Origin of the sequence: Bacteroides salyersiae, from assembly GCF_031172035.1 — a bacterium.
GTDB classification, from domain to species: Bacteria; Bacteroidota; Bacteroidia; order Bacteroidales; family Bacteroidaceae; genus Bacteroides; species Bacteroides salyersiae.
Genome location: NZ_CP133452.1, coordinates 3,575,629 through 3,633,299, shown reverse-complemented (window position 1 = coordinate 3,633,299; position 57,671 = coordinate 3,575,629). Strand labels below are relative to the sequence as shown.

Below are 57,671 nucleotides of genomic sequence, written 5' to 3'. Positions count from 1 at the left end.
AGAGCCTTTGAAACCGGTGTGGCCCGTTACAAGCACCCTCTTGCCTTTGAAGAAACCTTTAAATATATCGATGTTCATTTCTTTAACATTTTATCTATCAAACCATTAACATTTTATCTCGTAAGCGATGGTATCCTTTGGATCATAGAGCTTATCGGTATAAGCCAAGAGGATAAAGTCCTTATCACTATTGTTTACCACCACATGAGCCACATTGTTGGGGATGAAGACAGTAATTGCCTTTTCGAGCGACATCTCAATGTCTTTGCGCTCGTGGGTCTCCATGTCCTCCAATTTGAGAACAGCACTACCATCGATGATGGTGAACCACTCAACAGCCTCAGGATGATAATGGCCACCCTTAGCCTGCCCAGGTTCACCCATGGTGAGATAGACTTCACCTGTATGAGAAGGAATGCCCTCCTCTGTTCCTGTGATAACCTTTAGAAACCAACCTCTATCATCAGTAATCAATCTGCGCTGGATGACATGTACTTTTTCGATCTGAGCCATATTATTCCCCCTTTGTCATACGGTTACGATACTCAAGATTAGGAACACTTCTGTCCCAACGCTTCCAAGGAGCCTTATCTTCTGCAAGCAGTTTCTCAAGCATGTTCTTTTCTCGGATATTATCCATACACTGCCAGAAACCAGTGTGTACGTATGACATCAACTCGCCTTGTTCTGCAAGTTTCACGAGGGCCGTTTTCTCAAAGATACAAGCATCATCACCTTTTAGAAAGTCGAATACCTGAGGTTCAAGCACCATATAACCTGCATTTATAGGAGCCCCATCGGCTGCATTCTTCTCGCGGAAAGACTTAACTGTACCTTCCTCGATCTCCAACACCCCCTTATCCTGAGCCATCTTTACTGCTGTAAGAGTAGCGAGCTTGCCATGGCTCTTATGGAACTCAATAAGCTTATCTATCTCTACATCACACACGCCATCGCCGTAGGTCATGAAGAAAGGCTCATTACCCACATATTTCTGGATGCGCTTGATACGGCCTCCAGTCATCGTGTTGTAGCCGGTATCGACTACAGTCACCTTCCAAGGCTCCATATTGGTCTGGTGAACGATCATCTCGTTCTTAGCATTACGGTAATCGAAAGTGACATCAGAGTTATGAAGGAAGTAGTTAGCGAACCACTCCTTGATATACTCCTGCTTGTAACCAGCGCAGATGATAAACTCAGTATGACCGTAGTAAGCATACTCTTTCATAATGTGCCAAAGGATAGGCATGCCACCTATCTCAATCATTGGCTTTGGTTTGAACTGAGATTCCTCAGAGATGCGGGAGCCGAAGCCACCGGCAAGAAGAACTACTTTCATATTGATACGCTTTAATTATTGACTTTGTTTTGAATAGGTACTTTTTTGAGCACTTTTGTTCGTATGAGATTTTTGATTATTGTCTGCTCATTCTTGTTCATGCCGAAGTAGAATATTGTCAGGACTGTGAAAACAACGCTCACGCCCAAAAACAGGAATGTTGCGACCATTGTATGAGGGAAGAAATACCTAATAGGAAGTAGCATCAATACTACTGCCGCCGTTGAAGACAAAGATGGAATGAGCGTCTGTTTGATATACTCCGAAATACTGAAACTGGTCAATTCCTTCATAATGTAAATCTGGAAGACAAGAGTAGCTATTGTCAGCAATACCATCACTATCACATTAATGTAAGGAGGACATCCCAACTTATATAAGATGAATATAATCGGTAGTAATGAAAGTCCTATCAGACTATATCCCATTTGATTCTTTTTTACCTTTCCTGTCGCTTGAATGCTTGCATCAAATCCTGCACCGAGGTTGCTAACCATACCGTTGATAAGCATAAAGATGACAAATATGATCGTGTATTCCGGAATATTCTTTCCCAACCAAAGGTCTAACACATCTTCCATACAAAACAACAAAGGAATAGCCATGATATTCATAGCAAGGTAAGAATAACGAGACATTGCATAAACCAGAGACAAGGAACGTTTTTCGTTTCCGTTCTGATTCTTCATAATTTGTGGGATAGCTGCCTGCCTCAGGGTAGATGTAAACTGGACTACTGCGCTATTAACTTGATTGGCAAGTCCAAATGCCGCATTTAAAATGGTACCAAAGAATAAATTGATAATCATGGCTGCACCTTGTGTTCGCCCCATAACAGCAGTAGTTCCGACAAACATCCACCATGCAAACCCGATTACACCTTTGTAGTCTTCTTTATTGTGGTTAAAGTTCCATATAACAACTTCACGATCTTTTATTGTACAATATATCTGATATGCGACAGGGCTGGCTAACTGAATAATTGCTAACATCACCGCATATATTCGTAACCGATTTCCTGTCATAAACATAAGTGCTGTTATGAATCCCAATTTCATAAGAACACTAAGTATTTCGACAACTGAAGTGAACAGGAATTTCTCTCTGGCAATAATCAATCCGTGCATAGGTACGGCAATTACTGCAAACGCTGTAGTCAATAAACTAAGATGTAATACAAATAGAGCATCTGGTATTTTTTCTGAATCTACATTCAAATAGTTCTCAACATAAAATATACCAAGAGTTTCTCCAATCAGCAGTAGCAAGACTGCAATGGCAGCATGAATTATAAAGATAGTGTTGTACACCTTGTTAGGATTACCTTCTGATCCCTTACCAATTTCTACTGCCATATAACGGTACGAGGTTGCAACCATTGAAGATCCTAATATGTTCAGCATTGCAACAATACCTCCGACCACATTATAGAGTCCATAATCGCTTGCACCAATAGCATCAAGAACCAGTCTAGCTACCGTAAAATTTACTACAATGGTAATTATCAGTTTAATATATAATACCGCTGCATTTATTGCTATACGTTTATTTGCAGAATTGTCCGACATTTATTGTAATTGTCTACTGAATAAAGCGCGTTTCATAATCGATTGTATTATTATGCAGAATTTAGACCTTTGAATCCGCACGCCCTATTTTGTAAATTTGAATAGTAATTTTTCAAATTCCACGGATTATAGCGGAATCTCATAATCGGGGATCGTCCTCTGTATCGAAGAGGAAACCGCCTGTGCTCAATACGGAGTCTTGTTTCTCTCTTGGTTCTATTGATTCCACATCTGGTGTGGTGCAGCCAAAGAAGGAAAAACGTAGGAGAAAAATGAATCCTGTTTTGCTTTTTGATACACTACTATCCCGTTAAAGTGAACAGTAGTGGTCAAGAGTATTAGTTTTCATCAAACACCAGATGTGTGATGTCTGAGGGAGAGTATTTCATTTTCCTGACTTGAATACCTCTTTGAGCCGCTATCGCACGAATCTCTGATTCTTGATATGGGTTTATCTGAGTACCAAGATACACAGCTTCGATTTCAAAACCATCGAGTGATATAAAGTCCTTACGTTCCTCCTTCTGAGTTTTTTCATTGAGTTGCTTAAACTCATTATCTTCGGTCGAGAAATAAAGCAGACGATGTTCAGCTTCGTAACTCCAGCAATCTCCTTTTGCTAAAAGGGCATTGTCAATTGTTATGTAATCACTCATTGTCTTACGGTCTCGGTATGCTACTTTGCACAAGCGAAGGAGATGGTTATCATAGTTATGTTGCCGAAGTGTCAAATCTGTTATCTTGTACATTATCGCAATACCTCTGTGACTATCTGCATAATGCGACCACATGAGAGGGAGCTTATCCTTCAATTTGTTTGGATCAGCCAAACAGCAGATACGAAGATTCTTGAGTGCATTACGTGCAGCCTTGAATAGTTTCTTATCTTGCTTGTCCCATGAGTCTTTCTTTTGCAAGTCTATCCACACCTTAATGATTGGATCCATCGGATCATTGAACTTGAAAGGATTTGATAGTGTCAAACGTCCCAACTGAATATCTTTCTTTAGTTCTTTATAGCCTTTCTTGTTGGCTATGCCGGAAAAGCGAAGAAACGAGCATGGAGTTTTCTCATCAGGAATCTGTGATAATTCATCGCAAATAAGACGAAGCATGTGAAAATGTGTGTCATATGCATTGCCATCCATTATGGACTCCATTGCAATATCCAAGTCATAATGCGGGTCTTCAGACTCCTGCAAGAGAAACATAGTTTGTAGATTTCGCATCTGTCTATCAATTTTTACAATTCAACGTCCTTTAGTTTGTTCAACATTGCTGTTTTCCGCTCTCCAGTCTCAACAAAGTATTCGATGAACAGTGAAGTACAAACTTTATCTCTTTGGCATTATAATCTTTTAGATGTGACTTATCGCATGTAGGGTCGACAATCATTCCGTCGATATCAACGATCTTGTAACTGAGTCGTGGGGCTGATTCCCCTCGGTTTACACCAAAGAAAATCGTATCCATACTGAGTTCAACGCCTTTGCAACCGATACAGTAAACTAAATCTTGGGGTTGTTCAATTATGTTGTCTAAGTTTGCGATATCCGAGATTTTATGATTCAGCAAGTAACTCTTCGGCGCATTATCTCTATATCCATTCCTTACGCTATTTGAGTGACACGTACACTACACTGTCAGTAGATAGGTCTTCCATAAGGATTGCAGGTTTATCGTCGAGTCTGCACTCCTCCATAAAAGCTAAACACAATACAGCACAATACTTTAATGCATTATAGTTTTCAAGTATCTTCTCAGAATTGCAGATTCCAGATTTTACTACAGCAGAAAGAGTATATCCCGATTCCTCCTTGAGAACGCGATAGAGCTTTCCATTGGCTCCGCAGCCTATGTATTCTAACTTATCGGATGATAGATAAAGTATGTGTGGTATATTGTAAACTGTTAATATACTTGTATTTGTAACGTGCGAATATATCGAACATCAACACGATTGTGTTCACCTGTGCGCACGCTTAACCTTATTTACTTCGCCAAGTTAGCGACACCATTCAACTCGTTCTGTATATACTCCAATGATGCGATTTTTGCTTTCGTTTCTTCAAGGTTGAGACGGGTGGTGTTATCTGAATTGAACTCAGATAGCTCGCAACGCTTTACATCGCCCTCGGTAAAGTACTGATCGTAGTTGAGTGTGCGGTTGTCGGCAGGAACGCAATAAAAGTTGCCCATGTCTTCTGCCTTGGCGCACTCTTCGTTGGTGAGGAGGGTCTCGTAAAGCTTCTCGCCATGGCGGATGCCAATGATCTTGATCTCAGGCTCGACATCGTTGGGGGCCTGATGCTTGAAAAGGTCGCGAACAGCCTCAGCCTGAGTCTTGATGGTGCAGGCTGGTGCTTTCTGAACGAGAATGTCACCGTTCTGACCATGTTCAAATGCGAAGAGAACGAGGTCAACTGCCTCTTCGAGAGACATGATAAAGCGAGTCATTTTAGGTTCGGTGAGGGTGATAGGGTTGCCGTTACGGATCTGGTCAATCCACAAAGGAATAACCGAACCACGTGAGCACATTACATTACCGTAACGTGTACAGCAAATCTTAGTGTTGCCCGAATAGCGTGACTTAGCAACTGCAATCTTTTCCTCAATGGCTTTGGTGATACCCATGGCATTGATGGGATAAGCAGCCTTGTCGGTAGAGAGACAGATTACTGCACCAACACCAGCTTCGATAGCAGCAGTAAGTACATTGTCAGTACCAATGACGTTAGTTTTAACCGCCTCCATAGGGAAGAACTCGCAAGAAGGAACCTGTTTCAATGCAGCTGCATGGAAGATGTAGTCAACACCTGGCATTGCGTTCTTGCACGACTGAAGATTGCGAACGTCACCAATAAAGAACTTAATCTTGCTTGCGTACTCAGGGCATTTTGCCTGATACTCATGACGCATATCATCCTGCTTCTTTTCATCGCGAGAGAAGATACGAATCTCAGCGATATCGGTCTTAAGGAATCGATTGAGAACTGCATTACCGAATGATCCTGTACCACCGGTAATCATAAGGGTTTTACCTGCAAAAATGCTCATAATTATTATCTGTTTATTATATGGTTTTTATCTTTACTCTTTTACCACTTTGACTATACCAAGCTTACTAGCACTCCGCTATGCATTTTTTTTATCATTGCTCTCGCTTAACCGCAACCTTATCACAAAAGGTATCTGGTCTCTCTGGATTGAAGTTCTCATTGCAGTACATTACTGTTACGAGATCTTCGGTATCGGAGAGGTTGATGATATTGTGGGTGTAACCGGGGAGCATGATTACACTCTGAATCTTCTCACCCGACACTTCATATTCGAGAATCTCAGCATTAGGGTCAGCTTCATTGCGAAGTTGGATGAGTCCATGACCGCAGACTACGATAAACTGCTCCCATTTGGTGTGGTGCCAGTGCTCGCCCTTAGTAATTCTAGGTTTGGAGATATTAATACTGACCTGACCACAGTTGAGGGTGTGGATGAGTTCGGTGAAACTACCTCTATTATCGACATTCATCTTGAGGTCGAAGATGGCCTTGTCCTTAGGGAGATAGCTAAGGTAGGTGCTGTAGAGACGCTTTGCGAAACTATCGGAAGGAATCTCAGGAATTATGAGTGTCTTCGGCATATCGCGGAACTGACAGAGGAGGTCTACAATCTCTCCGAGTTTGACATGATGGGTTATTGGAGCTGCACAATAGCGTCCCTCTTGTGTAAGAACAGTTTCAACGCCATCGAATTCGCAATGATGTTCCTCACCTTTGAGGGCGCAGATCATCTCCTCCACGAGGTCGTCAATGTAGAGGAGCTCCATATCGACGGTGGGATCGTTGACGGTGATGGGGAGGTCATTGGCGATGTTGTTACAAAAGGTAGCGACAGCTGAGTTGTAGTTGGGACGACACCACTTACCGTAGAGATTCGGGAAGCGATAGACGAGGACTTTGGCGCCTGTCTCTTTGCCATACTGGAACATCAACTCCTCACCTGCCCTCTTGCTCTTACCATATTCGCTGGTGCCAAAGCGGCCAGCGAGGGTGGCTTGAATAGAGCTAGAGATCATCACCGGACAGTTGTTCTTGTACTTCTTGAGGGTATTCAAGAGGACGGTGGCAAAGCCAAAGTTACCTTCCATGAACTCCTTTAGATCCTGCGGACGGTTGACACCGGCAAGGTTAAAGACAAAGTCGCAGTCTTTACACCACTGGTCAAGCTGCTCAGGAGTGGAGTCGATGTCGTACTCGAAAACCTCATCGATGACAAGGTCGCCATAGCACTTGGCTTTGCCTGTTTTTATATTACAGAGTTGAGCGCAAAGGTTCTTACCCACAAAACCCTTTGCGCCTGTTACTAATACTTTCATAATTTAATTTTTAGAATTTACGCCAAACCATCTTGTTGACTACTCCAACGTACGACTGAATAATCTTCACAACTTTAGTTGAGACATTCTCGTCAGTGTAGTTAGGTACCGGTGTACCGTAATCGCCATTTTTAACGAGTTCTACTGCAGTATCGACACTCTGTAGCAAACCATTGGTATCAATACCAGAAAGAATAAATCCAGCCTTGTCAAGAGATTCTGGACGCTCGGTTGAGGTGCGGATGCAAACAGCAGGGAAAGGATGGCCTACGCTGGTGAAGAAACTTGACTCCTCAGGGAGAGTACCTGAGTCAGAAACTACGGCGAAAGCATTCATCTGGAGACAGTTGTAGTCATGGAAGCCAAGGGGTTGCTGAACCTGTACGCGAGGATCAAGCTGAAAACCTGAGGCTGCAAGACGGTTGCGTGAACGAGGGTGACAGCTATAGAGAATTGGCATATCGTATTTCTCTGCCATGGTGTTGATGGCGTTGAAGAGAGAGAGGAAGTTCTTCTCGGTATCGATATTCTCTTCACGGTGAGCAGAGAGAAGGATATAACGCCCCTTCTCAAGACCAAGGCGCTGGTGAATGTCACTTGCCTCAATCTCAATAAGGTTCTGATGAAGTACTTCTGCCATGGGCGAACCTGTGACGTAGGTGCGCTCACGAGGGAGTCCACACTCAGCAAGATAGCGACGTGCGTGCTCACTATATGCGAGGTTGACATCAGAGATGATATCGACGATACGGCGATTAGTCTCCTCGGGCAAACATTCGTCCTTACAACGGTTTCCTGCCTCCATGTGGAAGATGGGAATATGTAGACGCTTTGCACCAATGACAGAGAGACAGCTGTTAGTATCACCCAATACGAGAACAGCATCGGGCTTGGTGTCAACCATGAGCTTGTATGAAGCATTGATGATGTTACCACAGGTAGCACCCAAGTCATCACCCACAGCATCCATGTAAACCTCAGGATCCTTCAACTTGAGATCTTTGAAGAACACACCATTAAGATTGTAATCATAGTTCTGTCCGGTATGGGCAAGGATAACGTCAAAATACTGGCGTGTTTTGTTAATCACTGCTGCAAGACGGATAATTTCAGGGCGAGTACCCACAATGATGAGTAACTTCAGCTTACCATTATTCTGGAAACTGACATTTGAATAGTCTGTACGGAGTTCCATATTTTATTGCTTTCACTTATTATCAATCGCGACGAAAGATATCACGCGTATATACCTTGTCTTCCACATCACTCAAACAATCGTCAAAGCGATTGGCAATGATTGCATTCGAAAGGACTTTGAACTCATCAAGTTTTTTGATGACACGAGAACCAAAGAATAAGTCGCCATCGTTGAAAGTGGGTTCGTAGATGATGACATTGGCACCCTTTGCCTTGATTCGCTTCATGATACCTTGAATAGCTGACTGGCGGAAGTTATCTGAGTTACTCTTCATCGTCAGTCGATACACGCCGATAGTAACGGATTCTTTCTGACCATCATATTGGTTCTGAGTACTATAGTCATACCATCCTGCTTTACGGAGAACGGCATCGGCAATATAGTCCTTACGGGTGCGGTTAGACTCAACGATAGCAGTCATCATATTCTGGGGCACATCTTGATAATTGGCCAGAAGCTGCTTGGTGTCCTTGGGTAGACAGTAACCTCCGTAACCGAAACTGGGGTTGTTGTAGTGAGTACCGATACGTGGGTCGAGGCCTACACCAGAGATGATTGCCTGAGGGTCGAGCCCCTTGATCTCAGCATAGGTATCGAGCTCATTGAAATAGCTGACACGAAGGGCGAGATAGGTGTTGGCGAAGAGCTTGACGGCCTCGGCTTCCTTCAGGCCCATGAAGAGTGTGGGAATGTATTTGGTTTCCTTGTATTGCTCCATTATGGGATTGTCGGCTGAGAGACCCTCTGCACCCTCTATGAGGAGCTTTGCGAAAGTCTCGGCAGCTTCCTGCATGTGATTACCTTGAATCTGACGGATGGCTTCATTCTCTTCTTCCCACTCTGCCCCCATCATCTTGGGATAACCTACGATAATACGTGAGGGGTATAAGTTATCATAGAGAGCCTTGCTTTCGCGAAGGAACTCGGGAGAGAAGAGCAGACGGAACTCACGACGACGGCCATTTGGCAAAGGTTCCATCTTAGTGAACTTCTGTGCATACTTCACATAGAGTGAACGACAATAGCCAACCGGTATCGTTGACTTGATAACCATCGTTGCCTCGGGATTAACAGAAAGAACGAGATCAATGACATCCTCAATGTGATGAGTGTCGAAGAAGTTCTTGACAGGATCGTAGTTGGTAGGAGCTGCGATGACTACATAATCTGCATCCTTGTAAGCAGATACTCCATCGAGGGTAGCAGAAAGGTTCAATTCCTTCTCTCCAAAAAATTTCTCGATATACTCATCCTGAATAGGCGAGATGCGATTGTTAATCTTCTCAACCTTCTCGGGAATCACGTCTACAGCTGTTACTTTATGATGTTGAGCCAGAAGAGTGGCCATACTCAAACCCACATAGCCGGTACCTGCTACGGCAATCTGTAAATTTTTGAAATCTCTCATATTTTGATTAGTTCTCTAAGGTTTATTTTTCAATTGCTTCTTTGATGCACTCAACAATGTATCTCACATCGTCATCGGTAACATATGGACCTGAAGGTAAACAGAAACCAACCTTGAAAATTTCCTCAGACACGCCATTAACATAAGCCACAGCATCAGCATAAACTGGCTGCTTGTGCATGGGTTTCCAAACAGGACGCCACTCTACCTTTTTCTCAAGCATAAATACACGGAGGGCTTCTACATTCTCGTTAGGTTGGCAATCAGTTATGGCACTATCAACAGCCTTGATGACACCGGCAGCTCCGCCTACGGCAGTCTTTATGACTTCCTTATAAGCATTCTCCTGTCCCTTGACCTCAACATCGGTATCGATAGTAGCAGCACAGAGCCAGAAGTTAGCATCGTAGCGAGGATCAGCAGGCTGTTTGTGGATATGTATGCCAGGAATATCTTTCAAGAGTTCCTCATAAAGCGACTGGACATGCTTGTGGTGGGCAATATGATCATCGAGAACGGTCATCTGACCACGGCCGATACCTGCACATACGTTTGACATGCGATAGTTGTAACCAATCTCTGTATGCTGATAGTAAGGATAAGCGTCACGGGCCTGGGTTGCGTGCCACATGACGTTGTTGGCATCCTCGTCATTACGGCAGATGAGGGCTCCACCGCCAGAGGTGGTTATCATCTTGTTACCATTGAAAGATAGTACACCGAAACGGCCGAAGGTACCAAGTACCTGTCCGTTGAAGCGTGAGCCCATACCTTCGGCTGCATCTTCGATGACGGGAATGCCGTACTTGTCGGCAATGGCCATGATCTTCTCGCAGTCGTAGGGCATACCATAGAGTGCTACAGGAATGATTGCCTTAGGATATTTTCCTGTCTTCTCTTTGCGATCGAGGATAGCCTTTTCAAGGAGTTCGGGATCCATATTCCATGTCTCACGCTCTGAATCTATGAAGACAGGCTTAGCGCCAAGATAGGTGATTGGATGTGAAGAAGCGCAGAAAGTGAATGACTGTACACATACTTCATCGCCTGGCTGAACTCCACAGGCTATCAGGGCAAGGTGTACAGCTGCTGTTCCTGCGGAGAGACACACAACCTTACGGTCGAGCTTACTGCCATCGCTATTAGTATTGGCAAAGTCGGCGAGGTTCTGTTCAAAGGCATTCACATTAGGTCCTATTGGTACTACCCAATTGGTATCAAACGCCTCCTTTACATATTTCTGTTCAAGACCTTCCTCTGACATGTGAGCCAAGCAAAGATATATGGTTTTTCTTTCTTCCATAAATTATATATTATTTCTGATTATTTTTATTTGTTTATTCTCTTCTGATATGAAGCTCTATAGCTTCCTTGTGTTCTGAAAGGAACTGTCTTGCATCCGATACTACGATAGCCACCACCAGCACTAAGCATCTTCCATGCTAGAATATCTTCCATAGCACTATACATGTCAATAGTCTATTGTTTCAAAAGACGGGAGAAAAGATTCTTCAAACTTTTACGCTTTCTGTTATGACTATGACTCTCGTTTCCATAACCATAACCATAACCATAGCCATAACCGTAGCCATAGCCGTAACCATAACCATAGCCTCTACGTTCCGAAGGAACACCATTCAATATCACAGACAAATTACGCAACTGCTCCTGACGATACATGGTCTCCAATTCAGGTAACTGACGACGATCCATTACTCCTGAACGGATTACGAAAATAGTAAGATCTGCCACACGATTAACAATGGAAGCATCGGCTACCATACCAGCAGGAACATTATCGACAATGACATAATCATAACGTTTACGAAGTTCCGCTATCAAGCGATCGAAGCGCTCACTCAACAGCAATTCGGCTGGATTAGGAGGAACAGGACCGGAGAAAATGACATCCAATTTATCATACTCCTCACTCCTGCCAACGATATCATCCAACTTATCCGTACTTCCCGAAAGATAATGTGTCAGTCCCATACGGTTGGAAGAATTAGAGAAAATACCACTCAAGGTACCTTTACGGATATCAACGTCAAGCAGAACAACCTTCTTGTTCGTCTGGGCAATACTCATAGCAAGATTACTTGATACAAACGTCTTACCTGCACCCGGATTGGCAGAAGTAAACATAACCACCTGTAACTTTTCAGACTTCACACGCATAAAGTCCATGTTTGTACGGATGATACGGAAAGCTTCAGAAACCGAATCACGACTGTTTTCACGGACAACAATACCATCCGAATCCTCACCCTTATTACTACCATGACGGGGAATATTGCCTAAAAAAGGAATAGTTAAAACTTCATCCAACTCTTTACGGGTACGAACTTTGGTATCCGTCACATTCAACAACCAGAATACTCCCATAGGAATAGCTAATCCTAAAACAATGGAAGCCAAGAAAATTGTCATTGTTTTAGGCGCTACCGGAGCACTGCTACCCGAAGCAGAATCGATGATACGGGCATTACTCTCCGTAATAGCCTGAGTCAAGGCATTCTCTTCACGCTTATTCAACAAGTAAAGATAAAGTTCCTCCTTGATCTTCTGCTGACGTTCCACTGTAAGTACATATTTCTGTTGGGCAGGCACAGCCTCAATACGTTTCGATGTCTGTTCTTCCTGTTCACGGATATTCTTCAACTGGATATTCAGACCTACAATCAAATTATCCACCGAACGAATAATCGTCTGCTTCATAGCACTCAAAGAATTATTCAAATCCATCACAATCGGATTCTTACTGCTGCTACCTACCACCAATTTGTCACGTTTCAAAAGGATATCATTGTATTCCTTAATCTGAGATTCGACACTGTTATCTGATATACCGGTATTAGCAGGAATTAAATCCGAATTCTTTTGAGGATCCGTCAGATATTCCTTAATATATCTGACAATACTCAACTGATTTTCCAAACTGAGTCCCTCCTGTTGATAACGACTCGTATTGGCAAGATACATACCCGTCTCGGAAGTAATGTCAGTCAGTTGATTCTCGCGCTTAAAATTTTCAATATTAGCATCCACACTACCCAATTCACGTTCAATAATAATCAGACGTTCATTGATAAACTTAGAAGTATTCACGGCTATCTGGTTCTTGTCATTAATAACGTCTTCATTATAAACAGCAATAAGCATATTGAGAATATCTTCTGCACGGGCAATAGACACGTCATCCAAAACCAAATTAATAATAGTGGCCGTTTTACTGGCAAGGGAGACTTTCAACTTATTACGGTAACTTTCGACAACGCTCTCCATGTTGAATTTGACCACATTTACAGACCTACCATAAAATACATCTGTATAATACAATGTGGGTGTAATCACCATCGGACCAATCGGTGTAGAAACCGTATCATTCAGACGTACATCCAAAACCTCTTCCGAATGAACTTCTCCACCGCCTACAGCTAAAGAAAAACCGGAAAGACGTACCATTATGGAATCAACAGGGGTAACCACTACTCTTATAACCTGACGTTCCTCCGCCTCCGGAAAAGAAACTGTTACCGGAGCATGGGTGTAAAGCTCATCATTACGCAGGCCATTCTTCACCTTATAACTCATATCCAAATGTAAACGGTGGGCAACTTCTTCCATCAGATGACGGGATTGAAAAACAAGTACTTCATTGTCCACATTACGTTTACCCCCAAAAAGAGACAAATCGGAAAAAGCAGCAGACTCACTCATTCCACCACCCTTAGAGTCATCGCGAATCAAAACGGACGCCTTACGGCTGTATACTTTGGAAGAAGATTTCAAATAAAAGAAAGCTACCCCACCACAGACCAAAACAGACAACACAAACCAATACCAATTAACTAATATAAGATGAAAAATATCAGTGATATTAATTTCTGACTCCTGTTTACGGATATCATTATTTTTATATTCAGCGCTCATTATCTTTTGTTATCTGATTTATTTAAACATAGTTACCATTAAAGAAGTAATGGAAGCCAATACTGAAACAGCAGACAACCAAACACCTACAGAATTATTGGAGTTAATACGACTCTGGCCTGTCTTGGCTTTATTAGGCTCCACGTATACAATATCATTCTGCTGTAAATAGTAACAAGGAGACTGAAAAATGTCAGAAGAACGAAGGTCGTGATACAAGATACGACGTTTACCATCTTTTTCCCGAATAACGGCTACACGGTCGCGACGACCATAAATGGTCAAATCACCAGCCATACTCAAAGCTTCCAACAGCGTTATTCTATCACCGGAAATGTCAAATGTACCCGGACGAGCCACTTCACCCATTACAGAAACTTTAAAGTTCAGAAATTGGACAGTAACAATAGGATCCTTAATCAAATCCTCTTCCATTAATTTCTGTTTTATCAATTCTGTCACTTGCATGCGAGTCAAACCTTCTACATGAAGTTTCCCTAAAATAGGAAAATCAATGTCCCCATTCTGATCGACAAGATAACCTAACAAACGCTGCTGAGCTGTTGTCTGAGCACCTATCTGATAAGTAACTAACGGCATATTGAACGGTAACGCCAATTCCGGATCTTTACTATTCACTAAAATGGCCAATAAATCGTCCTTATGGATAATTACCTCATAGTTCTTATCAATAACCTCCTCTTTCAAAGAAGTAATATCCTGTAGATAAAGTACCTCTTTCGGAGCAGAACAAGATACCAACAAAGCGGTCAATCCTAACAATAAATAATATTTTAATTGCATATTCGTTAAATTACTTTTTTATTTTCCTTTGTTTTAATTAATCACCTTATCCCAGTTATTCCTCTACCTCTTCCCACGGATAGGGATTTGCCTCCATACTATCCAGTAGACCGGCTATTTCCTGTTCTTCAGCTGTCAACTCTCTCCCACCCCAACTTTTCAGAATATCATGGGCTTCACGAGACAAAGCGTCGTCATACACTTCCCCATAACAATAAGTCAGCAGGCGAAGCTTCTGTAAAGAAACAGGCAGGTGCGGCAGAACCTTCCAACAACAATCAAGAACCTGCTGAATATGTTCCTGCTTATTGCTATCACCGTATATAGTAGCATTATACCCCATTAATAGAGCCAGACAAACTTCCGCATCCTCTTCCGGCATAAGAGAGCCCGCTGTATTCCAAAGAGAATACAAGGTATCACTAAGGGTGAGAACCGTACGATTTTGTCTGCAAAAATCATCAGAATAGAGAGATGCGTCTTCCTCAAAAAACAGTAATTGGTGGGCCAAACGCTGAAGCTCCAAAGCTTTCGTTGTGAATGATTCCATTATAATAATTTGATATTTTTATTCGATTGGTTTCAAATAACTTTTGGGTATTTTGATATTGGCGGTCAAAACACCCTGAATATGAATAATGACATAAGTTTTATTGGCTTCAATACCGACCTTACCTTCGATACCTGCAAATTCACCTTTCACGACTTTTACTTTACTGCCGACAACAAGAGCGCTATTATCAAAACTGACGCCGTCGGGAGAAAGATCCAACACAAAACGGAAGTCATCCATCTGCTTGTCCGGAACAACAAGCATGTTGCCGGTAAAGAGATCTTTCATATAAAAAAGCGGGATACTATACTGATTAGCCAAATCAATAGCTGTCTGCTTGGTACACTGTATAAAGATTAAATTTTTAATAAGAGGTATTTCTACCTTTTTTCGGCGATATTTCAGCTGCCTGACTACAATTCGAGTGGGAAGATAGTATTCCACATCAAGCACATTTTCTGTCCTCAATTTTTCAATCCAACTACGAACTAAAAATTCTTGTTTATCTCTAACACGAGCAGCAAACCATTTCTTTTGTATATCAGACACTTATTATAGTTTAGTAAAAGATTAAAACCAGAATTTTGGGTGCGCTTCGCGGTTTGAACGAGACATTTTTCTCAATCAAACCGTAACTAATTCCGAAATATTTTTTATTGAACGAAACAATGATAAAACTGAAAAAGTGTTTCAATAGACGTTCGTTTAATTGAACACCTTTTTTACACATCATATATAAGGAAGTATTTCATAAAAGTATACATGCAAAATCTCAGTTCTATTTTCTTAATATACGTCTATTAATCAATCTGTTAAACATCACAAAACAAACAAAATATCATTTTTTATAATAAACATTTTGCCATTATAAAAATACCATCTATCTTTGCGTTCAATTAAACGAACGTCTATTGAAACACTTTTTTATTTCATCATATCACATTGTACTTCAATTGAATACTACTCCAAACACCATCTTTTCATTATATTCTTCGCCATTCATTTATCTTTATTCAAATTACTTTATTACTTTTGACGTTTTTAAATATTTTAACCATTAACAAAACAAGAACAGAGATCATGAACAAAAAAGAAAGACAAAAGAATGTGATGAAAATACTTATGAAAGCAAGTCAACAAAACCATTAAATACTAATAACCAAAGCATTAACAAACACAAACAGAAAGATAACAAAGAAGAGATAAAAGGTATTATTTCCAACCATGAAGACGTCATCAGATATTTAATTTCCATTTATTATCAAGGAAGCATGGGTAGAAATATCAAGACATCACAAGTCTCACTTGCACGATTTATAGCAAAGACGGAAATACTGGGATACATTGTGGATGGGAAGTACAAGCCACTAAATATCAGCTCCATTACAAACTACATCTCCACCATCATAAACGAAGACAGGAAAGTTAAAAAAAAGGCAAAGGAATAAAGAAAAAAACGAATGAAAAAAGACAGGCATTTTCTTAATCCGTTTCAGAGACGGACAGACGTATCTTTGCCACCGCCTAAAGCTGCATAGACGCAGCAAGGTATTCATCATTAAAAATTATATCATGAAAAATTTAACAAGGACGGTATCAGAGAGCGAAGCCATGAAACGGAAATGGGAAAAACGTATTATGCAGGAAAAGAACTATTCCGAAAATACCGCCAAATGGATGGCACAACATCTGGAAGCCCTATTGGACTACATGCAATACGGACATGCCGTCATCGCATTCTACAAACAAAACGGGAAGTTCAAATTCGTGAAAGCTACGCTAAGGTATTATGAAGCGGAATTTCACAAAAAATATAATCCCGCAAACGTGGAAGCCGCAGTAGTCTATTGGGATATAGATGAACAGGGATGGAGAACATTTCAAATGGAGAATTTTCTGGAATGGAGGGTAATGGGATAAGATGTTATGGCAATAGAATATATCGGAATCAATTACTTCCCGTTACTGACGGGATTTTTCCATTGCGACAAAATAGAACTGCTCACAGCAATATTCGGGATAAAAGGGCCGTATGCGGTGATCATGTTATTGTGCAAGATTTATACGGACGGATATTATATCCCTTGGGGAAAAGAACAGTGCATGATTTTTGCAAGAAAATTAGGACCGGAATACGACAAGGAAACTATGGGAGATATCGTAAATATGCTTGTGGAAAAAGAATTTTTCGACAAGGAGAGTTACGAAAAATATGAAATTCTGACTTCAACGGAAATCCAGAAGGTGTGGATGGAAGCTACAAGCCGGAGAAAGAGGGATTTAGCCAAGCTCCCGTACCTACTGATAGAGTGTACAGACAGCAAAAGCAACAACAAAAACAACAGCAAAAATGAATGCAAAAAACTGGACGATGCAGACAATATGCAAACAGAAATGAAGCTGAACACGGAAAATGCAGACAGTGTGCAGACAGAAACGGAGTTGAATGCAGAAAATGCAGACATTTTTCAACAAAGTAAAGTAAAGCAAAGTAAAGCAGAGAAAAGTAAAGAACTTCCCCCCTCTAATCCCCCCACGGGGGAGAAGGATGGATATGAGGATAATTATGCACTTCTGCCCTCGCCCCCGGACTATACCCTCGATGAACATACGCACAACTACTATGGACTGTTAGAGAACCTCAAATTGCACAAAGTGAAGGAGATCGCAGAAATTACAGCCATACTGAGACTGTCCGATTACGGCAGGAAAGGAACAGCCATATGGAAACTATTGGCAAAAACACACTGGAACAAAATTGAAGCACCGGGAAAATATATCATAAAAGTGCTTAGAAGTTCCTGATGGTCAGAAGCACAAAAATACCGGAAAAAGGCGTGCCGGAAGAAGAACAAACGGGACACAACCGATAATCGGCTATTCCGGCACGCCCATTTAAGTTGCCAAATCAGCAAGGATCAGTCAAGGATCCTTGCCATCCCGGCAAAACACATCATTTTACCATCAGTTATCAAAAAGCAAATAAACCACTGTATATCAACGTATCATATAAAAAAAACAGAAGCAAGAAAAGCTATTTTTCTCTTGACAAGAAATTAATATTAACATCTTGTTAAATACTATCTTTTATGATCAAAGAATGCATTCTTTTATACTCAAGATATGTATATCTTACACAGCAAAGACATACATCACGAAATCTTCATTAACATTGTTAAATTTACTAACGGGGGAAAAGCCTATCTTCTCATATATCCCCTACAGCATTTCCGCCAACTTCCAGGCTTGTATATGGCGTATACCTTCTTTTGACGGCAGCATCGTTTTGTCAAGAGATACCACCCACTTTTCATAATTATCCTGTATCGACTCCAGCGAAGCATACGAAGCCTGCATAGCTACCTCATTCTCCAAAGTAGAAACACACTGAATATAGATAATGCGATCGTCCTTGCGAGCCATAAAATCAATCACCTTATTGCGGTGTACACCTACATTAACCCGATATCCGGCGTGCTTCAATTCAAGACAGACATGATTCCTGAACTTCACCTCCCGTTCGCGGACAAAGAAAGGATAAAGATAATGCATAAAAGCCCAATCGTTGATATAGTAACGACAAGTGCCTAATACCACCTCTTTCGTGCGAACCTGGCAACGCTCCACGCGGTGGATAAGAAAAACATCTTCCAGATAACTGATATAATTGGCAATGGTATCGTAACTCGTCTTCCGTTTCTGCGCAGTGAAATGAGAAACGAGATTGGTGACCGATACCAACCCGGACAAATGCTCCACCAGATAAATAAGCGTATCTTCAAAAAGACGGGGATCTTTAATGCGGTAGCGCTTTACGACATCACGAAACAACGCGGTATCTTTGAGAGAGGAAACATAATTCCACTTTGACTCTTCCGACGGAAAAGCTGAAAGACGGGGCAAACCTCCCTGTTCCATATATGAAGCATAACTCTTATCCGAAACTTCTTCCGACTCCTTTTCGATATATTCGGCATAACTGAAAGGAAAGACCTCAAAACTGACATAGTGCCGGTCCGGGATTCCTTCGGTATCGCAAGGAATCATTCTTCTGTTCGAACCACTGATAAACAGTTCGCAACTATTGACGTAATCTTGTGAATGTGCACGGACAAACTCCTCCCAACCATCGATATTCTGTATTTCTTCAATGAATATATAGATCTTCCCCACGGGATGAAGCCGCTCACGATAGACGGAAAGAAGTTCTTCAAGCCCTTCACGTCCGGAAATGAACCCGGAATCGGTAAACGACCGGCTGATATACAACACGTTTCGCGCCGATACTCCTTCATCCAGCAAATGTACCATAATCTGACGCAACAAATAAGACTTGCCTGCACCACGCTGTCCGAACAACACCTTTATCAGTTTGTTGCCTATGTAGCCAAAGATACGGTTGGTATAGCTCTTACGGGCAAATCCTGTATCCGGAAACCGTCCGTCCCAATAATTGGAAAGAGTTAATTCATTAAAAGAATCATTCATATCAGAAAATATCTATATTAACAAACAATTATTCAAATAAAAATAAATATTACGAATTATATAATAGAATATTCATTTATATCTGAATAATATTCAGCAAATATATATTTTTTCTATCAAATCTAAAAGATTAATCTTAAAATTAATTTTCTATCCGAAAGAAAAGCCCGAATATTGCATCGGAATAATATCACAAATCAATAAACAATTATCTATCATGAAGAAAGCTCTTATTTCGGGAATCACCGGACAGGACGGTTCATTCCTCGCGGAATTTTTATTGCAAAAAGGTTATGAAGTACACGGAATCCTCCGCCGTTCTTCTTCATTCAATACCGGACGTATCGAACATCTCTATTTTGACGAATGGGTGCGCGACATGAAACAGAAACGTACGATCAATCTGCATTATGCCGATATGACGGATTCAAGTTCACTGATACGCGTGATTCAGATGGTGCAGCCCGATGAAATATACAACCTCGCTGCCCAAAGTCACGTAAAAGTTTCTTTCGACGTTCCTGAATATACGGCAGAAGCGGATGCCATCGGTACACTGCGTATGCTCGAAGCGGTGCGTATTTTAGGTTTGGAAAAGAAAACGCGTATCTATCAGGCTTCTACATCCGAGCTATATGGCAAGGTACAGGAAGTACCCCAGAGCGAAACGACTCCTTTCTATCCGCGCAGCCCTTATGCAGTGGCCAAACAGTACGGTTTCTGGATTACCAAGAACTATCGTGAAAGCTACGGTATGTTTGCCGTAAACGGTATCCTCTTCAATCATGAAAGCGAACGCCGTGGTGAAACATTCGTAACCCGTAAAATCACATTTGCCGCCGCACGCATCGTGCAAGGCGAGCAAGACAAACTTTATTTAGGAAACCTGGATGCCCGCCGCGACTGGGGATATGCCAAGGACTATGTGGAGTGCATGTGGCTCATCCTGCAACACGACGTTCCGGAAGATTTCGTTATCGCTACCGGAGAGATGCATACCGTACGTGAATTCTGTACGCTTGCTTTCGCCGAAGCCGGCATCAACCTGCGCTGGGAAGGCAAAGGACTGGACGAAAAAGGAATCGACACAGCTACCGGAAAGGTATTGGTAGAGGTTGATCCGAAATATTTCCGTCCGGCAGAAGTAGAACAGTTGTTGGGAAACCCCACCAAAGCAAAAACCGTATTGGGATGGGATCCTTGCAAAACTCCATTCCCGGAATTGGTGAAAATCATGGTGCGCCACGATATGAAGAAAGTACAAAAAATGATTGCAACTAAACAGGAATAAAACCGATGGATAAAAATGCAAAGATATATATAGCAGGACATCGCGGCCTCGTGGGTTCTGCTATCTGGAAAAACCTGCAAGAGAAAGGATACACCAACCTTGTAGGCCGTACTCACAAAGAGCTCGATCTGTTGGACGGAGCAGCCGTTCGCCGCTTCTTTGATGAAGAACAACCGGAATATGTATTTCTGGCTGCTGCTTTCGTAGGCGGTATCATGGCCAATAGCATCTATCGTGCCGATTTTATCTACAAAAACTTGCAAATACAGCAGAACGTGATCGGCGAAAGTTTCCGTCACCAAGTGAAAAAACTGCTTTTCTTAGGAAGCACCTGCATCTATCCGCGCGATGCGGAACAACCGATGAAAGAGGATGTGTTGCTGACTTCGCCATTGGAATATACCAATGAACCGTATGCCATCGCCAAGATCGCAGGACTGAAAATGTGTGAAAGCTTCAACCTGCAATACGGAACGAACTATATTGCCGTAATGCCCACCAACTTATACGGCCCGAACGATAACTTCGATCTGGAACGCAGCCACGTATTGCCCGCCATGATTCGCAAAATACATCTGGCTCACTGCCTGAAAGAAGATAACTGGGAGGCTGTCCGGAAAGACATGAATCTGCGCCCCGTAGAGGGTATCAGCGGAGAAAACTCCAAAGAAGAAATACTAACGATTCTGAAAAAGTACGGTATCAGCAATACGGAAGTATTATTGTGGGGAACCGGAACACCGCTACGCGAATTTCTTTGGAGCGAAGAAATGGCAGATGCCAGCGTATTCGTGATGGAACATATAGACTTCAAAGATACCTATCAAGAAGGAAGCAAAGATATCCGTAACTGCCACATCAACATCGGTACCGGCAAAGAAATAAGTATCCGTAACCTTGCCGAACTGATCGTAGAAACCGTAAGCTACAAAGGGAAACTCACCTTTGACAGTACTAAACCCGACGGAACCATGCGTAAACTTACCGACCCTTCCAAACTGCACCAATTAGGGTGGCACCATAAAATAGAAATAGAGGAAGGGGTGCGGAGGATGTATGAATGGTACTTGTTTAGTTGAAAATTGAAAGTCTTAATTTAGTTGAAAGGTGAAAGGTGAAAGGTGAAAATTAAAAGGCCTGTTTAGTTGAAAAATGAAAGTCTTAATTTAAAAGTTGATAGGCTGCATACAACGTTACAACAAATAGCGCAGCCCAACTTTCAACTCTCAACTTTCAACTTTCAACTAAATCAAGACTTTCAACTAAATCAAGACTTTCAATTTTCACCTTTCAACTAAATAAGTTTTCTATTCTCAATATAATAGCTATATTTGCACAATTTAATCTCAAATGTGCAATAGACAATGGAACAAAGTTTTATAGCTTACATTGAAAACAGTATCAAGAATAATTGGGATCTGGATGCCTTGACAGACTACAAAGGAGCCACCCTACAGTATAAAGACGTAGCCCGCAAAATCGAAAAGTTGCATATCATCTTCGAAGAAAGCGGCATTCGTAAAGGAGATAAAATAGCCGTCTGCGGGCGAAACAGTTCCCATTGGGGAGTCACCTTTCTTGCTACTTTGACTTACGGCGCAGTAATTGTCCCCATCTTACATGAGTTCAAAGCCGATAATGTACACAACATCGTCAATCACTCCGAAGCCAGATTACTCTTTGTCGGCGACATGGTATGGGAGAATCTGAACGAATCGGCCATGCCACTGTTAGAGGGTATTCTGATGATGAACGATTTCACCTTATTAGTGTCGCGCAGCCAAAAACTGACACATGCCCGTGAGCATCTCAATGAACTGTTCGGAAAAAAATATCCGAAAAATTTCCGGAAAGAACACGTGGAATACCGGAAAGACCAGCCCGAAGAGTTGGCAGTCATCAACTATACATCGGGGACTACAAGTTATTCGAAAGGGGTAATGCTCCCCTACCGCAGTCTGTGGTCGAATACAAAATTCGGTTTTGAAGTATTATCCCTGAAACCGGGTGACAGAATCGTTTCTATGTTGCCTATGGCACATATGTACGGACTGGCGTTCGAATTCTTATACGAGTTCGCCGTGGGTTGCCAGATTTACTTCCTTACCCGCATGCCGAGCCCCAAAATAATTTTCCAGGCTTTTGCCGAGGTAAAACCCAACTTAGTGGTAGCCGTACCGCTTATCATTGAAAAAATCATCAAGAAAAATATCCTGCCGAAACTGGAAACCCCGACCATGAAACTGTTGTTGAAAGTACCTATCATCAATGACAAGATCAAAGCAACCGTACGCGAGCAAATGATACAGGCTTTCGGTGGAAATTTCGAAGAGATAATCGTAGGTGGCGCCGCTTTCAATCAGGAAGTGGAGCAATTCCTCAAAATGATCGATTTCCCCTACACCGTGGGATATGGTATGACGGAATGCGGCCCGATCATCTGCTACGAAGATTGGAAACGTTTCAAGCCGGGATCATGCGGTAAAGCCGCACCACGCATGGACGTACAGGTTCTCTCATCAGACCCGGAAAATATACCGGGAGAGATTGTCTGCAAAGGGCCGAACGTAATGTTGGGATATTATAAGAATGAAGAGGCTACGGAACAGGTTGTCGACAAAGACGGCTGGCTGCACACAGGTGACCTTGCCTTGAAAGATGCCGAAGGAAATATCACGATCAAAGGACGCAGCAAGAACATGCTATTAGGGCCGAGTGGTCAGAACATCTATCCGGAAGAAATTGAAGATAAGTTGAATAACCTGCCTTATGTATCGGAAAGTATCATCGTGCAGCAGAACGACAAACTCGTCGGACTGGTTTATCCGGACTTTGACGAAGCCTTTGCACATGGATTGAAGAACGAAGACATGGAGCGTGTGATGGAAGAAAACCGGGTGGCGCTGAACGCGATGCTGCCGGCTTACAGTCAGATTTCAAAAATGAAAATATATCCGGAAGAGTTCGAAAAAACTCCGAAGAAATCGATCAAGAGATTCCTGTACCAAGAGGCTAAAGGATAAATAATTGATCAATGTGCCAATGTGCTAATGTGCCAATTAAAGAATGTGCTAATTAAATAATGGAGGGAATTGAATAATGTGTTAATGCGCTGATTACCATTCAGAATAATAGCGCAGCTAATTGGCCATTGGCATATTGATATATTGGTACATCGACGCATTGATGCATTGTCTCATTGGCACATTGGCATATTGACACATTGGCACATTATTAATTATGAGAAACAAACTGTTATTATCGGCGGCCATACTCCCGATATGTGGCATAACGGGTGAAGCCCAAGCGGCAGAAGCTCAGAAACATCCCAATATCATTATGTTTCTGGTAGACGATATGGGGTGGCAAGACACCTCTCTGCCCTTTTGGACGCAACGTACACATTACAATGACATTTATGAGACGCCCAATATGGAGCGCCTGGCGGCACAAGGCATGATGTTTACGCAAGCGTATGCCTGTAGTGTAAGTTCGCCAAGCCGCGTCAGCCTGTTTACCGGAATGAATGCGGCACGACACCGGGTGACCAGTTGGACACTGCATAAAAACAAGACACACGAACAACCGGACTCTGTGCTGATATATCCGGAATGGAATGTAAACGGCATATGCCAGGAACCGGGAATAGAGCGCACCACTCAAGTGACGACATTGGCGCAAGTATTGAAAGAAAACGGCTATCACACCATACATTGTGGAAAGGCTCATTTCGGAGCCATAGATACCCCGGGAGAAGACCCGTTGAGAATGGGGTTCGAAGTGAATATAGCCGGGCATGCGGCCGGCTCTCCTGCCAGCTATTACGGAAAAGAGAATTTCGGGAATAAAACCGATGGAAAGAATCCGCCGGCTGCCGTACCGGGATTGGAGAAATATCACGGCACAGATACATTCCTTAGCGAAGCACTCACGCTGGAAGCGGAAAAGGCATTGGATGATGCACAAAAAAGCGACAAACCATTTTTTCTGTATATGGCTCATTATGCCGTACATACACCGATACAACCGGACATGCGCTTCTATCAGAAGTACATCGACAAAGGGCTGCCGCCGGTAGAAGCCGCTTATGCCACTCTTGTGGAAGGGATGGATAAAAGCTTAGGCGACCTTATGGACTATCTGGAAGAGAAGAACCTACAGGAAAACACCGTCATTCTATTTATGTCGGACAACGGCGGACTGGCCGCACATACGCGTGCCGGACAGCTCCATACACAGAACTATCCACTCAACAGTGGTAAAGGTTCTGCCTATGAAGGAGGCGTACGGGAACCGATGATCGTAAGCTGGCCGGGTACAGTAAAACCCGGAAGCAAATGCGACCGTTATCTGATGATAGAAGATTTCTTCCCTTCCATATTGGAGATAGCAGGAATATCGGACTACCAAACAATACAACAACGGGACGGCATCAGCTTTATGCCGCTACTCACCGGAAAAGGCAAGATGAAAGATAGAGATATCTACTGGCACTATCCGCATAGCTGGGGGCCTTCGGGACCGGGAATCGGCGCAACCTGTGCCATCCGTTCGGGAGACTGGAAACTGGTGTATTACTTTGATTCCGGTAAAAGGGAACTATTCAATATTCCCAACGATATCAGCGAGAAACATGATCTGGCAGCTCAAAAGCCACGCATCGTAAAACAACTGGCAGGAAAATTAAGTAACTATCTTCGTTCGGTAAACGCTCAACGACCTACATTGCGTGCAACACAACAACCTGCACCATGGCCGGACGAAATTAAATAAAAAGAAGAATGAATAAAAGAAAACTATTTCTATCCCTTGCATTGTTTTTGATGGCAGGCAGTACATTGTCTGCACAAAACAAGAGTGCAGGTATCAATCTGTCCATATGGAAGGGAGTCAGCACACAACCCGCAGACAGTGCCCAGACTACCTATTTCAATTTGGGTATCCTGTCGGCTATGAACCGGCTAAACGGTGCAGGCTTCAATGCATTCGGAAGTGTTATCAGCCACAACATGAACGGCATACAGGCATCGGGACTTGCCAATATGGTGGGTGGAAGCATGCGTGGCCTGCAACTCTCTGCAATCAGCAACATTAACGGCAACAACATGATAGGATTCTCGGCTACGGGACTTGTCAACATCGCCGGTAACGAAAGCAAAGGAATGTTGTTCTCCGGGCTGACCAATATCAGCGGTGACCATACTTACGGTGTAATGGCAAGCGGTGTGATGAACATATCGGGCGATAAAGCCGGCGGTGCACAGCTATCCGGACTCGCCAATATCACAGGCTCTACTTTTAATGGAATAATGGCCGGAGGATTATTGAACGTAGTAGGCGAAAATCTGAACGGTGTGCAACTGACAGGGCTTGCCAATATAGTGGCTTCGCGCATGAACGGTGTGCAGATAGGTTTAGGCAACTACGCGACGAAAGCGAAAGGATTGCAAATCGGTTTGGTGAATTACTATAAAGAAGAAATGAAGGGGTTTCAGTTGGGACTTGTCAACGCCAACCCCGACACAAGAGTACAAATGATGGTCTTTGGCGGAAATGCCACCAAAATCAACATAGGTGCCCGGTTCAAGAACAAACTATTCTACACCATTGTAGGTGCCGGTACGCATTATCTCGACTTTAGCGATAAATTCTCCGCTTCATTGTTTTATCGCGGCGGTATCTGGCTGCCTTTATGGAAAGACCTGACCATCAGCGGCGATTTGGGATACCAACACATCGAAACCTTTAAAAATAAAGATTACGGCATTCCGGCGCGCCTATACGGCTTGCAGGCACGCCTGAATCTGGAATATCAGATTACAAAGAAGTTCGGCATTTTTGCAACCGGAGGTTATGGAGGAAGCCGCTATTACAACAGAGATGTCACTTATGACAAAGGAGTAATCGCAGAAGCAGGAATCGTACTGTTTTAGAAGCCTCTCCCCAACCCTCTCCGTAGGAGAGGGAGCTGAGTCAGCTTCAGTAATCAATTAACAAATAAATAGTAGCATTTCTTCCTCCCTCTCCCACGGAGAGGGCTGGGGAGAGGCTTTCCCTTTTTACTGCTTTTCCTTTATCAACCCCGTCCTATACGCCACCAGCAATTTTTTCAAATCCTGGATTTGCGTTACCAATTCTTTTCCCTTATCCGTATCTTTCACCATCATACGTTGAGAATTAAACTCGATTACAAAAGTGGTCGATTTGATATCCTGCCCCTCTTCTATGGCTTTCTGTGTAGACTGAAACGGTTCATGCTGCACTAATTGCAGGCCGTGGGAGTGATAAACCAATGTATATCCGGCAATACCGGTTTCCGGTTGATAGGCTTTCGAGAACCCGCCATCGATCACAAGCAGCTTGCCTCCCGCTTTCATCGGCTGTTCGCCTTTGATCGTTTTTACGGGTACATGCCCGTTGATAATATGAGTATGCACACCGGTAACTCCAAATTCTTCTAAAATCCGGTCGCATATTTTTTCATTATCACGCAGCGTATAATAATATCCCTTCTTCTCTTTATGCAGCGCCTTGTCCGCAATGAAATAACGCTCAAAGGTTGCCATCTTGTCTTTATCGAACGACGGGGCATCCGGCCCACACCACATATACCAGATATAATCCATGGCGAAAATTTTTTCTTCATCGCCGTCTTCGTCAAAATAAGCAGTACGGATCAGCTGGTCGATCTTGTCCATCAGTTTCTTACCCCAATATTCCTTTCCTCGGATATTGACACGCTTGAAACTGCCATCCTCATTCAAAGGCACGGAAGCATGATACAAAAGGTTAGAATTACATACCAGATACATGCCGCCATAGGTAAACAGACAACGCATGTGCTTTTTCAGCTTTTCACTATTCATGAACGAATAGTGCAACTTATCTACCAGTTCTTTTTCTTCATCCGTCAGGCGATACGGATCTTTCGGATCTACTGTCGGGAAGTTCGTATCACGCATCTCGTACTCCTTACCTTCATAGACAAAAACGCCACGCTCAAAATCGATCTTCTCCAACAGCTTCCGGTTCTCCATGCCAAATTCCGGACGGCGATTGATGATATCCGCTTCCAGTTTAAACTGAATAATCGTAATCGCCTTGTGCATCTGCGTGATGAGCCGCAAAGTCTTTTCGTTATAAGCAGAATCCGCAAAGTTCATTTTAGGAGCGAAAATAGTACAAGGATCATCGGCATAAGTATCCATGGCAAATGTAGCCAGGGGAAGAAGATTGATGCCGTATCCGTCTTCGAGCGTACCTAAGTTTCCATAACGCATGGACATACGGATGACATTTGCCATACAACTCGTATTACCGGATGCAGCACCCATCCAGAGGATGTCGTGATTCCCCCATTGAATATCGAAATTGTGATAATCGCACAAGGTATCCATAATGATATGTGCACCGGGACCACGGTCATAGATATCTCCCACGATGTGCAGTGAGTCGATCGTGAGGCGCTGAATCAAATTGCACATGGCAATAATAAAGGCATCTGCCCGCTTGGTGGTAATGATCGTACTGATAATTACATTGATATAGGCATGCTTGTTGGGTTCGATGCTCGATTCGTGCAACAGTTCTTGGATGATATATGAGAACTCTTTAGGCAAGGACTTACGCACTTTGGAACGGGTGTACTTGGAAGATACGTTCTGGCATACCTTCACCAATTGGTTAAGGGTGATCAGATACCAATCGTCAAGGTCTTTCTCCCGCGCCTTGACCAGTTGCAGTTTCTCTTCGGGATAATAAATCAGCGTACTGATCTCTTTCTTCTCCGACTCACGGAGCGTATTGCCGAAAATTTCGTTGACTTTTCGCTTCACCGCGCCGGAAGCATTCTTCAATACATGCTGAAACGCTTCATATTCACCGTGAATGTCTGTCAGAAAATGCTCGGTGCCTTTGGGAAGATTCAAAATTGCTTCAAGGTTAATGATTTCCGTGCTGGCATCAGCAATAGTGGGAAAACTACGCGACAGCAATTGCAGGTAACGCAAGTCACTAATAATGCTTTCAGGGGTTATATTACTTTGGGCAGTCATTATATTTACGATTGAACGATTTACTATTTACAATTGAAATTACTTCTATATGGTTCTTGTTTTTCCGTTTTTTTATCTTTCGCCATTACAGTGCGGCAATTATCAACACGGTTTCAGCCCAACAGGAACATGAGCAATATCTGGGCGATTATTACACGCAAAAACATGCACAACGGATACACTGTGGCATAAGCAACCGAGGGATTATCTCCCGGAATGGTATCATTCACATAATTCAAAGCCATCGGATTGGCCATGCTTCCACATAGCATACCGGAAACCGAGCCGAAATCTATTTTCATTATCTTAAAGGCAACGGCTCCCACGATTACCGTAGGAATAATAGTCAATCCGGCACCAAGACCAATCCATAACAGCCCTTCGGGACGAAATACAGTATCGAAGAAATGCGCTCCTGCGTCCAGTCCAAGACAAGCCAGATACATGGATAATCCTAATGCACGAAGCATCAGATTGGCACTGCGAGTGGTATAGGTAATCATATGCATACGCGGCCCGAATGTACCGATAAGGATACCTACAATGATAGGACCACCCGCCAAACCTAACTTCACCGGAGCACTGACGCCCGGAATGGAGATCGGAATGGCTCCAAGGGCCAATCCTAAAATGATACCGATAAATACAGCGACCAGATTCGGTTCTTTCAAACTCTTCACTGCATTACCCAAAACCTTTTCTACATTTTGGATAGCGGCCGCCTCTCCTACCACGGTCAACCGGTCGCCTAATTGCAGCGTCAGTTCCGGAGTAGCAAGCAATTGCACGCCCGACCGATAGACGCGGCTGATATTAATGCCGTAATGGTTGCGCAAACGGAGCGCACCTAATTTTTTACCATTCAGTTCGGGGCGAGTCACTACGATACGTTGTGAGATGAGCTGACTGTCGATGGCATTCCAATCGATGTCTTCCTTATTCCAATCCGTATTTTCCTGTTCGCCGAAGAGGACGGTCAGTGCCAGTGCATCTTTCTCGGAAGTAACGACCAGCAAGCGGTCTCCCTCTTTTAAAATCTTTTCAGAGGTGGGAATACTTACATTGCCATCCCGCCACAAACGGGAAATCACAAACTTGGGATAGCTCATGTGAGCAATATCTTTAATGCTCTTATTAAAAATGGCCGGATTGTGCACTTGAAAAGCAGCAATATATGTTTTATTGTTATCGTCTTTCTCCTTGACTTCCAGATCTTGCTTACGCACCAGCGCTTTGCGAATAAGCAATACGGCAAGAATCACCCCGATCACCCCTAACGGATAAGCCACTGCACACCCCAAAGCGGGAGTACTGCTTTCCATGCCCATCTGCTTCAAGGTTTGTTGCGCCGCACCCAAGGCAGGGGTGTTGGTAGTGGCACCGCAAAGAATGCCCACCATATTCGGCAGAGAAACGCCGGTCGTATAGCTACATATCACCGTAAGCAATGTGCCCAGCAGCACTACTGCAAGCGCCAGCATATTCAACGTTACTCCACCTTTACGAAAAGAACTGAAGAAACCCGGACCGACCTGCAACCCCAAAGCATAAACAAAGATGATAAGGCCGAAACTTTCTGCATAGTTCAGCATCTGTGCATCTACCGAAAGACCGAAATGACCGGCAAGAATGCCGGCAAAAAACACGAAAGTCACTCCAAGGGATATACCGCAGATATGTATTTTGCCCAACCCCAACCCGATGGCGGATATTAGTGAAAGTACGACTACGGCCTGCAAAGCAGAATGCTCGATGAATAGACTATATAACCATTCCATAAATAATAATTATTCGACGCGTACCGATTGGCAGACGGACGCGCTATTTCGCTGCAAAGATAGGAACATTTTATGCCTGTACAAAACTTTTATGTACCCATTTCATGCTATACCAACGACGGACAAAAATAATTCCCCGGATGTTTTCGTCCAGTAAAAAAGCAACCCACATTCCACACAATCCCCAAGCCCAGTGAACACCAAACAGATAACCTCCGCCTACTGCCACGCTCCACATTACGATCAACCCCACATAGAAAGGGTAATTCACATCGCCTGCCGCCCGTAGCGCATTAGTGGCAAAAATGTTGATGGGGCGCCCTATCTCGAGAACGGTATCTATGATAAGCACAATAACTCCCATACGGATAATATCGGGATTAACAGTCAGCCAACTCAGAATGGTATGTCCGAAAACGGCAAGGATACAAGAGAGAATAAAAGTAATCATCACCGATTTTTTCATGACATACTTTCCTAACAGAAAAGCGGCACGGGGCTTCTTCTCCCCTATCAAATGGCCGATGCAGATAGCCCCTCCCTGAGCCGTCGAAATACTAAACAGATAGACAAACATTATAATATTGACGCAATAGGTACGGGTGGCCAACGCTTCAACTCCCAACATATTAATAAAAAAAGTGATTAGCACTTGCGAAGAGCTATAAGAAAGCTGTTCGCCGGCCGAGGGTAACCCGACTTTCATCAGATTTCTCAGTTCTATCCAGGGGAAAGGCCGGAAATAGGCCAACGGAAAGCGATGGATATGTTTGCGGAAAAGGATTATAAATAAAATCACCATCGATACTCCCCGACTGAATGCCGTCGAGATAGCAGCCCCTTCTACTCCGAGTTCGGGAAAACCGAACTTACCGAAAATCAATGAATAATTTCCTATGATATTGAGAATATTGACGACCACCGTCACAAGCATCGGATAAATGGCCTTGTTCGCACTGCGGAGGGATGCAGACAAAGTGAGAGATATCGCCTGAAAGAAAGCAAAAGCACCAACAATACGCATATAATCGGCTCCATCGGCCATCAATTCCGGGCCAAGCCCCATCCATCCGAGTATAGTAGTATTCATTAAACAGAGGAAAAGGCTGATAACTCCCCCTACAACCAGATTCACCAGCAATGAGACACCTACTACCTGCACTACCTTCTTCTGGAGTTTGGCACCCAAATACTGGGAACATAAAACGGACGTCCCCAAATTGATTACCTCAAACACCAGGAATGTCAACATGATAATCTGATTGACAACTCCAACCGCAGCAACGCTGCTATCGGAATGACGGCTCAACATGATGGTATCCACCGCACCAAGCATCATTATCAGCAATGTCTCTACAAAGATAGGAGCAGCCAGCTTGACCAGCCTTCTCTTTACGCTCTCCTGTTGTATTCTGTGTGTCACCTTTACCCTTTATTTTCGGGGTGCAAAGGTATTCAAAATCAATGGAACCGTAAATTGATTTACGTCAAATAAACAACGGTCATCTCCCCCTGAATACCACATAATTATCCCAACCATCCCAATAGCCTGTCAATTGATTCCCCCAGATTCTTACTTCATCCAGATAGGAAATATCATTCGGAGCATACATCATGCGAAGAGACGATTGTGACGAGTCTTCCCAATTCCATCTGAAACGGTATTCATTTTCAGATATTCCACCATTGGGATATTGTACGCGGATATAATCGATCCCGGTCCTGTCCAGATAAAAATCGATCTCCTGACGGCAGTAGTAACCATCTATATTATAATAAGATCTTACCCAAGTACGACTGCACAACTCACGCGACTTGTTGTAATAACCGCCACCTATGTTATCATCGTCATAAAAGCCATCGATTGCCACTTCACAAGCAGCCAGACTTACCATAGCCAAAACCAATAGTACCGATTTAAAATATTTCATAGTTTTTGTTTTCATAATCTTTCTTTTTAAAGTGTTTCGTATAAAACAAAAGTAGGTAAAGGATTGATCTCTGAAAAAAGAAAAATCCTACTTTTAGCGGGGGAATAACCTAATCTTAAGCGGGAATTCTCCCTTTTCTGCTACAAAGGGTTAAGAAGACCGTATAAAATCTTAATTTATATTATAATACAATGATTTACAGTCCGATTATTTGCTATTCTATAGAAAGTACGTATATTTGCAATGTGTTTTTCATAGTATTAGATTTAAGGTTAACAAAAAGATTGGCTGTCTGGGATAGATAGCCTTTTTTTATGCCTGTAAAGTACTTATTTTTTAGATGAGTATAGCAATTATAAAGACAGAGCAGAGTACCCATCGCTTATAAACACCATTACTAAAAGAAGAAAATAGATAGTTTACAACTCCAACCTATAAATTATTTTTTCTTTAAACAGTCTTTCTTCTCATATTATCAATAAGCTCCTCCCACCCATCATAAAAAACAACTAAAAAAAATTCACTGTTTAACATTTGAAACATAGACAATTAACGATAATCAGAAAAAATAGTAGAAAAAAATCTTTCAAAAAGTTTTGCATAGTCCAAAACTTCCCCCTATATTTGCACCGCATTTGAGAGAGAATGCGGGTTCAAGGAAGTTTGGGTGAGTGGCTGAAACCACCAGTTTGCTAAACTGACGTACGGGTAACCGTACCGGGGGTTCGAATCCCCCAGCTTCCGCAAAATTCTCAAAAGAACAAAAAAGAGCTAAGTTATAAAACTTGGCTCTTTTTAAATCTCAAATCGGTGGGTTCGTCTAACGGTTAGGACACATGCCTCTCACGCATGTAATACGAGTTCGATTCTCGTACCCACTACAAAATGAAAATCAGCCCTTTAGTTAAACTAAGGGGCTTTTTTATTATATCTATTTTCCAATATATCACTCGTATTCTATTGAATTCCGGTTTACTCTATTAAATTGATGGCAAATAAAATCTTACGATAACCACTAAACAAAAAGAGGAGCCATTATTAAAAACAGCCCCTCTTTAACGATAATTTCAATCAAGTCCTAATTAAAAGCAAGTATGGAGATAGCTTTAAAAACCCCATACACTGCCGGCATTGTTATTTGTCCGTTCAATAAACCAGACAAATGCACTTTTTACCTTTTTCATAACTAATAATTTAACTAATACCTAAAACTAACTGTTTTTAATCAAAAAGGGGAACAATCAATGTAACATTACATATCCCCAAATCATCGGATCAGCTTGTCCGATTTTACCTAACAATCTAATTACCTTTTTCATAACTAATCTTATATTTGTGTGTACCTTTTGAAAACGATGCAAATGTAACCGGTCTGAAAATAAAACGAATTGATCTAAAGCAAAAACAAATCTTTTTATCCCTATTTATTGATTTACGTCAAGCGTTTTTGTACTTTTGCAAACACAACCCAATAATAAGATATCAGAAGACGCTATGGACATATTAAAAGAAACAGTAGACGCTGTAGTTAATTCCAGATTTCCAGAAATGAGTAAAGAAGGACGCCAGCAACTGGCAGAAGTCTTGATACGCAAAAATGTAAATAAAGGTGAGATTATCCTGAACGAGGGACAAATAGCACACGATCTGATATTTGTAGGGAAAGGTATGGTTCGCCAATTTTATTATAAAAATGGTAAAGACGTGACCGAACACTTCTCTTATGAAGGTTGTATAGTGATGTGCATCGAAAGTCTTCTCAAGCAAGAGCCCACCCGGCTGATGGTGGAAGCATTGGAACAATCGGTTATATATCTTTTTCCTTATACAGTATTGCAAAAATTACTGGAAACATGCCCGGAGATCAATCTGTTCTACAGAAAGGTGCTGGAATATTCATTGATCGTTTCACAAGTAAAAGCGGACTCCTGGCGTTTTGAAACGGCAAGAGAACGCTATAATTTATTGCTTGAACATCATCCGGAAATTATCAAGCGTGCACCTCTGTCACACATTGCTTCGTACCTGCTGATGACTCCGGAAACATTGAGCCGGGTTCGTTCGGGAGTATTATAAGCTTGCTTAGCTCCGCCTGTATTCTTTAGGAGACATACCTACATAATGCTTGAAGTATTTACCAAAGAAAGACTGATTGGCAAAATGGAGGTATTCGGCTATTTCCTGTACACTCATTTCAGAGGACTTCAATAAGGCACGAGCTTCCAAAATTACAAAATTATCAATCCACTCACCGGCCGTCTTGCCACTCACCTCTTTCACCACACCCGAAAGATGTTTAGGAGTAAGACACAGTTTATTGGCATAAAACGTCACCGAACGATCTATTTTATAATTGGCGGAAACTTCACGCATAAATTTCTCAAAAAGCTCTTCCTTCCGGCTCTTAGGGCGAATCTCATTCGCAGGCATGTGCTTGCGGCAAAAATTATAGATATCATAGAACATAGCAGCAATAATACCTTTCGCTATCTCCTTACGGAATGCATTATCTCTCATCTTTACTTTTTTCCATAAAAAAGAGTGATATTCCATCATACATTCCTGCTCCTCTTTGTTCAGAGGGATACAAGGGTGTTCTTTGATATAAAACATAAAGGAGAGCAGTTCTTTCATTTGTGTAAAAGTCCGGTCGATAAACTGTGGTGAGACAGCAATAAAAACACCGGAAAAGTCATCGCTTCTACCTAAACTTTGAATAATCTGCTCAGGAAGGGTCATCAATAAATTGCCGGCAGTCAGTTTGTATTCCTGCAAATTTATGCAAACGGTACCTTCACCGGCAAGACAAACCGCTATTACGGCCGCATTTATACGGTTTGGATATTCATCCATAGGAATATCCCAAGCATCGTTGAATATAGCAAAATCATTGTCTATAAAATCTATCTTCCGCAGTCCGTGCTCAGAAGAGATGTTCACTTGTGGGATTACTTCATTATCCATTTTATCGTATTTTTTCGCAAATATATATATAAATTCCATTAATACTATCCCATTTCTCCATTTATTAGGAAATCTGAACAATCCTAAAGATAAATTCTTTATTATCCCCTATACAATGTTCATTTTCTGATTCTTAAATAAAAAAGTGCGATGCATTCACAAGAGAATGACATCGCACTTTTCACTGGCCTGCATTACCTTTTTTGAGAATCATGCAGAAAATATCCTATCGGCATAAATCAATTCGTTATCTTAACGCCGATAAAATAAGTCCTCGGTTGCGTGGGGCCATAAAAATAGCCGGAATCACGAAATTCACCCTTATCCAGATCTTTCTGGAAACTATTAAAGATATTCTGTACCCCTGCATTCAGTTGTAATTTGATGTGGTCATGCAATATAAAGGTATAATTCAGTTTCAGATTAAGATCAAAGAACTGGGGAGTATTCTCCATACGGTCTTCATCAATATAACCGGCCATATGAGGCACAATCATTTTCCCGGTATAAGTACCCGACAAAGAAAAATCAAAATGATTCGTCGGTGCAGAAGTAAAAGTGAAATATCCGTAATAATCCGGAGTACGAGGCATACGACGGGTAGTCAGATTGGGAAGCCCCTCCTCAGTTTCCTCACGCCACACTACATCCCGGGTATAGCGGCTACGTTGCGCCGTAAATCCTAACTGGAATTGCGCTTCACGTCCGTGGGCAATCTTTGCATCGAGGTTTGCACCATACACACGGGCACCATGTGCGTTACGGCGTTCTTTAATTATATCTCCGTTTTCATCCTCACCGATATTAGTAAGCATGAATACATGACGCAAATCCGTATAAAATCCTTCAAGCAGAATATTCGCCTGCCAGTGCCCGATTGGTAAAGTCCAGTCCACAGAGCCACTATAACTGTTAGAACGTTCTTCACGAAGGTTATCGGCCAGTTTTATCTGAATGCCCTCACCTCCTACGGCTGTAACATGCAGGTCCTCGTCATAAGCCTGCGGAGCACGGAAACCGGTAGAGTAAGTCAGACGTGCCTGAAATTTATCAGTAGGCTTATAAAGCAAGTTCACACGCGGACTAAAAATAAGCTTGTCAATCAGATTATGTTTATCCATACGCAATCCGACGAGCATTGCCAGCTGATTCATACGCCACTCGTTTTGGATGAAAGTTCCTGCCACACGGACGTTCTGTTTCATATCACGGTGATAGCCGGTCATAACATCGTGTAACGAGTTGTCTTGATATTCGAAACCACCGGTAAAGGTTGCAGGAGCAAAGAAACAATTATCCATCTGACCTACATACATGCCACCCAACACCCAAGTCAGATCTTTTGTCTTACCATAGGCCTGGGTATTCTGTTGCGCACCGTAATAACTGTTACGATCCGTATGTTGAATAGAGCCATATAAAGACATTTTGTGTTTTGCCTCGTTCCAATAATGATCGTAACTCAAACCACCGCTATTGATAATGTGTTTGGTCTGTTCGGTAATATCCGTTTCATGCGGTTGCAAGTCAAACTTATTCCCACCACGACGGAACTCGTTGGTGGTGTGGTATTCTATATTAATACGGCTATTGTAAGACGGACGGTAGTAAGCACGCATCCCGAAAGTATTCATATTCAGTTTTCCCAATTCGGAAAAGCCGTCTCCATCAGCATCATACGGATTACGGTTGCGATATGTCTCATAAAGAGCAATACCGTAACTATTATCCTTGGCTACCAGCGAGACATTCCCCCCCATGTATTGTTCCCAAGACTTACCGTTCATGTTCGACATCATACTGGATACCTGAAAAGAGTTGCTGACAGGATCTTTTGTGATAATATTAATCGTTCCTCCCACGGCATTGGCACCAAACAAAGCCGACCCGCCGCCACGCACGACTTCTACCCGCTCGATCATATTTACCGGAATCTGTTCCAGTCCATACACCCCGGAAAGGGCACTGATAATCGGACGGCTATTTATCAATATCTGAGAATAAGGTCCCTCCAGACCATTGATACGCACTTGCGGAAAGCCACAGTTCTGACAGTTGTTTTCCACGCGAAGCCCGGACTGAAAATTCAACGACTTTGCAAGATCAGTAGAATTTACCGCCTCAAAAAGTTTGGCGCTCATCACATTGACCACTACGGGAGCCTCACGACGGTTCACTTCATTACGATTGGCTGATACAACAACTTCATCAGTCATAAAACTTTCCTCTTCCATCTGAAAATGGAGAACGGCCGTAAAATCTTTGCTGACTGTCACACTCTTTTGCTGGGTCTTATACCCCATCGCCTGTACTTGCAAAGTATATTCACCCGGGGTAAGATGACGAAATTCAAATTGCCCCTCATCATTAGACACGGCACCCGATGCACGGTATTTATCGGGGACACTTCCTCCGTTATAACTGATAATGCGTATCGTAGCATAAGGGATATTCTCTTCGGTTCCTTTCACAATAACGTGGCCGGAAATCATATTGCCTTCCTTAATAGGATTGACGGCATAAGTAATCATGCTCAGGCACAAAAGCATGAGCAGGATGATAGATTTCTTCATTCTGATATAAAAAATAGATATGTATAATGTATAAGTAAGAAAAAAATAAATATTTATCCTATTCTTACTACCGGCGGAGCACGAAGAGACACTACACGCATGTGTGTCTCCGGCATAACAGGAATATCCGTTTGCTGCTGCAAGCAGTAAAGCAACGGACGTATCGCTTCTATATGGATAGGCGCATCTGCCTCCAATGAATGAAACGAGGACAGACGGGCAATGATTACAACTTCAATCTTAGAGTGGGTATGTTTGCCATGACTGGGGTGAGAATGTACTACCATGACTCCATTTACATAGTGTACATGGGTAAACATCGTAATGCTCACCTGATACACAATAAATAGCGTCAGCAACAGAAGGGATGATAGAACTCTTTTTACACGTCTCACCTGTTATACTCTCTTTGTTTAAAATTGAAAGTGCAAAGATAAGTATTATCTGGAAGGATTTTAAATAAAAAATGACTATTTTAACAATAGATTCATAAATAGCCGCAAAGTTGTTCAAGATATTCTTTATCAATCTCATCGAACATACCCAATAACTCACTATCGATATCCAAAACTCCCCACACTTCACCTTCTTTCATCAAAGGCACTACAATCTCTGATCGTGAAAGAGAACTGCAAGCAATATGTCCCGGAAACGCATCGACATCCGGTATTACCAAAGTCCTCTTTTCCCGCCAAGCCGTCCCGCACACCCCTTTTCCTTTTCGGATACGCGTGCAAGCTATCGGCCCCTGAAAAGGTGCAAGCACCAACTCATCCTCTTTCACCAGATAAAAACCCACCCAAAAGAAATGAAAAGTTTCTTTCAAAGCCGCAGTCACATTAGCCAAATTAGCGATCAGATCTGTCTCTCCCTCAATAAGAGACTTTATCTGGGGTAATAAAGAAGCATACTGTTCTTCCTTGCTACCGGATATAATATTCAAATTCTCAGCCACGCAGTTAGTGATTAATAATTTAGTGATAAGCGATAAATGATTAGTGACAAACGGTTAGTGATAAGTGATTGGCAGGCTGCGTTATGATGCCGAATGACACTAATCACTTATCACAAAATCACTAATCACTAAATAAGTATTTATAGTCTCTTTTTGCCGCCGGCCCCGTCCAGTCTTCAGGAATAAATTTCCATTGATTCAATGCACGGGGATCGAGTATCCCTTTCTTCTCAATATAATTCATCAGATAGAAACGGAGATCTTTGTCCGTGGAAAAGATAATACGGTCTTTTAATTGTTCTTGGGGGATACCGGCACCTTTAGTCAAAAGTTCTCCTCCCCCATTGCCACGATATGAATTCAAAGCAACTTTATATACTTTATTCAAATCGAACGGTGCGCCATCCGCCATGCTGACAACCGTGATCTTCGCTCCTTTCGGTTTGGTCACATCTACCGTATAGATTATTCCTGCTGCCGAATCAAAATTAAAACTGAAATTTTGAAACGATGCCCGATCTTCCGCTCCTTCGCGGCGTTTTTCCTTAAACCACAACAAATGATCTTGCGGAGATTTCATCTGATTGGTCCACATATAATAAGAGTCTTCAAGAATATCCTTGATTTCTTTTCCCGAGAGTGTCATCACATAGAGCATATTCTCATATTTATAAAGATTGAACATATCGCTCACATGAATATCCCCTTTCTTAATCTCCGCATCAAATGATAAAGGAGCAACCAACGAGATGTCTGCACCGGAAATATCGAGTTGCAGCGAGTGAATGAAATCAACGAAAGCCGACGGACCGAAAAAAGCCGGGCGGGTAGAGATATCTTCGGTAAAAATCCCTATTTTTTTGGATACGAACTGTTCCACTGTATTGTACTGAGGAGCGAATTTCTGCATGAATTCTTCGCTGACACCATAATTCTTCGTAGCAGAAAGAACCCCTTTTATCTCTTTACTCTGCACTTTCCCGTCTTTCAGCTTTATCGTCACATCAACATTAGACACCACCGCCGCATTGCTTGCCGGATCGATAATCAATACAGAATCTCCTGCCACATTCGCAATCTTTTTGCATTCGCGCGCATGATCATGCCCCATCAATACCATATCAAATCCGGGAACATTCTTCGCAACGCTCAACGATGCATTTTCATTATATTTACCCGACATTAAAAAAGCATCCTGCCCGGCATGAAACAATCCGATAACAAGATCCGGTTTTTCCTTTTCACGGATAATTTTCATCCACTTTTTTGCAGTCTGCTCCATATCATCGAAACGCAGTCCTTTCCATAAATTCTCTGACAGCCATGCAGGAATGGCAGGCGTAATCATGCCCAATACGACTATCTTCACTCCGTCGCGTTCCATCACCTTATAAGGCTTTAAATGAGTTTCACCGGTAGCCGTATCAATAATATTGGCTCCTAATACCGGAAAGTTACATTCACTGATCCAACGGTCGAACACCCGGCGGCCGGTTTCCACATCATGATTCCCCATATTGCCCGCATCATAGCCCATGTAGTTCATCATTTCGGCACAAAGATGAGGCGAAACCGTATCTATATAATTATAATAATAAGCAGTGGGCTGCCCCTGCAAAATATCACCATTGTCCAGCAAAATAAGGTTATCTTTATAAATTTCCCGTTTTTTCTGTACAAAAGCATGAACACGCGCCAAGCTGCCGGCCCAGTCCTTTTGAGTTATAAAATTATAAGGATAATAATTACCGTGTACATCACTGGTCTGTACGATTTTCAGTTTTACTTCACGTTCCTGCGCTGTCAACGACAGAGCAAAGCCAAACAATACGACAAAAATAAAAGCAAACTTTTTCATAAAAATATCATTCAAATTCCAATATGCAACAAAACTACTCCGACACGGGCATTGAGAACACAAAGCGGGCACCTCCGGTATAATCCGGATCAACCCATATCTCTCCTCCCCATTTTTCAACGGTAAGTTTACAAATGGAAAGCCCTAATCCTGTGCCCTGTGCATATTCATTCAATTTTTCAAAACGCTCGAATACCAGTTTCTGCTTCTCTTTCGGGATTCCACAACCGGTATCGGTTACGGAAAAGAGTGCAAACTTCTGTTCCCCGTCCACCGAAAAGCCCAATGTTATAACCCCGTCTTGAGTAAACTTAGCCGCATTGGATAATAAATTAATTATAACTTGCTGCAAACGCTGCACATCCGTAGTCAATACAAAACTCTCATAATCGCTGGCAAATACAAATTTATTATTCGATTTACGGGAAAAATCAACGGAAGTCAGCACTTGCCGGCACACTTGAATCACATCACACGCCTCACAAGTCATTTGTACTCTATCAGCTTCCAGACGAGAGAGATCGAGTATGTCATTAATCAACCGCAGCAATAAACTGGAGTTGGATTTTATAATCTCCGAATAAGATTCTCTTTCTTCATTGGAAATACCTTCGTCGGTCAACACATCAGAGAAACCTACGATAGCATTCAGAGGTGTACGGATTTCATGACTCATATTGGCCAAAAAAGCACTTTTAAGACGATTAGACTCTTCTGCACGGTCTTTTGCATCACGCAAATCGACTTCCGATCTCTCCAAGTCATCCTTCAAACGCTTGGTTCTGAAATAAAAGAAAAGAGAAACCACAAGTCCGCCTATCAAAATCATCAGGATTGCAAAAACAGCCCATATCTGATAAGTATATTGTTGATAGAACGAAACCGGCTGGTTGATAATTTCCATATCGGCAGGAAAAGACTTTACGTCCAGTTTCAGCTCTTTTACTTTCTTATAATCAAGTACGTTTTTACTGCCTATCACTTCCACATGACAAGCCGTATCATTGGGATTGGCAAATTTGCGGATAGCCTCACGAGCCATATCACGTCCCAATGGACGATAAGCAGGAATCACTCCGCCAATGGTCCAATACCCCAACCCTACCGATGCCGGAGCGAAAGCCGGAACATTAGGATTAGCTTCCATCATCATATAAGTGGCATTCCTCATAAAGTAACTCTCATTCATATCCACCCGCCAGGTTCCTACCATCGCCGCCGTATGCTCCGGCAAATGGTGAAACTTATCCATAATGCTATAAATCGTATTGGAACGCCCGTCCAATAATATCAGATCGAGTCCGGGAAATTTCTTCATTTCCTCCCTGACAAGTGCCTGCATGGCAACTCCGCCATAACTGTTATCCGAAATGAAAGCGATATGACGTGTATCAGGATAAAAATGCAAAATCATACGAATATTACCTTCAATGTCATAGTCATATATAAAACCGGACTTTACCCTTCGATGCCCCAAATGATCCGAAAAGAAATCCACCGTTTCGGGCATCCATTCCTTTAAGTCAGTAGTATCTTCCGGCAGAATAACCGCATTGCGACTTGTCAGACTACACATGACAGGTATGTTTGCCACCAGCGAGTCTTCTTGTGACAAATATGCCGCCCAAGCTTCCTGCCCTAATAAAATAATGAGTTCCGGACGTTCATTTCCTTTATATCTGGAAAGTATCTGCTGCATCATCCCTTTCCATTTGGGAGATTCAGAGAAACTCTTGCAGTTCATATTCTCAATTTCTATATTGTATTTCCCGCCACATTTGGTATATTCATCCATGAAATCGGAGATGGTGACGGAAGTTTGATGAGCGGCCGGATTATAAGAGCAAATGATCAGAATAGACTGTGCATCCTGAGCTGCATAAGCCACCGCCGGCAAAAAAAAGACGATGGTAAAGAGACAGGAGAAAACATATCTGGTAAATGACAGCATAATTCTTATTGCATGTATTTTGTTGCCGCAAATATACTAAAAATTAGTATCCAATAGAAGATTAATACGTACATTTGTCAGCAAATCATTATAAAAGCAATTATGGAATTATTTCACAAAATGATTTCTGCCGCCCTGAATATATCGGAAAAGCAGATCAACAACACTCTGAATTTACTAAAAGACGGCGCTACCATCCCTTTTATCAGCCGTTACCGTAAAGAGGTAACGGGAGGCCTGGACGAAGTACAGATAGAAAATATTAAAAACCAATACGATAAACTTTGCGAAACGGCCAAACGTAAAGAAACCATCCTCAGCACGATCAGCGAGCAGGGCAAATTAACCGCCGAGCTGCAAAAACGTATCGACGATACTTGGGATACCACTGAATTGGAAGACATTTACCTGCCGTACAAACCCAAACGAAAAACCAGAGCGGAAGCTGCCCGGCAAAAAGGCCTCGAACCACTTGCCGTAACACTGATGCTGCAACGTGAAAACAACCTCGAAGCCAAAGTCGGCTCCTTCGTGAAAGGAGACGTGAAAACAATAGAAGATGCCTTGAAGGGTGCACGTGATATTATAGCCGAACAGGTGAATGAAGACGAACGAGCCCGTAACGCCATACGCAATCAGTTCAGCCGGCAAGCCGTAATCAGCGCCAAAGTAGTGAAGGGCAAAGAAGAAGAGGCAGCTAAATACCGCGATTATTTTGAGTTCTCCGAACCTCTGAAACGTTGCACTTCCCACCGCCTGCTGGCCATTCGTCGTGCAGAGTCCGAAGGGATGTTGAAAGTATCCATCAGTCCGGATGACGAGGAATGTATCGAAAGGCTCGAACGCCAGTTTGTTCGCAGCAACAACGAATGCGGCCGCCAAGTAGCAGAAGCCGTACAGGATGCATATAAGCGTTTACTCAAACCATCCATTGAAACAGAATTTGCCGCCATCACGAAAGAAAAAGCCGATGAAGAAGCCATTCGCGTGTTTGTAGAAAACCTGCGCCAACTGCTGCTCGCCCCTCCATTGGGACAAAAACGGGTATTGGCCATAGACCCCGGTTTTCGTACAGGTTGCAAGATCGTTTGCCTGGACGCACAAGGCAATCTGCTACACAATGAAAACATTTATCCGCATCCACCGGTAGAAAAGAAAAAAGAAGCAGCCGCCAAACTCCGCAAGATGGTGGAAGCTTATCAGATAGAAGCAATCGCCATCGGTAATGGTACGGCCAGCCGGGAAACGGAATATTTCGTTACCACCCAGCAGTTCGACCGTCCTTTACAGGTATTCGTTGTCAGCGAACAAGGGGCATCGATCTATTCTGCCTCCAAAATAGCACGTGATGAATTTCCGGAATATGATGTAACCGTACGCGGTGCCGTATCCATCGGACGCCGCCTTATGGACCCACTTGCCGAATTGGTAAAAATCGATCCGAAATCAATCGGTGTAGGACAATACCAGCACGATGTAGACCAGAGTAAACTTAAGAAAGCACTCGACCAGACAGTGGAAAATTGCGTAAACCTGGTAGGTGTAAATCTGAATACAGCCAGCAGCCACTTGTTGACGTATATTTCGGGGCTCGGTCCGCAGTTGGCACAGAATATCGTAAACTATCGTGCGGAAAACGGTGCTTTCGGTTCACGCAAGGAGTTGATGAAAGTCCCGCGTATGGGCGCAAAGGCTTTCGAACAATGTGCCGGATTCCTCCGCATTCCACAAGCCGTGAATCCGTTGGACAATACTGCCGTACATCCCGAAAGCTATTGCATCGTAGAGCAGATGGCAAAAGATTTGAAATGCAGTGTTGCAGAATTGATCGGTAATAAAGAATTACGTACAAAAATTAATATATCGGCATACGTGACTTCCACAGTAGGTATGCCGACCTTGCAAGACATCATGCAGGAACTTGAGAAGCCGGGACGTGACCCGCGTCAGACAATCAAAGCTTTTGAATTTGATAAAAACGTGCGTACAATCGATGACCTGCGCGAGGGGATGATACTTCCCGGTATCGTAGGCAACATTACTAACTTCGGTGCCTTTGTAGACATAGGTATTAAAGAGAACGGATTGGTGCATCTCTCACAGCTTGCCGAACGTTTCATCTCTGACCCGACGGAAGTGGTGTCCATTCACCAGCATGTAATGGTAAAAATCCTAAGTGTAGATTATGCCCGAAAACGGATACAATTGACCATGATCGGTGTAGAACAAAACTAAACACGATTTCTCCATACATCAGGTAACGTCCTATATTTTTTTAGACAGAAGAACAGGAGAACAAAAAATGAAATCAAATATGTTCTTCTGTTCTTTTGTCTAAAAACTAAAAAGACATCTGTTTTTTTCTTTCAAAATACCAAATGATGCATCCCGTCATCAGAATCATTAATACCGTACAGATAATAGAACCTTCGAATCCAAAATCCCCCCCATTCAAAATGTTATTATCCGGAAATTGCAACTGCAACAAAGAAGAACATAGTATAGTACCGCTTACTTTATACCCCAAAACCGGCCCCTGCAGCCAATTCCAAAACAGATGCAATGAAATGGGAAACCATAAATTACGTGTATAAAGAAAAGTAACTCCTAACAGGCATCCCGCCAACACCAAATTCAATAAAGGCAAAAAGGCAACATTCGGATTGAAGAAATGCATCAAAGAGAACAAGACAGAAGAAATTCCCAAAGAAAGAAATTTATTAAGCCGTGTCCGTAATAAACGTCCCAAAATATATCCACGTACCATTATCTCTTCCGTTAAAGCAACCAGAATAAAAACACCAAAGCTACCGGCCAAATCAACCACACTCAACTGTACTCCCGTCACTTTCACCTCTCCCGATAACAACGAAAGCCCAAAACCGACACCATATAAAACCACAGCAGCCAATAATCCATACAGGATATCTCTTCCACGCCCTTTGATGCTGAGCCCCAAGTCCGATAACGGCCGATGATCAAAATACTTAAGAATAAAATATGCTGGAAGAACCGCCGCCAATAATGTGGCCGACTGAATAATCGCATACTGGGAAAGAGTAAGCGAACTCGTTCCGGGAAGTCCGATGACGATATACCCCAACATCGAAAAAACCACGGAAAGAAATAAAAATGCCACCACATAGACAGATAAGCTTACAAGCACGTGAGCCCCTTTAGATTCTTTTTTCTGAATATCTTCTTGTTCCATTTTATAAATTGTTAATCCGAAAGCAAAAATAACTATAAAAATCAAAAAGGCCGGTTCAATCTCTCTTTTTTCTGTATATTTGTCTGAATAAAACTTCAATCATGAAAATAAAACATTTATTTATAGGTATATTATTAGCTACAACAGCGCTGAACGTAGCGGCACAACCAGTTAGTAAACAATATTTTGTTCCCAAAGCAGGAACATTGATTTCTCTAATGACAGAAGACGAGGCCAATAGCATTACTCACCTCACCCTGACAGGAAAAATCAATGCAGAAGACTTCAAACACCTCCGCGACGAGTTTCAAAACTTAGAAGTACTGGATATCTCTAATGCGGAAATCAAAATGTATACCGGTAAGGGCGGAACATACCCCGATAAAATCTATGTATATATGCCCAACTTTATCCCTGCTTATGCTTTTTGCCGGGTAGAAAACGGACAAGCCAAAGGAAAGCTCTCATTGAGGAAAGTCATTCTTTCGGAAAAGACTAAAAACATAGAAGACGCCGCTTTCAAAGGTTGTGACAATCTTGCCATCTGCCAGATTAAAAAGAAAACACCGCCCAACTTGTTGCCGGAAGGATTAGCAGACAGTATTACTGCCATTTTCGTACCCTTAGGTAGCAGCGATGAATATCGTTTGAAAAACAATTGGAAATCATTCGCCTTTATTGAAGGAGAGCCACAGGAGGTCACCCTGCAAGTAGGAGCAATGGGCACATTAGAAAGTGAAATCCAAAGAGCAGGATTGCAACCCAGAGACATAAACTTCCTCACAGTAGAAGGGAAGCTGGACAATAACGACTTTAAATTGATAAGAGACTATATGCCCAATCTGGTTGCCGTAGATATATCAAAGACCAATGCCGTATCCATACCCGACTTCACCTTCTCCCAAAAAAAATATCTGCTACGGATAAAGTTACCTCACGGACTGAAAGTAATCGGACAGCGCGTATTCAGTAACTGCGGCAGATTATGCGGTACTGTAGAATTACCTCCCAGTGTGACAGCTATCGAGTTCGGTGCATTTATGGGGTGTGACAATCTTCGCTACGTAGTGGCCACAGGAGACCAAATCACTACATTGGGCGACAGTCTCTTTGGCGAAGGAGGGGGTAACAAACTGATATACAAAAAATAGAATAAAGGGAGATGGGAGAATTGAAATTCTCCCATCTCAAGTTGCTAATTTGATAAATATAAACAGAGACCGTTTTTTGAACCGATGAGGAACCTTTGATGCGGAAAGATGATTGCAAACGACATTAATCACTGTATATCAAAGAATTAATCATTCATTTATCTAACAAATGAACTGATATTCTTTACCTGCAAGAATACGTATTTAAGACTATGTTAAATACTATCTTTTACCATTAAGAATACGCTTCTTTATAAACAAGAAATTAATCTTCTGTGAAAGGAGAAACAATATGCCGGAAACCGGATTAACAATGTTAAAATCAGATGTGCGATTTTCCCACTGAATTCATAAGAAAATGACCGAAATACTATCGGATGAACCGGAATAATTAAAAAATAAAAAAAACGAGCAAATTCTTTTTTAAGAATCCCTCGCCTCCCATAAGAAAAGCCAATAGGCTTTTCTTTTTTTGTTACCTCTTTTTTCCTGAATACTAATCTTTTCTTTACCTAAAAAAACTTCAACTACCTATTATTGTTATCCTTTTCAAATCCTTTACCTCTATTTACCTATTGAAGTTCTTATTTAATACCTTAAATCTAATACCTTAAATTTTCTTTTTTACCTTTTAAACTAATAGCAATTTCCCAATTGCACTGCAAAGATACAGCTTTTTTCCGTGTCCGCAAACGGTTTTATATTTTATAACACAATTTTATGGTTATAAATCTTTCACATCGCTCAACTCAACCAGCTTATTCACAATAGCATAGATCGTTAAGCCGGCAGCACTGTGTATTTGCAATTTCTTGCTGATATTCCTACGATGAGTAATGACCGTATGTATAGATAAAAACAATTTCTCTGCTATCTCCTTATTTGTCATTCCCTTCACTACGCAAATTACGATTTCTTTCTCCCGCTGGCTAAGAGTTTCCTGTCCGTCTCCTTCATCATCGGGTGCAATATTCTGCAAACGGATAATCTTATTGGAGAGCGTTTCCAAATCATCAAAAATAGAGATGGAATCATCGTATTTACTCAATAGCGTGGCATCGATAAACGAGCTTACCAATGCCACAACCCGGATACCTTTTCCAGTTGTTTCTTCACGGAAACGAGCTACATCAAAATAATCACCGAATGTGGGATTCACTACCAATATATCGGGATATTGCGTACGCAAACAATCATGCAGGGCTTCGACGGACAAAAGCTCTACCGGCTGAATTTTCAAATTGGGCAAACGTTTCAACGCTAAAGTAAGCCCGCTACGGATAATCACAGAATTCTCGGCAACAGCTACCCGGATTGTCTCATTATTTTTCATGATCCATCATCCTCCTTTCCAAATTCAGAATAGCAGGAACAAATATATAATCCTCTACCTTGCAATGCGATTCGAGTCCCTCCTCACAAGCATAGATATCAAACAAGGCAGCATTAAGCAAATTCGTATTCGCTTTGGCCGGACAATATTTAATAATGATGTTCTTCAACTCCGTCAACTTCTCTCCCACCTGATCGTGATGTTTCGAGAAAGTGCTGATCTGATAATTTTTCGGCGCATTGTTCTGAAGCAAAGCATCTACATACTTAAATACGGTTTTTTCTTCGTATTCCATATGTTTGCGTACTTCACGCATATATTCGTCGAAAAATTTCAATATAAGAAAAGAGACATCATTTTCCGAACAATCGATGGCTTCCAGCAGCTTACGCCGAATGGCAGGCAGACAAAAATCAAGGAAATAGATGTGGGCTTGGCGCAAATAGTCTACCAATGCCGGGATAGATAACTCATCCGTTTCTCCATCCATGCGTGAAAAGCCTTCGGCCATAAAATTCACCACGACAAGAAAAGTACGGCAATCCACCCCGTTCATTTCACAAACCTCCTTCACGGTTTTATCACCGAACCCCAACGAAAGCCCAAAACGACTCATAACCTGCAATAAAGAGTAATTATCACTGATAAGATCAATCATTTTATCAGAGGGCTTGTATTTTTGTAATCTATCCATATTATACCTATTATATATTACGAGTGCAAAGAAACGGATAATTTCGCGCGCGCGCAATCCCCATTTATAGGTATTTTGGAGATTTATGAATTACGAATTCTGATTTATGAATTATTATTTACTGATAAGTATAGTCCGCCAATCACCATTTTTTAGTAATTTTGCGTTCAACTGACAAATCATAATTTATAAATCATAATTCAAATTCATTCTCATGGCAAACGAATTAGCATTGAAATACGGCTGCAATCCCAATCAAAAACCGGCCCGTATCTTCATGAAAGAAGGCGAACTGCCTATCGAAGTATTAAACGGACGCCCCGGATACATTAATCTGCTGGATGCATTCAATAGCTGGCAGTTAGTACAAGAACTGAAAGAAGCTACCGGACTTCCGGCAGCCGCATCTTTCAAGCACGTCAGTCCTGCAGGCGCCGCCGTAGCAATAGAGATGAGCGAAACACTTAAAAAGATTTATTTTGTAGACGATCTTCCGCTTTCACCTTTGGCTACTGCCTATGCCCGTGCCCGTGGTGCGGACCGTATGTCGTCTTATGGTGATTTCATCGCTTTATCCGATACCTGCGATGTAGAAACAGCCCGCCTTATCAACCGGGAAGTATCCGATGGAGTCATTGCTCCCGATTATACGCCTGAAGCATTGGAAATTTTACGCAATAAACGGAAAGGGACTTACAATATCATCAAAATAGATCTTGCATATCGCCCCGCTCCCATCGAGCATAAAGACGTTTTCGGTATTACTTTCGAACAGGGACGTAACGAACTCAAAATTGACGAAACTCTGCTACAAGAGATGCCTACCCGGAATCAGGAAATTCCTGCTGAAGCCAAACGCGATCTGCTTATTGCCCTTATCACGCTAAAGTATACACAATCCAATTCGGTATGTTATGCAAAAGACGGACAGGCAATAGGTATCGGTGCCGGACAGCAATCACGCATTCATTGTACCCGCCTTGCCGGCAATAAAGCCGACATCTGGTATCTGCGCCAACATCCCAAAGTGATGAATCTCCCTTGGAAAGAGAAGATCCGCCGCGCCGACCGTGATAATACGATCGATATTTATATCTCCGATGACTACATGGACGTATTGACAGACGGCACATGGGAACAGTTCTTCACAGAAAAGCCAGAAGTGCTGACCCGTGAAGAAAAACGTGAATGGCTGGATACACTGACCGGTGTAGCTTTAGGTTCGGATGCGTTCTTCCCCTTTGGCGATAATATCGAACGTGCACATAAGAGCGGAGTAAACTACATAGCACAACCGGGTGGTTCCGTACGCGACGACCATGTCATCGAAACATGTGATAAATATAATATTGCCATGGCATTTACGGGTATCCGCCTGTTCCACCATTAATTGCATATATAAATAAGGTGTCGGTTTTTCATCATGCCGACACAGTCTCATCATATCCCCATTTATAATGATAACGTACGTGTTATTCCATTATAAATGGGGATTTCACATTTCATCCTTCGCCCTTATCTTTGCATTATCATAAAAAAAAGAAATTGAAAATGAGTAAGATTGGTGTTTTTTACGGTTCAACAACAGGAACCACAGAGGATGTAGCTCGCAAAATTGCAGAAAAGCTGAATGTTCCTCAAGGAGATATCCACGATGCTTCGACATTGACCGATGCATTGGTTAAAGAATACGATGTGCTGGTGCTGGGCACTTCAACTTGGGGCGCCGGTGAATTGCAGGACGACTGGTATGATGGTGTCAAGGTTCTGAAAAAGGCAGATCTTTCCCATAAATTCGTTGCTCTGTTCGGTTGCGGAGATTCCGACTCATACAGCGACACATTTTGTGACGGCATCGGTATTCTGTATGAAGATTTAAAAGATACCGGCTGTACATTTATCGGAATAACAGATACGGCCGGATATACTTTTGATGCGTCTGTAGCGGTAGTAAACGGTAAATTCGTCGGACTCCCCATTGATGAAGTGAACGAAGACAGCCAGACCGACCAACGTATCGATCAATGGGTAGAAGGACTTAAAAAAGAAATCAACTAAAGCCAGCCTGATTTTCCAAAAAATCATGCAGGCCCAATAAACTCTAATATTTTATCACAATCTTGCATTATGGCTACCGAAAGAATCATTCCCGGCGAAGTACGGATTTTCCTAAATCATATTTACGAGTTTAAAAAAGGAGTTCGCAACATGGTGCTCTACACAATGAACCGTGAATATACAGAATTTGCCATACGCCGTCTGGAAAATCAGAATATCAGCTATACGATACAAGAAGTAGGAACGAACAAAATCAATTTGTTCTTCGGCAAACCGGAGTGTATGGAGGCCATACGCCACATTATCACTCGTCCGCTGAACCAACTGACACCTGAAGAGGATTTCATTTTGGGAGCTATGTTAGGATACGATATCTGCCAGCAATGTAAGCGATATTGTGGGAAAAAAGAAAGTATTAAGATTGCTGTTTAGCGTAGTTTTGTATGTGTTAGCTTTGTTGTATGTCTTTTTTAGCGTAGAAGCCGTTTCATTAGGGGGAACGGCTTCTTTTTTTTCATATATATTCAGTTTTATAATTACCTATTAATACTGAGACTCGCGTCAATATTCATTATTTATAGGTATTGTCCGCCTTTCCATTCGCTTCTATCTTTGCAGCCATAAAAAATTATATAAAACATGAGAAAATTAACAAGCTTATTTATTCTCTGTTTCCTGTTATCATTCGGTAAAGTCACCGCACAGGAAAAAAGCTCAGTACAAGAAGAAAAGAGCTCTTATACAGAAGAATACGACAAATTCCGTTTTGGCGGATACGGTGAAATGGCGGCAAGCTATAAAGATTATGATTTTAACCGTTTTAAACATTCCAGCGGTTCTCCGAAAAGAAACAGAGGTGAAATCTCCATTCCTCGTTTTGTATTGGCCTTTGACTACAAGTTTTCTCCCAAATGGATACTCGGTTCAGAAATTGAATTCGAATATGGAGGTACAGGAGTAGCCCGTGAAATTGAATGGTTCGAAGAAAACGGAGAATACGAAACCGAAATTGAAAAAGGCGGAGAGGTAGCTCTCGAACAGTTCCACATTACACGTCTCATCAACAAATATATCAATGTTCGTTTCGGACATATGATTTTACCGGTAGGACTAACAAATACACATCACGAACCTATCAATTTCTTCGGAGTATACCGTCCGGAAGGCGAAACAACCATCTTACCGTCAACCTGGCATGAAACCGGTGTGGCTATTTTCGGAGAAGTGGGAAAATTCGACTATGAGTTTCAAGTAGTAAACGGTCTCGATCCACAAGGATTTCGAAGTGAAGACTGGATCTCCAATGGAAAACAAGGAGCTTTTGAAATCAGTAATTTCACGAGTCCGGCTTTCGTAGGACGTATTAATTACAATGGAGTAAAAGGCTTACGTGTAGGCGTTTCGGCCTATTATAATAAAACAGCGAAAAACGGAACAAAACCGGATCGTAACAATGAGTATGATTTTCCGGTAACCATATTTACCGCCGACATGCAATACAAAAGTCCGAAAAACAATCTCATCGTACGTGCCAATGCCGTATACGGGCAATTGGGAGCAAGTGCGGCACTTAGCACAATCAACAATAGTTCCTCCGGTGCTTCCGGTTATCCCAATACAACAGTTGCTAAAAACGCAGTCAGCTATGCAGCCGAAGCCGGATACAATATAGGCGCTTTCTGGGGCCCCAAAGCACCCCGAATCTATCCTTTCATGCGCTATGAATACTATAATCCGATGGAAAAAGTAGAATCAAGCAGCCAATTGGCCGACAAGCGTTTCCAATCTTCGGTTATTACTGCAGGACTAAACTATTATGCACTCCCTAATCTTGTTATAAAAGCCGATTATTCCAATCGCCGGATCGCATGGGGGAAATATAATAATGAAAATACAGTATCAGTAGGCATTGCTTACATCGGCTGGTTCATCAAGAAATAAGAGTATAATATCAAATCACAAAATTTAAAATAAAATGAAAAAGAGAAGTTTATTTCCAATCCTGTTGATAGGATTCACTTTAGGATTAACATCCTGTAATGAAGATTCTAAGAAAGAAGACATCACCACCAATCCGTTTGCCAATCTTCCGGCAGATAGTGGACAAAAACCTACCACTGAACAAATGGATGCAGCGATAGCCAATTTTGTCGATAATGTCGCAATACCGACTTATGCCGAATTAGTAAACAAAATGACTCTCTTAAAAAATGCAGTCGACAAATTCATTGCAAGTGGAACTAAAACCGACCTTGAAAATGCTTGTGATGCCTGGAGAGATGCCCGTAAGCCTTGGGAAGAAAGCGAAGCATTTCTGTTTGGAGCTGCCGACAAAAAAAGCTATGACCCAAGCTTGGATAGCTGGCCTCTCGACAAAGAAGGTATAGACCAAATTCTGGAAACAGGTAACTGGGACGCCATCGAAGGAGATGTAAATGAAGATGAAAGTGCTGTAAATCCTCCACAAAATTTACGTGGTTTCCATACTGCCGAATATCTGCTTTTCAATGAAGGTGATGCACGCGATATCGCCGACTACACCAACAACATGAAAATTTATCTACAGAAAGTAGTAACCCGTATGCTCTCTGACGTCACCAATATGCACAAAGGCTGGACAACCGGACTTCCCGGAGATGAAGATCTTCCTACGGCATACGGAGCTGCCTTGAAAGAACATAACGGCACATACGGTATCAGCAGTATTTATGTAGCTATCGAAACGATGTTGAATGACAACAACGGAATGGCTGCAATCGCCAATGAAGTAGGTACCGCCAAGATCGCCGATCCTGTAAACGCATGGAATAGCGGTGATAAAGAAGGTGGCGTACTTGCTGTGGAATCATGGTACAGCTGGAACTCACTGACAGATTATGTAGACAACATCGTCAGCATCAAAAACTGTTACTTAGGCGGACGCAATGGTGAATACAACGAAGCAGAAAGCCTTTCAGCACTCGTCAAAATCATAAATCCGACACTTGACCAATTAATTCGTCAGCAGATAGAAGATACAATGGATGCTATCAATGATATTCCCAAACCCTTCCGTAACAATCTGGGCGCAAGTGTAGAAATCAAAAAAGCACAAAATGCATGCGCTTATCTAAACACTGGTCTGGGACTCGTAAGAGGTAAACTGGCATCCAATTAATGAAATGAACGAAATACATACAATATGAAAATTAGCTTATTCATTCCCCTAAAGAATAGAGCTATCAGCACCATATGGGGATGCAGGAGCCTTACCGGAGCTTGTATCCTCTTTGGTACGTTGATAAGTTATACACTACAGAGTTGTGACAATCAACTTGATGATAAGCTTATACTGAAACCTAACGGTGAACCGGCACTCCCTGCCGAACTGTCTGCCGGATATTCTACCATATTCTCTTCATCACCAGATGCATACGACACGAATGCAGACTGGGTTACCGGAGAACTTCTGACACGCTTTAACAGAGGAGACGGCCTGTATGACGGTTCACGCGGAACAGGAAGCAACACAGGCGGAGGATTGGGACCAGTATATGCTGGATATTCCTGCGGAAGTTGCCATAAAAGTACCGGTCGTACCAAACCGGCCCTTGCCGACGGCGGTTCGGGCAACGGATTTTCGTCCATGTTAGTGTATATCAGCCGCAAAACCGGAGGATACTTCCCGGAGTACGGACGTGTATTGCACGATCAATCCATCTATGGTGTAAAAGCGGAAGGAAAAGTAAAAATAACCACTACAACACAAAAATTCCGTTTTCCGGATGGCGAAGAGTACGAACTGATGACTCCGCATTACGAGATCTATCAATGGTATGCCGACAGCATTCGCCCGGAGGATTTGCGTATCAGTGTACGCCAGCCCTTACGTCATGTAGGGTTAGGCCAAATGATGGCGCTCGATCTCGACGAGTTGCAAAAAGTGGCAGCCAAAAGTAATTATCCCGAATACGGTATCAGTGGACGCCTGAATTATATCACTGAAAAGGGTGTAAAACAGATCGGATTATCGGGTAATAAAGCACAACATGCCGACCTCACCGTAGAACTCGGATTCTCATCGGATTTGGGGGTAACCAACGACCGTTATCCTCACGAAGTCTGTGAAGGTCAAAGTCAGATGATGGGATTTTCCAACTACGGGATTCAGATATCCACTGAAGACATGGAAAATGTAGATCTTTATATGCAGGCTTTGGGCGTACCCGCACGGCGCAATGTAACAGATGAAACTGTACAAAAAGGAGAGAAACTCTTCCACCAGGCAAAATGCCATTTATGTCATGTCACTACATTACACACCCGTCCAAGAGGTTCCAAACTTCTGAACAACACCCAGTTACCCTGGTTGGGCAGCCAAACGATTCATCCCTATTCCGATTTCTTATTGCACGACATGGGAACAGAACTGAATGACGATTATACCAGTGGCCTGGCTACCGGATACGAGTGGAGAACTACTCCTTTATGGGGAATCGGACTGCAGGAGACAGTTAACGGACATACTTATTTCCTGCACGACGGACGCGCCCGCAATCTAACAGAAGCTATCATGTGGCATGGCGGCGAAGGTTCTGCCTCACGCACTCTTTTCTCACGGATGAGCAAAGAAGAACGTGCTGCACTCATCACTTTTCTTGAAAGTTTATAATCAGATAAAAAACAACAACAAATGAAAAAGCATACATTTGCAGCCGCTTTATGCGGATTGCTAACCTTGACATCCACTCACCTGTCAGCACAGGAGGTAGACGATAAATATGTAGAAAACGATGTGGTATCCCTGGCAGGGAAGAAAGGATTTTCTTTCAGCACTAAAGCCGGTGATTTCCTCTTCAAACCTTATGCATTGGTACAGGCCAGTGCCTGTCTCAACCGATATGATGATCTCGGACTCGAAACTCCTTATGCCGATAACATCGCCAATACCGGTTTTGCCATTCCAAACGCCATATTGGGATTTACCGGAAAAGCATTCGGAAAAGTGACTTTCAACCTTTCCATAAATGCAGCTAAAAGCGGCGGAGCCCTGTTACAACAAGCTTGGTTTGATATTGCAATGAAAGAGTCTCTCCGAATCCGTGTAGGTAAATTCAAAACACCTTTTATGCATGCATACCTCAGCACATTGGGCGAAACCCTGTTCCCGGTACTTCCTACCTCCAGTACGGCAACAGTCGTTCTTCCCTACGATCTTCCCTATGTCAACCCCAATTTTGCCACAGGTTTCGATTTGGGTATACAGTTACATGGGTTGATCCATGGTAAATGGAATTATCAAGTAGGCATTTTCAATGGTACGGGTGCAGATGTAAACGTTGCCTCCAAAACCATGTGTGATGATCACAAATGGTTGCCAGCTTTACTCTATTCCGGACGTTTTGCCTACATGCCCAAAGGTGAAATGCCCGCTTCACAGGGTGACCCCAATAATCTGAAAAGCGATAAAATGCTAATAGGCGTATCAGCATCCTATAATGCTGAAGCAGAATCCAAGAGTAGTAGCGATCTGCGGGTCGGAGCAGAATTTGCCATGATGAAAAATCGCTTCTATCTGGCAGCCGAAGCTTATTACATGAACATGCATTTCACTAAAATCCAGAACAAATCAGATGACATGAATTTCTGGGGCGGATATGTACAGGCCGGATATTTTATCACCTCCAAACTGCAAGGTGCATTACGCTATGATTTCATGGATCGTAACGGATTAGATACCGGTGGACTGCTAAACATGCCCGCTATAGGTGTAAACTATTATTTCTTCGGAAACAATCTGAAATTACAAGTGATGTACCAATACATGGGACGTACGGGAGACAATACTCAGAATGACCGTGATGAAGCCGGTATCGGTCTTGCCCGCCATAACGCTACTGCTATGTTGCAATTTACTTTCTAAACAAGAACAATGAATTCTATTTTAAATATAAAAAACGGTTTATATATCCTTGCCGCATTATTCATTATTTCTTGCGACGAAGGAAAAATATATCCTGATGACACAGTGGATTCAGGCCGGACAGCCACTGTTACCCTCACCTTCGACGGACTGGGAGCATGGCCTAAAAAGAATTATCTTTCACTGGCTGCCATCGGAGAAGACGGCTCAACAATCACACTGACCAAACGAATCAACAAACCGTCTAAAAGTGATCAAAAGGTAACCATCCGACTGAACAATCTAAAAGAGAATACCA

General features: G+C 42.4%; 46 protein-coding genes and 2 tRNA genes (2 of these 48 only partly in view). 20 read left to right on the top strand and 28 right to left on the bottom strand.

The genetic code is table 11. The annotated features are described in order from the left end of the window. The 14 genes from rfbG to RB604_RS13400 all read right to left on the bottom strand — a co-directional run. A protein-coding gene (gene rfbG, locus RB604_RS13465; protein ID WP_007480585.1) for a CDP-glucose 4,6-dehydratase crosses the window boundary here: on the bottom strand, window positions 1-78 show its beginning. 1,002 nt of this gene lie to the left of the window's left edge; 78 of the gene's 1,080 nt are visible here — the first part of the coding sequence; it begins with the start codon at window positions 76-78; its stop codon lies off the left edge, out of view. Between the two features lie 27 nt (window positions 79-105). Next, window positions 106-513, bottom strand: coding sequence for a polysaccharide biosynthesis C-terminal domain-containing protein (locus RB604_RS13460; protein ID WP_007480584.1), 408 nt, complete (start codon window positions 511-513; stop codon window positions 106-108). A gap of 1 nt (window position 514) precedes the next feature. Next, entirely contained in the window at window positions 515-1,342 is an 828-nt protein-coding gene (rfbF, locus tag RB604_RS13455) for a glucose-1-phosphate cytidylyltransferase (RefSeq protein ID WP_007480582.1), read from the bottom strand. Between the two features lie 11 nt (window positions 1,343-1,353). Further along, a complete protein-coding gene (locus tag RB604_RS13450) occupies window positions 1,354-2,910 on the bottom strand; it encodes a lipopolysaccharide biosynthesis protein (protein ID WP_007480580.1) in 1,557 nt (518 codons plus the stop codon). A gap of 338 nt (window positions 2,911-3,248) precedes the next feature. Then, window positions 3,249-4,139 (bottom strand): DUF2971 domain-containing protein, encoded by an 891-nt coding sequence (locus RB604_RS13445; protein WP_007480579.1) that lies wholly within the window; start codon window positions 4,137-4,139, stop codon window positions 3,249-3,251. Between the two features lie 763 nt (window positions 4,140-4,902). Then, on the bottom strand, window positions 4,903-5,967 hold the full coding sequence (locus RB604_RS13440; protein WP_007480578.1) for a polysaccharide biosynthesis protein: 1,065 nt from the start codon (window positions 5,965-5,967) through the stop codon (window positions 4,903-4,905). Between the two features lie 94 nt (window positions 5,968-6,061). Next, window positions 6,062-7,285: a polysaccharide biosynthesis C-terminal domain-containing protein gene (locus tag RB604_RS13435; protein ID WP_007480576.1), complete on the bottom strand. Its 1,224-nt coding sequence runs from the start codon at window positions 7,283-7,285 to the stop codon at window positions 6,062-6,064. A gap of 10 nt (window positions 7,286-7,295) precedes the next feature. Beyond that, on the bottom strand, window positions 7,296-8,480 hold the full coding sequence (locus RB604_RS13430; protein ID WP_007480574.1) for a UDP-N-acetyl glucosamine 2-epimerase: 1,185 nt from the start codon (window positions 8,478-8,480) through the stop codon (window positions 7,296-7,298). Window positions 8,481-8,502: 22 nt separating this feature from the next. Beyond that, complete coding sequence (locus RB604_RS13425; RefSeq protein WP_007480572.1) at window positions 8,503-9,891, bottom strand: UDP binding domain-containing protein; 1,389 nt, start codon at window positions 9,889-9,891, stop codon at window positions 8,503-8,505. Window positions 9,892-9,913: 22 nt separating this feature from the next. Beyond that, entirely contained in the window at window positions 9,914-11,194 is a 1,281-nt protein-coding gene (locus RB604_RS13420) for a DegT/DnrJ/EryC1/StrS family aminotransferase (RefSeq protein WP_007480570.1), read from the bottom strand. 176 nt (window positions 11,195-11,370) lie between these two features. Next, the gene (locus tag RB604_RS13415) at window positions 11,371-13,824 is read right to left on the bottom strand and encodes a GumC family protein (RefSeq protein ID WP_122282047.1); all 2,454 of its coding nucleotides are present in this window, start codon (window positions 13,822-13,824) and stop codon (window positions 11,371-11,373) included. 18 nt (window positions 13,825-13,842) lie between these two features. Beyond that, on the bottom strand, window positions 13,843-14,628 hold the full coding sequence (locus tag RB604_RS13410) for a polysaccharide biosynthesis/export family protein (protein WP_007480567.1): 786 nt from the start codon (window positions 14,626-14,628) through the stop codon (window positions 13,843-13,845). A gap of 55 nt (window positions 14,629-14,683) precedes the next feature. Further along, window positions 14,684-15,178, bottom strand: coding sequence for a UpxZ family transcription anti-terminator antagonist (locus RB604_RS13405; protein WP_007480565.1), 495 nt, complete (start codon window positions 15,176-15,178; stop codon window positions 14,684-14,686). Between the two features lie 18 nt (window positions 15,179-15,196). Beyond that, window positions 15,197-15,730 carry a UpxY family transcription antiterminator gene (locus RB604_RS13400; protein ID WP_005923082.1) on the bottom strand — a complete coding sequence of 178 codons (534 nt, stop codon included), beginning with the start codon at window positions 15,728-15,730 and terminating at the stop codon, window positions 15,197-15,199. Window positions 15,731-16,753: 1,023 nt separating this feature from the next. Between RB604_RS13400 and RB604_RS13395 the strand changes: the two genes are divergently transcribed. Next, window positions 16,754-17,101: an SH3 beta-barrel fold-containing protein gene (locus RB604_RS13395; RefSeq protein WP_005923085.1), complete on the top strand. Its 348-nt coding sequence runs from the start codon at window positions 16,754-16,756 to the stop codon at window positions 17,099-17,101. Between the two features lie 6 nt (window positions 17,102-17,107). Continuing rightward, the gene (locus RB604_RS13390; protein WP_007480563.1) at window positions 17,108-17,986 is read left to right on the top strand and encodes a DUF4373 domain-containing protein; all 879 of its coding nucleotides are present in this window, start codon (window positions 17,108-17,110) and stop codon (window positions 17,984-17,986) included. Window positions 17,987-18,400: 414 nt separating this feature from the next. Here RB604_RS13390 and RB604_RS13385 read toward each other — a convergent pair whose 3' ends face one another. Then, the gene (locus tag RB604_RS13385; RefSeq protein WP_005923092.1) at window positions 18,401-19,669 is read right to left on the bottom strand and encodes an ATP-binding protein; all 1,269 of its coding nucleotides are present in this window, start codon (window positions 19,667-19,669) and stop codon (window positions 18,401-18,403) included. A 217-nt stretch (window positions 19,670-19,886) separates the two neighbouring features. On the opposite strand from RB604_RS13385, the gene gmd reads away from it, so the two are divergent. The 5 genes from gmd (at window position 19,887) to RB604_RS13360 (ending at window position 26,893) form a co-directional block, all read left to right on the top strand. Next, a complete protein-coding gene (gmd, locus tag RB604_RS13380) occupies window positions 19,887-20,960 on the top strand; it encodes a GDP-mannose 4,6-dehydratase (RefSeq protein ID WP_005923095.1) in 1,074 nt (357 codons plus the stop codon). Window positions 20,961-20,965: 5 nt separating this feature from the next. Continuing rightward, window positions 20,966-22,039: a GDP-L-fucose synthase family protein gene (locus RB604_RS13375; protein WP_007480558.1), complete on the top strand. Its 1,074-nt coding sequence runs from the start codon at window positions 20,966-20,968 to the stop codon at window positions 22,037-22,039. A 285-nt stretch (window positions 22,040-22,324) separates the two neighbouring features. After that, window positions 22,325-23,983: an AMP-binding protein gene (locus RB604_RS13370; protein ID WP_005923101.1), complete on the top strand. Its 1,659-nt coding sequence runs from the start codon at window positions 22,325-22,327 to the stop codon at window positions 23,981-23,983. A 217-nt stretch (window positions 23,984-24,200) separates the two neighbouring features. After that, window positions 24,201-25,733 carry a sulfatase gene (locus tag RB604_RS13365; RefSeq protein WP_055295059.1) on the top strand — a complete coding sequence of 511 codons (1,533 nt, stop codon included), beginning with the start codon at window positions 24,201-24,203 and terminating at the stop codon, window positions 25,731-25,733. Between the two features lie 50 nt (window positions 25,734-25,783). Next, window positions 25,784-26,893 (top strand): LA_2272 family surface repeat-containing protein, encoded by a 1,110-nt coding sequence (locus RB604_RS13360; protein WP_229103581.1) that lies wholly within the window; start codon window positions 25,784-25,786, stop codon window positions 26,891-26,893. Window positions 26,894-27,019: 126 nt separating this feature from the next. Here RB604_RS13360 and RB604_RS13355 read toward each other — a convergent pair whose 3' ends face one another. The 4 genes from RB604_RS13355 to RB604_RS13340 all read right to left on the bottom strand — a co-directional run bounded on the left by RB604_RS13355 (window position 27,020) and on the right by RB604_RS13340 (window position 32,738). Next, a complete protein-coding gene (locus RB604_RS13355; RefSeq protein ID WP_055295054.1) occupies window positions 27,020-29,014 on the bottom strand; it encodes a fructose-bisphosphatase class III in 1,995 nt (664 codons plus the stop codon). 113 nt (window positions 29,015-29,127) lie between these two features. After that, the gene (locus RB604_RS13350) at window positions 29,128-30,792 is read right to left on the bottom strand and encodes a putative transporter (RefSeq protein WP_005923113.1); all 1,665 of its coding nucleotides are present in this window, start codon (window positions 30,790-30,792) and stop codon (window positions 29,128-29,130) included. Window positions 30,793-30,862: 70 nt separating this feature from the next. Continuing rightward, window positions 30,863-32,215 (bottom strand): MATE family efflux transporter, encoded by a 1,353-nt coding sequence (locus tag RB604_RS13345; RefSeq protein WP_055295052.1) that lies wholly within the window; start codon window positions 32,213-32,215, stop codon window positions 30,863-30,865. 79 nt (window positions 32,216-32,294) lie between these two features. Then, complete coding sequence (locus RB604_RS13340) at window positions 32,295-32,738, bottom strand: hypothetical protein (protein ID WP_055295050.1); 444 nt, start codon at window positions 32,736-32,738, stop codon at window positions 32,295-32,297. Between the two features lie 642 nt (window positions 32,739-33,380). On the opposite strand from RB604_RS13340, the gene RB604_RS13335 reads away from it, so the two are divergent. The 3 genes from RB604_RS13335 to RB604_RS13325 all read left to right on the top strand — a co-directional run bounded on the left by RB604_RS13335 (window position 33,381) and on the right by RB604_RS13325 (window position 34,799). Beyond that, window positions 33,381-33,467 (top strand) — tRNA-Ser (locus RB604_RS13335). A 65-nt stretch (window positions 33,468-33,532) separates the two neighbouring features. Then, window positions 33,533-33,604: transfer RNA gene (locus tag RB604_RS13330), tRNA-Glu, on the top strand. Window positions 33,605-34,217: 613 nt separating this feature from the next. Further along, window positions 34,218-34,799: a Crp/Fnr family transcriptional regulator gene (locus tag RB604_RS13325; protein ID WP_005923124.1), complete on the top strand. Its 582-nt coding sequence runs from the start codon at window positions 34,218-34,220 to the stop codon at window positions 34,797-34,799. A gap of 6 nt (window positions 34,800-34,805) precedes the next feature. On the opposite strand, the gene RB604_RS13320 is transcribed toward RB604_RS13325, so the two are convergent. The 6 genes from RB604_RS13320 to RB604_RS13295 all read right to left on the bottom strand — a co-directional run bounded on the left by RB604_RS13320 (window position 34,806) and on the right by RB604_RS13295 (window position 43,024). Further along, window positions 34,806-35,687, bottom strand: a complete 882-nt coding sequence (locus RB604_RS13320; protein ID WP_005923127.1) for an AraC family transcriptional regulator — start codon at window positions 35,685-35,687, stop codon at window positions 34,806-34,808. 239 nt (window positions 35,688-35,926) lie between these two features. Then, a complete protein-coding gene (locus tag RB604_RS13315; protein WP_044093984.1) occupies window positions 35,927-38,260 on the bottom strand; it encodes a TonB-dependent receptor in 2,334 nt (777 codons plus the stop codon). A gap of 53 nt (window positions 38,261-38,313) precedes the next feature. Then, on the bottom strand, window positions 38,314-38,655 hold the full coding sequence (locus RB604_RS13310; protein ID WP_005923129.1) for a DUF8478 family putative metalloprotein: 342 nt from the start codon (window positions 38,653-38,655) through the stop codon (window positions 38,314-38,316). Window positions 38,656-38,747: 92 nt separating this feature from the next. Continuing rightward, window positions 38,748-39,215: a free L-methionine (R)-S-oxide reductase MsrC gene (msrC, locus tag RB604_RS13305; protein ID WP_005923130.1), complete on the bottom strand. Its 468-nt coding sequence runs from the start codon at window positions 39,213-39,215 to the stop codon at window positions 38,748-38,750. A gap of 121 nt (window positions 39,216-39,336) precedes the next feature. After that, window positions 39,337-41,073, bottom strand: a complete 1,737-nt coding sequence (locus tag RB604_RS13300; RefSeq protein WP_007480551.1) for a bifunctional metallophosphatase/5'-nucleotidase — start codon at window positions 41,071-41,073, stop codon at window positions 39,337-39,339. Between the two features lie 34 nt (window positions 41,074-41,107). Further along, on the bottom strand, window positions 41,108-43,024 hold the full coding sequence (locus tag RB604_RS13295) for a sensor histidine kinase (RefSeq protein WP_007480550.1): 1,917 nt from the start codon (window positions 43,022-43,024) through the stop codon (window positions 41,108-41,110). A 102-nt stretch (window positions 43,025-43,126) separates the two neighbouring features. Between RB604_RS13295 and RB604_RS13290 the strand changes: the two genes are divergently transcribed. Further along, entirely contained in the window at window positions 43,127-45,259 is a 2,133-nt protein-coding gene (locus RB604_RS13290) for a Tex family protein (RefSeq protein ID WP_005923133.1), read from the top strand. 106 nt (window positions 45,260-45,365) lie between these two features. Here RB604_RS13290 and RB604_RS13285 read toward each other — a convergent pair whose 3' ends face one another. Continuing rightward, window positions 45,366-46,235: a CPBP family intramembrane glutamic endopeptidase gene (locus RB604_RS13285; protein ID WP_005923134.1), complete on the bottom strand. Its 870-nt coding sequence runs from the start codon at window positions 46,233-46,235 to the stop codon at window positions 45,366-45,368. Between the two features lie 101 nt (window positions 46,236-46,336). Between RB604_RS13285 and RB604_RS13280 the strand changes: the two genes are divergently transcribed. Continuing rightward, a complete protein-coding gene (locus tag RB604_RS13280; RefSeq protein ID WP_005923135.1) occupies window positions 46,337-47,386 on the top strand; it encodes a leucine-rich repeat protein in 1,050 nt (349 codons plus the stop codon). Window positions 47,387-48,110: 724 nt separating this feature from the next. On the opposite strand, the gene RB604_RS13275 is transcribed toward RB604_RS13280, so the two are convergent. Together RB604_RS13275 and RB604_RS13270 are read right to left on the bottom strand one after the other, a co-directional pair. Then, complete coding sequence (locus RB604_RS13275; RefSeq protein ID WP_005923136.1) at window positions 48,111-48,719, bottom strand: response regulator transcription factor; 609 nt, start codon at window positions 48,717-48,719, stop codon at window positions 48,111-48,113. Further along, window positions 48,709-49,413, bottom strand: coding sequence for a hemerythrin domain-containing protein (locus RB604_RS13270; protein ID WP_025819322.1), 705 nt, complete (start codon window positions 49,411-49,413; stop codon window positions 48,709-48,711). The genes RB604_RS13275 and RB604_RS13270 overlap by 11 nt, the downstream gene beginning before the upstream one ends. Window positions 49,414-49,627: 214 nt before the next feature. Between RB604_RS13270 and RB604_RS13265 the strand changes: the two genes are divergently transcribed. From RB604_RS13265 to RB604_RS13230, 8 genes are all read left to right on the top strand, one after another. Next, complete coding sequence (locus RB604_RS13265; RefSeq protein ID WP_007480549.1) at window positions 49,628-50,803, top strand: phosphoribosylaminoimidazolecarboxamide formyltransferase; 1,176 nt, start codon at window positions 49,628-49,630, stop codon at window positions 50,801-50,803. Between the two features lie 161 nt (window positions 50,804-50,964). Next, window positions 50,965-51,471, top strand: coding sequence for a flavodoxin FldA (gene fldA, locus RB604_RS13260; RefSeq protein ID WP_007480548.1), 507 nt, complete (start codon window positions 50,965-50,967; stop codon window positions 51,469-51,471). Between the two features lie 69 nt (window positions 51,472-51,540). Beyond that, the gene (locus RB604_RS13255; RefSeq protein WP_025819321.1) at window positions 51,541-51,903 is read left to right on the top strand and encodes a DUF2023 family protein; all 363 of its coding nucleotides are present in this window, start codon (window positions 51,541-51,543) and stop codon (window positions 51,901-51,903) included. A 207-nt stretch (window positions 51,904-52,110) separates the two neighbouring features. Next, window positions 52,111-53,412 carry a putative porin gene (locus RB604_RS13250; protein WP_007480547.1) on the top strand — a complete coding sequence of 434 codons (1,302 nt, stop codon included), beginning with the start codon at window positions 52,111-52,113 and terminating at the stop codon, window positions 53,410-53,412. Window positions 53,413-53,446: 34 nt separating this feature from the next. Continuing rightward, complete coding sequence (locus tag RB604_RS13245) at window positions 53,447-54,628, top strand: imelysin family protein (RefSeq protein ID WP_005923148.1); 1,182 nt, start codon at window positions 53,447-53,449, stop codon at window positions 54,626-54,628. 24 nt (window positions 54,629-54,652) lie between these two features. Continuing rightward, entirely contained in the window at window positions 54,653-56,122 is a 1,470-nt protein-coding gene (locus tag RB604_RS13240; protein WP_005923151.1) for a di-heme oxidoredictase family protein, read from the top strand. A gap of 21 nt (window positions 56,123-56,143) precedes the next feature. Continuing rightward, window positions 56,144-57,373 (top strand): porin, encoded by a 1,230-nt coding sequence (locus RB604_RS13235; RefSeq protein ID WP_021936325.1) that lies wholly within the window; start codon window positions 56,144-56,146, stop codon window positions 57,371-57,373. Between the two features lie 9 nt (window positions 57,374-57,382). Continuing rightward, window positions 57,383-57,671, top strand: partial view of a hypothetical protein gene (locus RB604_RS13230; protein WP_005923157.1) — the 5' end (the start) only. 425 nt of this gene lie beyond the right edge of the window; the window shows 289 of its 714 coding nt (coding positions 1-289); its start codon is at window positions 57,383-57,385; its stop codon lies beyond the right edge, outside the window.

Bases quoted from the DNA above. Each gene is read 5' to 3' on its own strand.
- RB604_RS13460 (WP_007480584.1), bottom strand. From the start codon at position 513: ATGGCTCAGATCGAAAAAGTACATGTCATCCAGCGCAGATTGATTACT.
- rfbF (WP_007480582.1), bottom strand. From the start codon at position 1,342: ATGAAAGTAGTTCTTCTTGCCGGTGGCTTCGGCTCCCGCATCTCTGAG.
- RB604_RS13450 (WP_007480580.1), bottom strand. From the start codon at position 2,910: ATGTCGGACAATTCTGCAAATAAACGTATAGCAATAAATGCAGCGGTA.
- RB604_RS13445 (WP_007480579.1), bottom strand. From the start codon at position 4,139: ATGCGAAATCTACAAACTATGTTTCTCTTGCAGGAGTCTGAAGACCCG.
- RB604_RS13440 (WP_007480578.1), bottom strand. From the start codon at position 5,967: ATGAGCATTTTTGCAGGTAAAACCCTTATGATTACCGGTGGTACAGGA.
- RB604_RS13435 (WP_007480576.1), bottom strand. From the start codon at position 7,285: ATGAAAGTATTAGTAACAGGCGCAAAGGGTTTTGTGGGTAAGAACCTT.
- RB604_RS13430 (WP_007480574.1), bottom strand. From the start codon at position 8,480: ATGGAACTCCGTACAGACTATTCAAATGTCAGTTTCCAGAATAATGGT.
- RB604_RS13425 (WP_007480572.1), bottom strand. From the start codon at position 9,891: ATGAGAGATTTCAAAAATTTACAGATTGCCGTAGCAGGTACCGGCTAT.
- RB604_RS13420 (WP_007480570.1), bottom strand. From the start codon at position 11,194: ATGGAAGAAAGAAAAACCATATATCTTTGCTTGGCTCACATGTCAGAG.
- RB604_RS13415 (WP_122282047.1), bottom strand. From the start codon at position 13,824: ATGAGCGCTGAATATAAAAATAATGATATCCGTAAACAGGAGTCAGAA.
- RB604_RS13410 (WP_007480567.1), bottom strand. From the start codon at position 14,628: ATGCAATTAAAATATTATTTATTGTTAGGATTGACCGCTTTGTTGGTA.
- RB604_RS13405 (WP_007480565.1), bottom strand. From the start codon at position 15,178: ATGGAATCATTCACAACGAAAGCTTTGGAGCTTCAGCGTTTGGCCCAC.
- RB604_RS13395 (WP_005923085.1), top strand. From the start codon at position 16,754: ATGAAAAATTTAACAAGGACGGTATCAGAGAGCGAAGCCATGAAACGG.
- RB604_RS13390 (WP_007480563.1), top strand. From the start codon at position 17,108: ATGGCAATAGAATATATCGGAATCAATTACTTCCCGTTACTGACGGGA.
- RB604_RS13385 (WP_005923092.1), bottom strand. From the start codon at position 19,669: ATGAATGATTCTTTTAATGAATTAACTCTTTCCAATTATTGGGACGGA.
- gmd (WP_005923095.1), top strand. From the start codon at position 19,887: ATGAAGAAAGCTCTTATTTCGGGAATCACCGGACAGGACGGTTCATTC.
- RB604_RS13375 (WP_007480558.1), top strand. From the start codon at position 20,966: ATGGATAAAAATGCAAAGATATATATAGCAGGACATCGCGGCCTCGTG.
- RB604_RS13370 (WP_005923101.1), top strand. From the start codon at position 22,325: ATGGAACAAAGTTTTATAGCTTACATTGAAAACAGTATCAAGAATAAT.
- RB604_RS13365 (WP_055295059.1), top strand. From the start codon at position 24,201: ATGAGAAACAAACTGTTATTATCGGCGGCCATACTCCCGATATGTGGC.
- RB604_RS13360 (WP_229103581.1), top strand. From the start codon at position 25,784: ATGGCAGGCAGTACATTGTCTGCACAAAACAAGAGTGCAGGTATCAAT.
- RB604_RS13355 (WP_055295054.1), bottom strand. From the start codon at position 29,014: ATGACTGCCCAAAGTAATATAACCCCTGAAAGCATTATTAGTGACTTG.
- RB604_RS13350 (WP_005923113.1), bottom strand. From the start codon at position 30,792: ATGGAATGGTTATATAGTCTATTCATCGAGCATTCTGCTTTGCAGGCC.
- RB604_RS13340 (WP_055295050.1), bottom strand. From the start codon at position 32,738: ATGAAAACAAAAACTATGAAATATTTTAAATCGGTACTATTGGTTTTG.
- RB604_RS13325 (WP_005923124.1), top strand. From the start codon at position 34,218: ATGGACATATTAAAAGAAACAGTAGACGCTGTAGTTAATTCCAGATTT.
- RB604_RS13320 (WP_005923127.1), bottom strand. From the start codon at position 35,687: ATGGATAATGAAGTAATCCCACAAGTGAACATCTCTTCTGAGCACGGA.
- RB604_RS13315 (WP_044093984.1), bottom strand. From the start codon at position 38,260: ATGAAGAAATCTATCATCCTGCTCATGCTTTTGTGCCTGAGCATGATT.
- RB604_RS13300 (WP_007480551.1), bottom strand. From the start codon at position 41,073: ATGAAAAAGTTTGCTTTTATTTTTGTCGTATTGTTTGGCTTTGCTCTG.
- RB604_RS13295 (WP_007480550.1), bottom strand. From the start codon at position 43,024: ATGCTGTCATTTACCAGATATGTTTTCTCCTGTCTCTTTACCATCGTC.
- RB604_RS13290 (WP_005923133.1), top strand. From the start codon at position 43,127: ATGGAATTATTTCACAAAATGATTTCTGCCGCCCTGAATATATCGGAA.
- RB604_RS13285 (WP_005923134.1), bottom strand. From the start codon at position 46,235: ATGGAACAAGAAGATATTCAGAAAAAAGAATCTAAAGGGGCTCACGTG.
- RB604_RS13280 (WP_005923135.1), top strand. From the start codon at position 46,337: ATGAAAATAAAACATTTATTTATAGGTATATTATTAGCTACAACAGCG.
- RB604_RS13275 (WP_005923136.1), bottom strand. From the start codon at position 48,719: ATGAAAAATAATGAGACAATCCGGGTAGCTGTTGCCGAGAATTCTGTG.
- RB604_RS13270 (WP_025819322.1), bottom strand. From the start codon at position 49,413: ATGGATAGATTACAAAAATACAAGCCCTCTGATAAAATGATTGATCTT.
- RB604_RS13265 (WP_007480549.1), top strand. From the start codon at position 49,628: ATGGCAAACGAATTAGCATTGAAATACGGCTGCAATCCCAATCAAAAA.
- fldA (WP_007480548.1), top strand. From the start codon at position 50,965: ATGAGTAAGATTGGTGTTTTTTACGGTTCAACAACAGGAACCACAGAG.
- RB604_RS13255 (WP_025819321.1), top strand. From the start codon at position 51,541: ATGGCTACCGAAAGAATCATTCCCGGCGAAGTACGGATTTTCCTAAAT.
- RB604_RS13250 (WP_007480547.1), top strand. From the start codon at position 52,111: ATGAGAAAATTAACAAGCTTATTTATTCTCTGTTTCCTGTTATCATTC.
- RB604_RS13245 (WP_005923148.1), top strand. From the start codon at position 53,447: ATGAAAAAGAGAAGTTTATTTCCAATCCTGTTGATAGGATTCACTTTA.
- RB604_RS13240 (WP_005923151.1), top strand. From the start codon at position 54,653: ATGAAAATTAGCTTATTCATTCCCCTAAAGAATAGAGCTATCAGCACC.
- RB604_RS13235 (WP_021936325.1), top strand. From the start codon at position 56,144: ATGAAAAAGCATACATTTGCAGCCGCTTTATGCGGATTGCTAACCTTG.